Genomic DNA, 56530 nt, shown 5'->3' on the forward strand with positions numbered 1-56530 from the left:
CCGCGCCGCGGGCCGTGGTTTCCTGCTTGACCCGCCTGCGGGGGCGGCGGGTACCCCGCCCCCCGCCGCTCTATGCGGTGGAGCACGATGGACGAACTAATCAAGTACCTCCCCAACCTCGCGCTGGGCTTCCTGGAGAACATCAAGCTCGCACTCGTGGCCGCGGTCGTCTCCCTCATCCTCGGGACGATCCTGGCCGGGATGCGGGTCTCCCCGACGCCCGTCCTGCGCGCGGCGGGCACGGTCTATGTGAACGTGGTGCGCAACACCCCGCTGACCCTGGTGCTGGCGTTCTCGGCGCTGGGCCTGAGCGACCAGCTGGGCCTGATCTTCTCCGACGTGCCGCGGACGAACTCGTTCTGGATCGTCGCGATGGGCCTTTCGGTCTACACGGCGGCGTTCGTGTGCGAGGCGGTGCGCTCCGGCATCAACACGGTGCCGATGGGGCAGGCGGAGGCGGCCAGGGCGATCGGGCTGACCTTCATGCAGTCGCTGCGGATGATCATCCTGCCGCAGGCGCTGCGGTCGGTCATCGCCCCGCTGGGCAGCGTGATGATCGCCATGATCAAGAACACCACGGTGGCGGTGGCCGGCGGGTTCGCCGGTGACGTGGCCGCCGAGATGAAGCTCACGTTCGACACCACGGGCGCGTCGATCCCGATCTTCCTGGGGGTGGTCGTGGCCTTCATGGTCCTCACCATGCCGATCGGCTTCCTCTCCGGCTGGCTGGCAAGGCGTCTGGCGGTGGCCCGATGAGCGCATCCGTCCTGTTCGACACGCCCGGCCCGCGCGGCCGGCTGCGCAACCACCTGCTGACGGCGGTCAGCCTCGTGGCGGTCCTGGCCGTCGTGTACTTCGTCTACCAGGGCTTCGACGCCAAGGGCCAGTGGGAAGGCAAGATCTGGCAGCCGTTCCTGACGGCCGAGGTGTGGCAGGAGTTCATCCTGCCGGGCCTGCTCGGCACGCTCAAGGCGGCGGCCACCGCGGCGGTGCTCGCGCTGGTCTTCGGCGCGGTCTTCGGCCTGGCCAGGCTCTCCGACCACGCCTGGATCAGGATCCCGGCGGCCACGGTGGTGGAGGTCTTCAGGGCCATCCCGCTGCTGCTGCTGATCTTCTTCATCTTCTACCTGGCGCCCGCCATCGCCGGCGGCGGCGACTACGCCTTCATCGCCGTGGTGCTGGGCCTGATGCTGTACAACGGCTCGGTGCTGGCGGAGATCGTGCGCGCGGGCGTGCACGCCATCCCCAAGGGCCAGGCCGAGGCCGCCTACGCGGTGGGCATGCGCAAGAACCAGGTGCTGCGCCTGGTGCTGCTGCCGCAGGCGGTCACGACGATGATGCCGGCGATCGTCAGCCAGCTCGTGGTGCTGCTGAAGGACACCGCGCTCGGCTACATCATCGCCTACGTCGACCTGCTCAACACCGGGTTCAAGGTGCTGCCGGCGGCGTACTTCGGCTCGCTGATCCCGGCGGCGATCGTCATCGGCGTCATCTACGTGGCGCTCAACATGACGCTGAGCTACCTGGCCACCTTGCTGGAGCGGCGCAGCAGGCGCAGCAGGAAGACCTCGGCGCGGCCGATCGCCACCCCCGGCGCGGCGGCCGTCGGCGTCGGCACCGGCCAGGGCACCGAGGGCGGCGGCATGGCGCCCGACATCCCCGTGGAGTGACCTGCCGGCCCGGCGACGGGCCCGGCGACGAGCACGGCGGCGGGATCCCCGTCCCGCCGCCGTCTCGTAAAGAAAGCCTCAGATCTTCGCCGGTGCGGCACGCAGACCGGCCCGGCCGGGCCGCCGAGCCCACAGACTCCTGTGCGTGCGGATACGTGGAGTCGTGGTGGCGCTGGCCGGCACGGCCGCGTTCGCCGTACCGGTGGCGTGCGGCGGCGGCGGCGCCTACTCCACCGTCGTGGGCAAGATCAGGGGCACCGGCCAGGTCATCGTGGGCACCAAATGGGACCAGCCGAGCCTGGGCCTGAAGGCCGGCCCCGGCGACCCCGTGGGCTTCGACGTGGACGTCGCCCGGTACGTCGTCGCCAAGCTGGCCCGCGGCCGGCCCGTGCGCATCACCTGGCGGGAGGCGCCGGCGGCGGGCCGCGAGGCGCTGCTCCAGAACGGCACCGTGGACATGGTGTTCGCCACCTACTCCATCACCGAGGCCCGCAGGCCCAAGGTGACCTTCGCCGGCCCGTACGTGCTCGTGCACCAGGACACGATGGTCCGGGCCGACGACGCGTCCATCCGCGCCGTCACCGACCTGCGGGGCAAGCGCGTGTGCCAGGTGCCGGGCTCCAACTCCTTCAAGCGCGTCGCCGACCCGCCGCCTGACGGCAAGCTCGACCTGCCCGTCGTGGCCGTGCCCGCGGCCAACTACTCCGACTGCGTGCGCAAGCTCAGCGACAACCAGCTGGACGCCGTCTCCACCGAGGACCTGACCCTGGCCGGCTTCGCCCAGCAGGCCCCCGGCCTGTTCCGGCTGCTCAACGACCCCTTCACCGACGAGCGGTACGCCATCGGCCTGAAGAAGGGCGACATCGTGACCTGCGAGGCCGCCGAGCAGGCCGTGGTCGAGATGTGGCGGGACGGGACGGCCACGCGGCTGCTGCGCAAGTGGTTCGGCGACACCGGGCTCAACCTGCCCACCTCGATGCCGCCGCAGGAGAGATGTTCTTGATCGCGCCCCACGGCCCCGGATCTTCGGGCAGGATGCGGGTATGCCTTTCTGGCCGTCCGCCATCTCCGCCCGCGACGTCGCCGCCGCCGGTCTGCGGCCCGGCTGGCCCGTCGCCCAGGGCGGCCGGGTGTGGTGGACCGAAGACCGTCCGGGCGAGGGCGGCCGCACCGCGATCGTCCGCCGTGAGGCCGACGGCACCTGCCGTGACCTGCTGCCCGCCCCCTGGAGCGCCCGCACGAGGGTCCACGAGTACGGCGGCCGTCCCTATGCGGTGACGCCCGGCGGCGACGTGGTCTTCGCCGGTCTGGCCGATCAGCGCCTGTACATTCTCGGGCAAAACGGCCAGCCGAAACCCCTCACCGCCGAAGGTTCCCGCTACGCCGACCTGACCGTCCGCGACGGCGAGGTCTGGGCGGTGCGCGAGCGCCACGGCGAGCACGGCAAGATCACCCGTTCCGTCGTGTCGATCCCGCTGAAGGGCGGCGAGCCCCGGGAGCGGGCGTCCGGCCACGACTTCTACGCCTCGCCCGTCCCGTCCCCCGACGGCGCCCACCTGGCCTACATCTGCTGGAACCACCCCCGCATGCCCTGGGACGGCACGGAGCTGCGCGTCGTCCGGCTGCGCGACGGGCAGGCCCGCACGGTGCTGGGCGGCGAGGCGGAGTCCGTCCTGTCGCCCGCCTGGAAGGACGACGCCACCCTCTACCTGGTCTCCGACCGCTCCGGCTGGTGGAACCTCTACGAGTGCGGCCTCGACGGCGCCGCGCCGCGGGCGTTGTGCCCGGCCGAGGAGGAGTTCACGCAGCCGCCGTGGCAGCTCGGCGGCGCGCCGTACACCGTGCTCGCCGACGGGCGGCTCGCGGTCCTGCACGGGCGCGGTGACCTGCGGCTGGGCGTGCTCGACCCGGCCACGGGAGCGCTCCACGACCTCCACCTGCCCTACACGGGATGGCAGGCCGCCCTCGCCGCCGACGGCATGTCCGTGACGGGCGTCGGCCACGCCGCCCGGCTGCCGCGCTCGGTCGTGCGGGTCGACGTCGCCTCCGGGCGGGCCGAGCCGCTGGCGGGGGCCGACGAGCGCCTGCCCGACCTGTCCGGGCTGCCCGATCCGCGGCCGGTGGTCGTGCCGGGCGAGCGGCCCGTCCACGCCTTCTTGCACCAGGTCGCCGAGGAGCCGACGCCGTTCGTGGTGTTCGTGCACGGCGGCCCGACCGCCCACGCCGACACGGCGCTCGACCTGGAGAAGGCGTTCCTGACCTCGCGCGGCATCGGCGTGCTCGACGTCAACTACGGCGGCTCCACCGGCTACGGTCGCGCCTACCGGGAGCGGCTGCGCGGCCAGTGGGGGCTGGTCGACGTCGCCGACACGATCGCCGCCGCCCAGTGGCTGGCCGACTCCGGGCTGGCCGACCCGGCCCGGATCGCGGTGCGCGGCGGCAGCGCGGGCGGCTGGACGGTGATGGCCGCCTGCTGCCGCTCCGGCGTGTTCGCGGGCGGGGTGTCCTACTACGGCGTCAGCGCGCTCGCGCCGCTCGCCGCGCACACCCACGACTTCGAGTCCCGTTACGTCGAGTGGCTGGTCGGCGACGACCCGGCCGTCTACGCCTCCAGAGAGCCGCTCGGCCTGGTCGACGGGGTGTCCTGCCCGATGCTGCTGCTGCAGGGGCTCGACGACCCGGTGGTGCCGCCCGAGCAGTCGACGGCCTTCGCCGACGCATTGTCCGAGCGCGGCGTCTCCTGCACTTATCTCGCTTTCGACGGCGAATCCCACGGATTTCGCCGATTGGAGACGCGGGTCGCGGCCCTGGCCGCGGAGCTGGCTTTCTACCAGCAGCTATTCAGTTAATGTCGCGATCTCCAGACAATTCCCGTACTGAATCAGCATTACCGACCAGTCGCTAGTCGCAAACAGTTACGTAACCGACCTCGACAGTCTTCCTCCGGCATGGGTTGCTCGTCTCAGTAAACGTGGGGCGCGCGTCGCGGCCACGACACGCGCCCCAGCTGTGCCAGCCAACAACACCCCCATCTCGGCACGAGGGAGGCCAGATGGCCAGCTTGCGCCATCTCAGCATCATCACGGTGGCGGCGGCAACTCTGCTCGCCACCTCCTGCGCGACGCAGAACGGAACCAGCAAATCCGCTCCGCCCCCCGCCGCGAGCCAGAGCTCGGGAAGCGCCGTCTCGGGCGGCACGCTCAGGCTCGTGGGCTCGGGCGACGTCGACCATCTCGACCCGACCAGCATCTACTACGTCGTCACCATCGCGATCATGCGCGGCTACTCGCGCCAGCTGTACGCCCTCCAGGGCGTCGCGGCGGGAGCCGACACCACCAAGGGCTACGAGGTGCTGCCCGACATAGCGACCGAGCTGCCCACCGAGGCGAACGGCGGCCTGAGCGCCGACAAGCTCACGTACACGATCAAGTTGCGCGACGGCGTGCAGTGGGACACCCAGCCGCCGCGGCCGGTGACGGCGGGCGACTTCGTCCGCGGGTTCAAGCGCATCTGCAACCCGGTGGCGGGCTCCGGCGCGCCCGGCTACTACACCAGCACGATCAAGGGCATGGCCGAGTACTGCGACGCCTACATCAAGGCGTTCGAGAAGGCCAAGCCCACCGCCAAGGCCCTGGCCGACTTCCAGAACGGCCACGACATCGCCGGCGTGCAGGCCAAGGACGACAAGACGATCGTCTTCACCCTGACCCAGCCGGCCGGTGACTTCCTCAACATCCTGGCCCTGAACTTCGCCTCGGCCGCGCCGCAGGAGTACGACCAGTACGTCCCCGACGACGCCACCTTCCGCCAGCACGTGATCTCCAACGGCCCGTACAAGATCGCCTCGTACGTGGCCACCAAGTCGATCCGGCTGGAGAAGAACCCGGCCTGGAAACAGGAGTCCGACCCGATCAGGCACCAGTACGTCAACGCCATCGACGTCAAGATGGGCGTCGGCGAGCCCGACGCGGTCCAGCAGCAGATCGAGGCCGGCAGCGCCGACCTGTCGTGGGACCTGCCGGTGCCGACCTCGCAGATCCCGCAGCTCAAGAGCAACGACCCCAACTTCACGATCTTCCCCGGCGCGGTGACGAACCCGTACGTGGTGTTCAACCTGCAGAGCAAGAACGCCGGCGGGGCGATGGGCAAGCTCAAGGTCCGCCAGGCCATCGAGTACGCGATCAACAAGACCGCCATCGCCAAGATCTACGGCGGCGCGGACGTCGCGACCGCACTGCACACGGTCATCCCACCGGGCAACATCGGCTACCAGGAGTACAACCCGTACCCGACGCCTGGTGACCAGGGCGACCCCGCCAAGTGCAAGCAACTGCTGAGCGAGGCCGGCTACCCCAACGGGCTGACCCTCATCGGCGCCTTCCGCAACGCGGGCAACCACCCGGCCAACTTCCAGTCGTACTCGGCCGACCTGAAGAAGTGCGGCATCACCGTCAAGGGCCTGCCGCTGCGCCAGGGCGACTACTACACCTACCTGCAGACGCCCTCGCACGCCAAGAACAGCGAATGGGACCTGTCGGCCCCCGGCTGGATCCCCGACTGGTACGGCACCAACGGCCGCGCGGTCATGCAGCCGCTGTTCCAGACCAACTGCAACCCCGGCACCAGCAACTACGGCTGCTACAGCAACCCCAAGGTGGACGACCTGATCAAGCGGGCGCTCGCCGAGACCGACCAGGCCAAGGCCGCGGCGCTGTGGCACGAGGCCGACCAGACGGTGCTGGGCGATGCGGTGATCGTGCCGCTGAACAACCAGAACACGCCGCTCTACAAGAACAAGCGGGTGCAGAACGCCCTGTATCTGCCGTCGTACCAGGTCTATGACGTCACCAACCTCTGGCTGAACCCCAACACGCCTTGACGACCGGCGTCCCGCGGGCGCGCCGGCAGGCGGGCCCGCGGGACAGCCGCGAGGGAGACATATGAGCCTGCTTGAGGTAACCGACCTCCAGGTGTCCTTCCCCACCTCCGACGGCGTGGTCCAGGCGGTGCGGGGGCTGTCGTTCACCGTCGACCGCGGTCAGACGCTGGCGATCGTCGGCGAGTCCGGCAGCGGCAAGACCGTGAGCACCCAGGCGATACTCGGGCTGACCCCCGACGCCGACATCTCCGGTACGGCCCTGTTCGAGGGCGTCGACCTGCTCGGACTCGACAACGAGCAGCTTCGCCGCATCCGCGGCGCGGAGATCAGCGTGGTCTTCCAGGACCCGCTGACCAGCCTTCACCCGCTCTACAAGGTCGGCTGGCAGATCGAGGAGCTGATCCGCGTCCACAATCCCGGCACCCGCCGCGCGGAGGCCAGGAAACGGGCCGTCGAACTGCTGGGCCTGGTGGGCATCCCGCGCCCCGACCGCCGGGTGGACGACTACCCCCACCAGTTCTCCGGCGGCATGCGGCAACGGGCGATGATCGCCATGTCGCTCGCGCTCAACCCCAAGCTCATCGTCGCCGACGAGCCGACCACGGCTCTGGACGCGACCGTCCAGGCGCAGATCCTCGAGCTGATCGGGCGGGTGCAGGCCGAGTTCGACATCGCGCTCGTCCTCATCACGCACGACCTCGGCGTCGTGGCCGGCATGGCCGACGAGGTGCTTGTCATGTACGCCGGGCTCGTCGTCGAGCGGGCCGACCGGCGCACGCTCTACTACCAACCGCACCACCCGTACACCAAGGGCCTGCTGGAGTCGATCCCGGGCAGCACCGGCGACCGCGGCGGACGGCTGCGGCCCATCCCCGGCTCGCCGCCGAGCCTGATCGCGATCCCGTCCGGGTGCGCCTTCCATCCGCGCTGCCCGTACGTGATGCCGGTCTGTTCCGCCGAACGGCCGCCGCTGGCCTCCATCACGGGCGCGCGCGGGCACGCCTCGGCGTGCTGGCTGCCGCACGAGGCGATCGGGCTCGGCGCGGAGGCCGAGGCGCTGCGCAAACGGGCGGTGCACGGCACGGCGGAGGAGGCCTGATGCTGCTCGAAGTCGAGAACCTGGTCAAACACTTCCCCATCACCAGCGGCATGCTGATCAAGCAGACGATCGGCCAGGTCAGAGCCGTCGACGGCGTCAGCCTGTCGCTGTCGCCCGGCGAGACGCTCGGCCTGGTCGGCGAGACCGGCTGCGGCAAGTCCACGCTGGCCCGGTGCATCGCCGGCCTGCATCCCATCACCTCCGGCAGCGTGCGCTTCGACGGCGCCGACATCACGAACCTGCCGCGGCGCCGGATGCGGCCCTACCGGCGCGACATCCAGGTGATCTTCCAGGACCCGTACGGCTCGCTCAACCCGCGCCGCCGGGTCGGCTCGATCATCGCCGACCCGCTCGTCATCCACCGGGTGCAGAGCGGCCAGGAGCTGCGGCGGACCGTCCAGGAGCTGATGGAACGGGTCGGGCTCAACCCCGAGCACTACAACCGTTTCCCCGCCGAGTTCTCCGGCGGGCAGCGGCAGCGCATCGGGGTCGCGCGGGCGCTCGCGCTGCGGCCCCGGCTGATCATCTGCGACGAGCCGGTGTCGGCGCTCGACGTGTCCATCCAGGCCCAGATCCTCAACCTGCTCAAGGACCTCCAGGACGACTTCGGGCTGACGTACCTGTTCATCGCCCACGACCTGTCGGTGGTGCGGCACGTCAGCGACCGGATCGCGGTCATGTACCTGGGCAAGGTGGCCGAACTGGCCACCGCGGAGGAGCTGCACGCGGTGCCCCGCCATCCGTACACGAACGCGCTGCTGTCGGCGACCGCCGTGGCCGACCCCGACGAGGCCGAACGGCGGCACCGCATCATCCTCACCGGCGACGTGCCCTCACCGATCGACCCGCCCGCCGGCTGCCGCTTCCATCCCCGGTGCCCGAAGGCACGCGAACGCTGCTCGGCCGAGGAACCGCTGCTGGCGCCCCAGGAGCACCTGGTGGCCTGCCACTACCCCGTCGAGGCGGGCGAGGACCTGACCGCCGGGAGGACCGCATGACTCTCACGGAGATCCGTCCCGACGTCGTCGCCGACCGCACGATCGCCGGACGCAGCCCCTGGCAGCTCGCCTGGGCGCGGATCAGGTCCGACCGGGTGGCCCTGATCTCGGGCATCGTCGTCGTGCTGCTGTGCCTGCTCGCCCTGACCGCGCCGCTCATCTCGGCCTGGAACGGCCACGACCCCGACGAGCAGTTCCGCGACACCGGCATCACCGACCAGGGCCTGCCCGTCGGGCCCAACGGCGAGTTCTGGTTCGGCACCGACCGCCTCGGCCGCGACCTGTTCATCAGGGTCCTGTACGGCGCGCGCGTCTCGCTGCTCGTCGGCGTGGTCGCGACCGGCGTGGCGGCGCTGATCGGGGTCGTCATCGGGCTGCTGGCCGGGTACTACGGCGGCGTCATCGACACCATCCTGTCCCGGCTCATGGACGTGGTCCTGTCGTTCCCGTACCTGATCTTCGCGATCGCGGTGGTGTCCATCGCCGGGCCCTCGCTGACCGCGACGATCGGGGTGATCTCGTTCTACTCCTGGGCGGCGATCGCCCGCGTGGTGCGCGGCCAGACGTTGTCGCTCAAGGAACGCGAGTACGTGGAGGCGGCCCGGTCCATGGGGGCCGGCGACGCGCGGATCATGTTCGTGGACATCCTGCCGAACCTGCTGGCCCCCGTCATAGTGCTCACCACGCTGCTGGTGCCGGCCGCGATCGTGTTCGAGTCCACCTTGTCCTATCTGGGGCTCGGGATCGTTCCCCCAACCCCGTCCTGGGGGAACCTGCTGAGCGAGGCCCAGGGCTTCTACCGGGTGGCGTACTGGTATCTGGGGTTCCCGGCGGCCTCGCTGCTGATCACGACGCTGGCGTTCAACCTGGTGGGCGACGGGATCAGGGACGCCATCGATCCCCGGATGGAACGGCTGTTCAGCCGCCGGCGACGGCGGAACCGGCGCGCGGCCTCTGCTCCGGCGTCCGCGCCCGCCGCTGGGGGATCCGATGCCGCTGCTGGGGGGTCCGATGCCGCTGCTTCATGACCGGGGTGGGATGTCGGGGTTGCTTCAGGAGGTGGAGGGCTGATGTTGCGACGGTTCCTGCTGCGGCGGACACTGCTCGGGGTGCTGGTGTTGTGGCTGGTCTCCCTGGGCACGTTCTTCCTGTTCTTCGTCGCCCCCGGCGACCCCGCCCGTACGCTGGCCGGCCGCCAGGCCACCCCTGAGCAGGTCGACCTGATCCGCCACAACCTCGGCCTCGACCGTCCCACCATCGTCCAGTACTTCGACTACCTGGGCCGGCTCCTGCACGGCGACCTGGGCCAGTCGTACTTCTCGGGCGAATCGGTGGGCAAGCTGCTGGCCCAGGACTTCCCGCCGACGTTCTCGCTGGTGCTCGGCGGGGCCGTCCTGTGGCTCTGCCTCGGCGTCGGCGCCGGCGTGCTCAGCGCCACCCGCGTACGGTCGTTCCTCGACCGCGCCCTGACCACGCTGGCCCTGGCCGGGGTCTCGATGCCGACCTTCGTGGTCGGCCTGCTGCTGCTGTATTTCTTCTTCTTCCAGCTCACCATGGCGGGCGCCCCGATCCTGCCGCCCGACTCCTACGTGCCCTTCTCCGAGAACCCCGGCGAATGGGCCCGGCACCTGATCCTGCCGTGGATCACGTTGGCGATGGTCCAGGCGGCCTCGTACGCCCGGCTCACCCGGGGCTCCATGCTGGACGTCCTGGGCGAGGACTACATCCGTACGGCCCGCGCCAAGGGTGTGCCCGAAGGCCGCGTCATCTACCGGCACGGCCTGCGCGCCGCGCTGACCCCCGTGGTGACCCAGCTCGGCGTGGACATCGGCACGCTGATCGGCGGTCTGGTGGTGACGGAGTCGGTCTTCGGGCTCGGCGGCATCGGGCAGGCGGTGGTGCAGGCGTTCATCAGCGGTGACCTACCGGTGATCATGGGCGTCGTCATCCTGGCCACCACCGCCGTAGTGGTGGCGAACCTGGTCGTGGACATCGCCTACGGACTCCTCGACCCCCGAATCCGCCTGGCCTGACGATGCGCCCCCTCTGAATCCGCCTGGCCTGACGACGCGACCCTCGGATCCGCCTGGCCTGACGATACGACCCTCCGGATCCGCCTGGCCTGGCCTGACGATGCGAGCGGCGCCTCCCCGGCGGGCGCACCTCCCCGCGCCCGCCGACGCGCCGCCCTCGCACCCACCTCGCCCATCGGAGACTCCCGCATCGGCCTGACCTGCGCCATCAGGCGCTCCTCCCCTGTCCCGCCCCTTTTCCCGCTGCTCGGAACAAGCGGGCCTCCTGAAATGGGCAAGCCCCCTGGGATGGCCGCGCTCCTCAAAACGGGCGAGCCACCGTCGGACCGGCGGGCGGCCTTCTTGGGGTCAGCGGGCGAACTCGGTGGCGCGGGACTCGCGCACCACCGTGATCCGGATCTGCCCCGGGTACGTCAGCTCCTCCTCCACCTGCTTGGCCACGTCCCGGGCGATCACCTGCGCCTGGATGTCGTCGATCGCGTCCGGCTTGACCATGACCCGGATCTCCCGCCCGGCCTGCATGGCGAACACCTTCTCCACGCCCTCGTACGACTGCGCGATCTCCTCCAGCCGCTCCAGCCGCTTGACGTACGCCTCCAGCGACTCCCTGCGCGCCCCCGGACGGCTGCCACTGATGGCGTCGGCCGCCTGCGTGAGCACCGCCTCGACCGTACGGACCTCGACCTCGTTGTGGTGCGCCTCGATGGCGTGCACCACGTCCTCCTGCTCGCCGTACCGGCGGGCGATCTCGGCGCCGATCAGCGCGTGACTGCCCTCGACCTCGTGCGTGAGAGCCTTGCCGATGTCGTGCAGCAGCGCGCACCGCTTCATGAGCTGCTGGTTCATCTTCAGCTCGGCCGCCATGATCCCGGCGATGTGCGCGGACTCGATGAGGTGCTTGAGCACGTTCTGACCGTAGGAGGTGCGGTAACGGAGCTGCCCGAGCAGCAGCGTCAGCTCGGGATGCATGTCCGTGATGCCCAGCTCGACCAGGGCGTCCTCGCCGGCGCGCGCGCAGAGGTCCTGGACCTCCTGGCGGCTGCGGTCGTGCGCCTCCTCGATGCGCTGCGGATGGATACGCCCGTCCAGCACCAGTTTCTCCAGCGTGAGCCGCGCCGTCTCCCTGCGCACCGGGTCGAAACACGACAACAACACCGCCTCCGGCGTGTCGTCGATGATCAGGTTCACACCGGTGGTCGACTCGAACGCCCGGATGTTGCGCCCCTCGCGCCCGATGATCCGGCCCTTCATCTCGTCACCGGGCAGATGCAGCACGCTGACGACCGACTCGGCCGTCTGCTCGGCCGCCACCCGCTGGACCGCCAGCGTCACGATCTTGGTGGCGCGCTTCTCGCCCTCCTTGCGGGCCTCGCCCTCGATCTCCCTGATGATCAGCGCCGCCTCGCGCTTGGCCTGGTTCTCGATCTCCTTGACCAGCTCGGACTTGGCCTGCTCCCCGGTCAGCCCGGCGACCCGTTCCAGGATCACCCGCCGCTCGTCCTCGACCTGGAGCAGCTCCTCGCGCCGGTCGGCCAGCTCGACCTCGGTCTCGGCCAGCTTCCTGTCCCGCTCGGACTGCCGCCTGGCCTCCTCGTCGAGCCGCTGCTCGCGCTCGGCCAGCCGGGCCTCCCTGCGTTCGAGATCGGTCCGGAGCTCCTTGAGCTCGGACTTCAAGGTCCGGCTCTCCTCCTCGACCTCCCGCCGCATCTGCGCGGCGCTCTCGGCGGCACTCTCCGACCTGCGCAGGATCTCCTCGGCGTCGCTCTCCGCCTTGGCGCGGATCTCTCCGGCCCGCTCCCGCGCCTCCTCAAGCTCCGCGTGTACGGCTTCCACCTGCTCAGGGCTCGGCTCGGCCTTCCGGGGCAAACCGCCAGAGGTACGGCGTATGACGACGAGCAGCGCCACGATCATCCCGAACGCGAGCACGAGCACCGCCACCATCAGCACCACGACAAGCGGCTGCATGCGCGCCCCGCCCTCCTCGCGTCGTCAACACCTCATAACGCGGACCCAAAACGGGAGGGGTCACGTGCGCGCCACGGAAAGCCCGGTCGGCGTCGTCTCCAGGGCCGATGTCAGGCCAAGGCGGACCGGGCATCGGCCCCCATAGCCGACACCTCGCCTGCCTCGATCAACCGAGCTCGTTCGTCCGTCGTTCACCGGTATGGCAATCCGCGCTGCGCGGAGTAACTCCTCACTGCCGTCGAGGTTATGCGTCGAACAGGTCACGAGCAAGCAAACGCGTCCTCAAGCGTGTCTTACGGGCCCGCAGCTCCCCAATCAACCACATAACCCACGATCACCCCCATTTGTCCCCCACCCTCACCTCTCCAATCCCCATGGCGCAGACAAAGCCCACAACCCGCCCCCGGCGACCACCGGCCATGAAACCGTCGGGCTCCGACGTCCCCCCAGCCCCCGTCACCCGCGAGAGAAACTCTTCGAACGCCCGACGCCCGGCTCACCCACCCCGACAGGAGCACACGGTGAACAACCTCATCGACAAGATCGCCTGGATCCGCCTGGACAACAACAAGATCCGCAGCACCCGCTCACAAGGCAAGAACGGCTACTACCTGCCCGGCGGCAAACCCACCACCCCTCCGCCTCCCTGAGCCACGGGCATGGGAAGCGCCGACCCCCGCAGCAGCCCCACAACCGCCTTGGCCTCACCGAGCTCCGAACCCGGCGGCAGACCTTCAGGCCCTCCCCCAAGCCCCGAGCAGGAGACGGGCCGGCCCCGGCGACAGACCCACGCCCCCTCCATCTCTCTGAGCCCCGAGCGTGAGGGACCACTGACCTGGTGGCGGGTCAGGCGGAGGAAGCTCGGGATCAGGAGAAGTCGTCCTCCAGGTCGATGCCCTCCTGTTCGAGGGCCTCCCGGATCACCCGGTACGCCAGCCCCGACGAGTACCCCTTGCGCGCGAGCATGCCGGCCAGACGCCGCGTACGGGTCTGCGAGTCGAGGGATCGGGTGGAGGCGAGCTTGCGGTCCACCAGCCGTCGGGCCGTCTCGGCCTCCTGGTCGGAGTCCAGACGCTCCACGGCTTCCTTCACGGTCTCGGTGTCCACACCCCGATGGCGCAACTCGGCCGCGAGCGCACGCTTCGCGAGGCCCCGGCCGTGGTGCCGGGAGTCGACCCATGCCTCCGCGAACGCCTCGTCATTGATCAGCCCGAGCTCGACGAACCGATCCAGCACCTTTCCAGCAGCCTCATCCGGTACGTCCCGCTTGCGAAGAGCCTCGGCGAGCTGCGCCCGCGTTTTGGGAGCCATGGTGAGCAACCGAAGACAGATGGCCCGCGCAACGGACTCCGGGTCCGCCGCAGGTGCCGCCGCAGCGGAACTGCCGACGTCCGGCCCATCAGGCAGCGGCCCGCCATGCGATGGCCCGTCATGCGACGGCTCGTCAGATGGCGGCCCATCGGACAACGGGCCGCTACGGCCGGTCGTGCCTCTCCCGAAGCGTCCGCTCGCCCTGCCGCTCCCCCGTCCAGTGCCCCGGCCGCCTGTCCGGCGCCCCTTGCCTGAACGCTTCTTCCCACCCGTGTCCTGCTCATCGCCGAACCAGCTGCTTCCGGCCAGCACCTCAGAATGCCACTCATCGGCGCCGCGCTTCTCCTCGGAGGAAGCCTCACTCTCCGACCTTCCGCCAACGCCGCCGGACTCGTGCGCATTTTCCCGCTCCTTCAGGCGCTCCTCAGCGACACCACCGCCGTCCTGACCACTCAGCCCAGCCGGCGGCGCCCCCGCGTCCCCTTCACCCTCGTGATCTCCCTGCCCGCTCGTACGCCGCTGAGCAACGTCAGCAGCATCCTCGCCATCATGGCCACTCAGCTCATTCAGAGGGCTTTCAGAGAAACCCTCACCGTTCCGAGCCCTCCGCCTGCTCGTACGCCGCTCAGCAGGCCCGGCAGCACCCTCACCGTCATGATTGCTCAGCTCATCCAGGGAGCTTCCGGCGAAACCCTCGTCGACCTGGGCCTTCTTCTTCCGTCTTCCGGAAGCGCCCTTACGGGATGGTTCGGTGCGGGCGTCTTCGGCAAGCTCGCTCGCAGCGGTGTCCCGGTCGGCAGGGGCCTTACGGTCGCCTGGCCAGACGAAGATCGGCGCGTCGGCCCCCTCGTCCGAGCGCCCCCGGGACGCCCGTCCACCGACTCGGCCGCCGCCCCGTCCACTGGCTCGGCCACGATTACCCGAGCGGCCATCGGGGGCGGCTTCGTCGTCCGGAGCGCTGGGGTCGGCCGAGTGGAGCCGGCCGGGAGTGGGCCGGTCAGCCAGATCGCCACTCTCAGCGCCCGGCCACGCCATGAACACCTCACTACGCAGCCTGAGCCCGACACCCGCTTCATCGCTCAGCGCAACATCGTCCCCACTGCCCGGCGTAACGCCCGCTTCTTGGCTCGGCCCAACACCGGCGTCACCTTCCGGCGCAACGTCCGCCCTTTTGCGCAGCCCAACGTCAGCCTCATCGCTCGGCGCGACGCCCGCCCCAGCACCCAACCCGACCTCAGCCTCATCGTTCAGGCTCCCGTCGGCTTTGCGGGTTGAGCGCTTACCTCCCTCGTCGGCTTGGGGGCGGGGGTCGCCCGGCCAGTGGAAGGCCGGCGCGGCCATCTGTCGGCCAGGGCCCCACGCCGGGGGCGCGACATTGGCCCGCCCGCCCGTACGCCACCCCGACGTGCCCTCGTCATCCACCCGAGCATGGACGACCACATCCTCCACCACGCTGTCCGTATCGTCGCGAACCGCCACGTCGTCCACTTCATGGGGAACGGCCGCATCGCGCACTTCATGGAGAACGGCCGGGTCTTCCGCCTGATCGTGGACGGCCGCGCCCTCCACGCCATCGGCTCCAGCGTGATCGGCCGCGTCGTCCAGCCCGTCGTGGGCAGCCGGGTCATCCGCCCTGGTGTGGACGGTCGAGGGGCGGTCGTCTTCGGAGGTGGAGGGTTCGGAGGTGGAGGGTTCGGAGGTGGAGGGTTCGGAGGTGGAGGCTCGGAGGCGGGCGCGTTGTTCGTGCCATTCGTCTACCGACGGCCAGCCGTCAGCGGCCGACCGGGCCAGGTCGGCGCCACGTGAGCCCCTGCCCGAGGACGGGCGGCCGGCAGCCCGGGTCACCGGCTCGGGAGCGGTCGCCCCGGTCACCGAATCGGACGGGGTGGCCTGGGCCCCCGAAGCGGACGGGGTGGCCCAGGTCGGCGGCTCGGAGCTGGTGGCTGTGGTCGTCGGGTCGGAGGGGGTGGCCCGGGGGCCGCGGGGTCCGCGCTTTCTGCGCTCCCCCGAGGCGGGGAGGTCGGGCCATGCGCCCCAGTCATGGGAACGGGGCGCCTGCGACGGATCCCTGTCACTCATGCGCCGACCGATCAGACGTCACCCGGCTTGGGGGTGGACTTCGAGCCACGGCCCGAGGGCGCGGCGGCGGGAGCCGGGACGGCGGCGGCGGGCTCGGCGGGCGTGTCGAGCTTCGGACCGACCCCGAGCTTGTCCTTGATCTTCTTCTCGATCTCGTTGGCCATGTCGGGGTGGTTCTTCAGGAAGTTGCGGGCGTTCTCCTTGCCCTGGCCCAGCTGGTCGCCCTCGTACGTGTACCAGGCGCCCGACTTGCGGACGAAGCCATGCTCGACGCCCATGTCGATGAGACCGCCCTCGCGGGAGATGCCCACGCCGTAGAGGATGTCGAAGTCGGCGACGCGGAAGGGCGGGGCCATCTTGTTCTTGACGACCTTGACCCGGGTGCGGTTGCCGACCGCCTCCGTGCCGTCCTTCAGGGTCTCGATGCGGCGGATGTCCATGCGGACGGAGGCGTAGAACTTGAGCGCCTTACCACCGGTCGTGGTCTCGGGGCTGCCGAACATGACGCCGATCTTCTCGCGGAGCTGGTTGATGAAGATCGCGGTGGTGCCGGTGCTGTTGAGCGCGCCGGCGACCTTGCGCAGGGCCTGGGACATGAGGCGGGCCTGGAGGCCGACGTGGCTGTCGCCCATCTCGCCCTCGATCTCGGCCTTGGGCACCAGGGCGGCCACCGAGTCGATGACGATGATGTCGACCGCGCCGGACCTGATCAACATGTCGGCGATCTCGAGCGCCTGCTCACCGGTGTCGGGCTGGGAGACCAGCAGGGCGTCGGTGTCGACGCCCAGCTTCTTGGCGTATTCGGGGTCAAGGGCGTGTTCGGCGTCGATGAACGCCGCGATGCCGCCGGCCCGCTGGGCGTTGGCCACCGCGTGCAGGGCGATCGTGGTCTTGCCCGAGGACTCGGGGCCGTAGATCTCGACGATTCGCCCACGCGGGAGGCCGCCGATGCCGAGGGCCACGTCAAGGGAGATCGACCCGGTGGGGATCACCTCGATGGGGGCTCGGGCGTCGTCGCCCAGTCGCATGACGGAGCCCTTGCCGAACTGCCGCTCGATCTGAGCGAGCGCGGTCTCGAGGGCCTTCTCGCGGTCGTTGATAGCCATGGGAGCTCCCTCTGGAGGGTCGTGGTCCGATCAGTCGAGTGAAAGCTACGGCCTGCCACCGACATTTTCTGAGACGGTCGGGGAAGGCGTGGCCGGCTTCGGCAAGTTCATCGTAGCCGAACGGCTGTTCGATCACATCACGAACACGCTGCTGGGATGCATGCGGCGTGTCAGAGGAGGGCGAGGCCGGTGCTCGGACGCCGCTCGCGTTCATGGTGGTTGCCGGCCGATTGGCCGTGGGGTCTGCCCGGGGGGTCGTGGCCGTGGGACCGGGCGCGGCGGACGGATGTGATGGGGTGCGCCCGGATGGGCGGTTGCCTGGGTCCGGGTCCGACGAACGCCTGTCCCTCGCGGACGAGCGCCATCTGGCCCGTCCCGGAGAACGCGGATCCGGCCCGTCCCCGAGAACGCGGTTCCGGCCCCTCCCGCAGAACGCGGACCTGAGCCGCGCGGGGAGACGTCATTGACGCTCTCCCCAACGGCCCGGAGAGCGCGGGCACCGGGGCGCGGGTGGCAGGTGGGACACGGGAGGCGAGGACGCTCCCGATCTTCCGCGCGTGTTGCCGCCGACGTGTTGTCATACGCCGTGAGCTGGGGAGACTCCCATGCAGGGGATCGGCTGGGAGGCGGCGAAGTGGCGAGTGGCTACACCGGGGAACGGCGCACCCTTCTGGAGGCGCTCGCCGAGTTGCTGCCCCATCAGGGGCTGGTCAGCCGCATGGTCGGCGGCGACGATCCGGTGCTGTGGGTGTGGCATCCGCGCACGCGCCGCCAGACGATCATCTTCGCCACCCCCTCCAGCGGGGGCTGGACGTTGTTGTGGTCGCCGGGCGGCCAGGGCAACGCGGACGACCTGGAGGCCACGGCGGACGCCCTCCGCCGGACGCTGGACTCAGCGTAGCCCGGACGAGACGTCCTCCACCTGGCACACGGCCCGCCACACGGTCTTGGCGCTCTCGCCGTCGGCCAGCGCCTGGATCACGGTACGGCCGCCCAGCGGGGCGATCACGTAGTCGCGGGCCCACGACTCGGCATAGGTCTCGCCGAAATGGGCGTTCATTCGTCTCCAGAACTCGGTCAGGCGCATGGACCAAGTATGGAATCGCGTCAGGTGTGGGTAAGACATCCGCATGCCAAAGACCCCCAAGTCTTCACCCCCGAAGACCGCCAGGACCAAGGCCAACAGGGCGCGGCGCCGCCGGCTGTTACTCGCGATGCGGCAGACCGTCCAGAAGGAGAAGGGACAGCGATCGGAGCGGCACGCGGGAATCAGGCAGGAGCCGCGTGCGGGCAGGCCGCGTACGCGCAGGGCGTCACGGCGCTGAGCCGGGACGAACAGTCATAGAACTCGCGCACCGTACATCTCACCGAGATGGTCGGCGAGCAGCTCCAGGCGGGCGCCGTCGGGGTCCTTGAAGTAAATGGAGGCGCCGCTCTCGATCTGGTGCGGCACGCCGGCCATCTCCAGCTTGCCGCGCAGCCGTTCCCAGGTCGCGGGGTCGACGGAGATCGCCACGTGGTGCAGCCCGCCGAGCACCTCCTGGTACGGGCCGAGGTCGAGCCCCGGGAAGTCGAAGAACGCGAGCAGGTTGCCGTTGCCGATGTCGAAGAAGAAGTGGCTCGAACCCTTGTAGTCGCGGTTCTCGATGATCTCCGTCAGCGGGAACTCCAGAAGTTCCTGGTAGAACTTGATGGTCCGCTCCACGTCGGACGACAACATGGCCACGTGATGCAGGCCACGGGCGCTGCTCGACGGCCGGTGCGGTAAGGCGTACTGATGTCGCAACTGTGCGCGTCGGGTCTCGACGGCGGCATAATCAATGGTCACGGTCGCTGTATGTCCGCCTTGACCCCCGCTCAATCACCCGGCGCCGCTCCAATGCGTTTTCTGTCGGTGGCGCGAGGCAGTATGTGCTGGTGAGCTCGCTAGACCACTTCACCCAGGTGACCAGGCAATGGTTCGCCGGCGCCTTCCAGGCGCCCACGGCGGCCCAGGAGGGCGCGTGGGAGTCGATCGCGCGCGGCGACAACACGCTGGTCGTCGCCCCCACGGGGTCGGGCAAGACGCTGGCGGCGTTCCTGTGGTCGCTCGACCGGCTCGCGGCGCGGGCGGCCGACCAGGCCCCGGGCGAGGGTGTGGCGAAGGGGCACAAGCCGGGCACCCGCGTGCTCTACGTGTCGCCGCTCAAGGCGCTGGCCGTCGACGTCGAGCGCAACCTGCGCGCGCCGCTGGCCGGGCTCAGGCAGACGGCGCGCCGGCTCGGGCTGCCCGTGCCGGAGATCTCGGTGGCGATCCGCTCCGGCGACACCCCGGCCGAGGAGCGCAGGCGGTTCGCCGCCAAGCCGTCCGACATCCTGATCACCACCCCCGAGTCGCTGTTCCTGCTGCTCACCAGCCAGGCGCGCGACGCGCTGCGCGACGTCGAGACGGTGATCGTCGACGAGGTGCACGCGGTCGCGGCCACCAAGCGCGGCGCCCATCTGGCGCTCAGCCTGGAGCGGCTCGACGCGCTGCTGGAGCGTCCGGCCCAGCGGGTGGGGCTGTCGGCGACCGTGCGGCCGGTGAGCGAGGTGGCGGCCTTCCTCGGCGGCACGCGTCCGGCGACGGTGGTGCAGCCGCCGTCCGACAAGCGCATCGAGATCGAGGTCATCGTCCCGGTCGAGGACATGACGGAGATGACGGAGATGGCGGGTGCGCCCGATCCGGAGCAGGTCGAGCCGTCGTCCGGGCGGTCGATCTGGCCCCATGTGGAGGACCGCCTGTTCGACCTGATCGAGTCCCACAGCTCGACGATCGTGTTCGCCAACTCCAGGCGCCTGGCCGAGCGGCTGTGCACCAGGCTCAACGAGCTGGCCTACACGCGGCGGCAGGGGCCGGAGGCGATCGACCTGTCGATCTGGGAGACACCGCCACAGGACCAGGAGACGCCGCCGTACGACCGGGAGCCCCCGCCGCCGCCCAGGCGCATGCCCGCCGAGACGATGGCGCAGGCGGGGGCGAGCAAGGGCGTGGTGACGGAGATCGTCCGGGCCCACCACGGCTCGGTGTCGAAGGAGGAGCGGGCCCAGATCGAGGAGGCGCTCAAGTCGGGGCGGCTGCCCGCCGTGGTCGCCACCTCCAGCCTGGAACTGGGCATCGACATGGGCGCGGTCGACCTGGTGGCGTGCGTGGAGGCCCCGCCGAGCGTGGCCAGCGGGCTGCAGCGCATCGGCCGGGCCGGCCACCAGGTGGGCGCGGTCTCCCGAGGCGTGATCTTCCCCAAGTACCGGGGCGACCTCGTCCAGACGGCCGTGGTGGCCGAGCGCATGCGCGGCGGGCAGATCGAGGAGTTGCGCTACCCGCGTAACCCGCTCGACGTGCTGGCCCAGCAGATCGTGGCCATGACCGCGCTCGACGAGTGGACCGTCGACGAGCTGGAGACCGTGGTCAAGCGGGCCGCCCCCTACGCCACCCTGCCGCGCAGCGCGCTGGAGGCGACGCTCGACATGCTGGCCGGCCGCTACCCGAGCGAGGAGTTCGCCGAGCTGCGGCCGCGCATCGTCTGGGACCGCGTCACCGGCACCCTCCAGGGGCGGCCCGGCGCGCAGCGGCTGGCCGTGACCAACGGCGGCACGATCCCCGACCGCGGCCTGTTCGGCGTGTTCCTCGTGGGCGAGAAGGCGTCCCGGGTGGGCGAGCTCGACGAGGAGATGGTCTACGAGTCGCGGGTGGGCGACGTGTTCGTGCTGGGCGCGACGTCGTGGCGGATCGAGGACATCACGGCCGACCGGGTGCTGGTCTCGCCCGCTCCCGGCCAGCCGGGGAAGCTGCCGTTCTGGCACGGCGACACGGCCGGGCGTCCCGCCGAGCTGGGTCGGGCGATCGGGCAGTTCCTGCGGGAGCAGGCCAAGCAGGGTTCCACCGACCGCATCAGGGAGGCGGGGCTCGACGAGTTCGCCGCCGGCAACCTGCTGGCCTACCTCGACGAGCAGCGCGAGGCCACCGGCTACGTGCCCGACGACCGTACTCTGCTGGTCGAGCGCTTCCACGACGAGCTGGGCGACTGGCGGGTGGTGATCCACTCCCCCTACGGCGCGCGGGTGCACGCGCCCTGGGCGCTGGCGATCAACCGGCGGCTGCGCGAGCGTTACGGCATCGACGTGCAGGCCGTGCACTCCGACGACGGCATCGTGCTGCGCATCCCCGACACGCTGGCCGAGCCGCCCACCGACGTGGCGGCGTTCGACGCCGAGGAGATCGAGCAGATCGTCACCGAGGAGCTGGGCGGGTCGGCGATGTTCGCCTCCCGGTTCAGGGAGTGCGCGGGGCGGGCGCTGCTGCTGCCGCGCCGCGTGCCGGGCCGGCGCAGCCCGCTGTGGCAGCAGCGCCAGCGGGCCGCCCATCTGCTGGGCGTGGCCTCCCAGTACGCCTCGTTCCCGATCGTGCTGGAGACGATGCGCGAGTGCCTCCAGGACGTGTTCGACGTGCCGGGGCTGGTCCAGCTCATGCGCGACATCGCGGCGCGCCGGATCCGGGTGGTGGAGGTCGAGACGTCGCAGGCCTCGCCGTTCGCCGCGTCGCTGCTGTTCCACTACGTCGGCGCGTTCATGTACGAGGGCGACGCGCCGCTGGCCGAACGCCGCGCGCAGGCCCTGGCGCTGGACACCACGCTGCTGGCCGAGCTGCTCGGCCAGGCCGACCTGCGCGAGCTGCTCGACCCCGACGTGATCGTGAGCAGTGAACGCGAGCTGGCCCGGCTCGACCGGCCGCTGCGCGACGCCGAAGACCTGGCCGACCTGCTGCGTTCGCACGGGCCGCTGCTGACGCCCGACGTCAGCGTGCGCGGCGGCGACCCGTCCTGGCTGGAGGAGCTCGAACGCGCGCGCCGGGCCATCCGCGTGCGCATCGCGGGCGAGGAGCAATGGGCGGCCGTCGAGGACGCCGCCCGGCTGCGCGACGCGCTCGGCGTGCCGCTGCCCGTGGGGGTGCCGCACGTGTTCCTGGAACCGGTGCCCGACCCGCTGGCCGACCTGGTGGCCCGGCACGCCCGCACCCGCGGCCCCTTCCACGCCGGCACCGCCGCCGCCAGGTTCGGGCTGGGCGCGGCCGTGGTCACCGACGCGCTGCGCCGGCTGGCCGCCTCGGGGCGCGTCGTGAACGGGGAGTTCCGGCCGGGCGGCCGGGGCGAGGAGTGGTGCGACGCCGGGGTGCTGCGGATGTTGCGCCGCAGGTCGCTGGCCCGGCTGCGCAAGGAGGTCGAGCCGGTCGCGCCCGAGACGCTGGCCCGCTTCCTGCCCGCCTGGCACGGCATCACCGGTTCGGGCACGTCGTCGTCCGACGGCTCGCGTGCCGGGGCGGCCCGGGCCATGGACGCGCTGGTGCGGTCCGTCGAGCAGTTGCAGGGGGCCGCGGTGCCGGCGTCGGCCCTGGAGACGCTGGTGCTGCCCTCGCGGGTGCCCGGCTATCATCCGGCGCTGCTCGACGAGCTGACCTCGTCGGGCGAGGTGATGTGGGTGGGGCAGGGGTCGTTGCCCGGGGGTGACGGATGGGTGTCGCTCTACTTCGCCGACACCGCGCCGCTGCTGCTGCCCGAGCCGGCCGACATCACGATGACGCCGCTGCACGAGCGCGTGCTCGACCTGCTGCGCGGCGGGGGCGCGCTGTTCTTCCGGGGCATCTCCGACCAGCTCGGGGCCCAGGGCGGAGCACTCGACGACGCGACACTGGTCTCCGCGTTGTGGGATCTGGTGTGGTCGGGCCGGGTCTCCGGCGACACGCTCGCGCCGCTGCGGGCCACGCTGGGCACCGGGCGTCCCGCGCACCGGCCCGCCACGACGCGGCGGCGCCGGGCCGTGCTGCCGTCGAGAAGCGGGCCGCCGACCGTGGCCGGGCGGTGGTGGCTGCTGCCCGGTCCCGCCGACGACGCGACGCAGCGGGCGCACGCGCAGGCCGAGGTGCTGCTCGAACGGCACGGCGTGGTGACGCGCGGGGCGGTGACCTCCGAACGGCTGCCCGGCGGGTTCACGCCCGTCTACCAGGTGCTTCGTGCCTATGAGGAGAGCGGGCGGTGCCGCCGGGGGTACTTCGTCGAAGGGCTGGGGGGTGCGCAGTTCGCGCTGGCGGGCGCGGTCGACCGTATGCGTGCCATGGCTCCGAGCGTCGCACCGACCGGGGGTGCGCCGGACGAGGGCTTCGGCTCTCCGCCGGAGGTCCCCGCCTGGGAGACCGGCCGGCCCGGTGGCGGGTCCGGCAGCGGAGGGTTCGGCAGCGGCGGAGAGGGCGGCCGGAGCTCGCGGCCCGGTGGCGGCGGATTCGACCAGGGCGGAGAGGCCGGGATGCTCGGTCAGCGCGGCCGGGGAGCGTCCGGGCGGCGGGCCGTGGTGCTGGCCGCGGCCGACCCGGCCAGCCCGTACGGTGCCGCGCTGCCCTGGCCGCAACGTCCCGGCGACGTCGGGCACAAGCCGGGCAGGAAGGCGGGCGCGCTGGTCGTGCTCGTGGACGGCCACCTCGTCCTCTACGTGGAGCGGGGCGGCAAGACGTTGTTGTCGTTCGCCGACGACGAGCGGCTGCAACCGGCGGTCGACGCGCTGGCGCTGGCCGTGCGCGACGGGGCGCTCGGGAAGCTGACGGTGGAGCGGGCCGACGGCGCGTCCATCGTGGAATCGCCGCTGGCGGCTGCCCTGGAGGCGGCCGGGTTCCATCCGACCCCGCGGGGCCTGCGCCTACGCGCCTGACCAGTCGGCGGTGATTGATCGGCTGTCCACGGATCTGTATACGATGGGCGGCCATATGGCTGATGTGATGCGGGGCGCCGCCCGTACGACGCTGCTGGGCGAGGTCACCGAGGAGTTGCGTCGTCGCATACTGTCCGGCGAGCTGGCCCAGGGGGAACGGCTGGTCGAGGATCGGCTGGCTGCGCTGCTCGGCGTGTCGCGCAACCCCGTGCGCGAGTCCATCCGGGTGCTGGCGGCCGAGGGGTTCGTCGAGGTGGTCCCGCGGGTCGGCGCGAGGGTCGCGCGGCTGACGGCCGAGGAGGGCGAGGAGCTCTTCGACGTGCGCATGGCGGTCGAGGGCCTGGCCGCCCGGCTGGCGGCGCGCAAACGCGGGCCCGAGGCCGTCGCGCGGCTGCGCCGGGTGCTCGACGCGGCCAGGGAGGCCGTGGACGCCGGACGACCGGCGGAGGTGGCCGAGCTCAACACCGCCTTCCACCTGGCTGTGGGCGAGGCGGCGGGCAACTCCTACCTCAGTCTGATGATGAGGCCCATGGTGCTGCGGGCGCAGTGGGTCTTCAGCCAGACCGCCGCCGCCCGAGGGCCGCACTCCTGGACGGAGCACCTGAGCCTGTGCGAGGCCATCGCGGCGGGCGACGAGGACGAGGCCCAGGCCAGGGCGGTCGCGCACGTCGCCGCCGCCCGCCGGTCGTTCCTCGCGGCCGTGACCCGTACGGCGAACCACCCGGACGACGCGGACCACCCGAACGGCGCAGACAACCGGAACGACACCGACCACCCGAACGACGCGGACAACCCGGACGCACAGGCGGCAACCGGCACCCCGCGGCGGGGGTGAGATGCGGGGATTGTATACAGTCTCCTGAACCGTCCCCCGGAGGAGAGACCGTTGTTCACCACCAGGCCCGAGCTGACGGGCGACTTCGGCATGGTCGCCAGCACCCACTGGCTGGCTTCGGCGGCCGGGATGGGCGTGCTGGAGCGCGGCGGCAACGCCTTCGACGCGGCGGTGACCGCCGGGTTCGTGCTCCAGGTCGCCGAACCGCACCTGAACGGCCCCGGCGGCGAGGTGCCGATCCTGCTGTGGAGCGAGGAGGAGCAGAAGGTGTCGGCGGTGTGCGGCCAGGGCGTGGCCCCCGCCGCCGCGACCGTCGAGCGCTTCGCCGCGATGGGGCTGGACGTCGTCCCCGGCACGGGTCTACTGGCGGCGACGGTGCCGGGCGCGTTCGGCGGCTGGATGCTGCTGCTGGAGCGCTGGGGCACCTGGTCGCTGGCCGAGGTGCTGGCCCCGGCGATCCACTACGCCGAGCATGGCGTGCCGGTGCTCGACCGGATCGCCGCCACGATCGGGACGGTCGAGGAGCTGTTCAGACGCGACTGGCCCACGTCGGCGGCCACCTGGCTGCCGGACGGCCAGGTCCCGGCGCCCGGTTCGAAACTGGCCAACCCGGTGCTCGCGGCGACCTACCGCAGGCTGGTCGCCGAGGCCGAGGCCGCGTCGGCCACCCGCGAAGGTCAGCTCGCCGCCGCCAGACATGCCTGGTACGAGGGTTTCGTCGCCGAGGCCGTCGCCGGTTTCAGCACCGGCACCGCCTGGCGGGACAGCTCGGGCGAGGTCCACGGCGGCCTGCTCACCGGGGACGACCTCGCCCGCTGGTCCGCCACGGTCGAGGAGCCGGTGAGCTTCGACTACCGCGGGCACACCGTGTACAAGACGGGACCTTGGGGGCAGGGACCGGTCTTCCTGCAGCAGCTCGCCCTGCTGTCCGGGTTCGACCTCGACGCCGTCGACTTCCTGGGCGCCGACTACGTGCACCTGGTGACCGAGGCGGCCAAGCTCGCCTTCGCCGACCGCGAAGCCTGGTACGGCGACACGGACGTGCCCATGACCGACCTGCTGAGCACGGCGTACAACGAAGAGCGGTGGCGGCTGATCGGGGCCGAGGCCAGCCTGGAACTGCGGCCGGGCGCGCCCGGCGGCCGGGAGCCGCGGCTGCCGGTCCTCCCGCCCGGCACGGCGGCCGTCTCCCCCGCGACCTCCGCGCCCGTTCGTCCGGGGATCGGCGAGCCGACGGTCGCCCGCCACGACGCACCGCCGACCGGCCGCCCGCGCACTATGACCGGCGCCGGCGAGCAGACGGTGACGCCGGACGGCGCGGTGCGGGGCGACACCTGTCACGTGGACGTCGTGGACCGGTTCGGGAACATGGTCTCGGCCACGCCCAGCGGCGGCTGGTTGCAGAGCTCCCCCACGATCCCCGAGCTGGGTTTCTGCCTGGGCACCAGGGCGCAGATGTTCTGGCTGCAGGAGGGGCTGCCCGCCTCGCTGCGGCCCGGCGCGCGCCCGCGCACCACGCTCTCGCCGTCGTTCGCCACCCAGGACGGGAGGCCGTGGCTGGCGTTCGGCACCCCGGGCGGCGACCAGCAGGACCAGTGGAGCGTCAACTTCTTCCTGGCCGTCGTGCACGGGCGGCTGAACCTCCAGGAGGCGATCGAGGCGCCCATGTTCCACTCCGCGCACTTTCCCAGCTCGTTCTTCCCGCGTGGCTCGCGTCCCGGGGTGTTGCACGTCGAGGAGCGGCTCGACCCGGGGGTGATGGCCGAGCTGCGGCGGCGGGGGCACGAGGTCGAGGTCGAGGGTCCGTGGTCGCTCGGCAGGCTGAGCGCGGTGGCCCGCGACGGCGCCTTCCTGCGGGCCGCCGCCAACCCCCGCGGCGCCCAGGGCTACGCAGCAGGCCGATGACCAACCACGCCCTCGCCTCCCACTCTCCACCGACACCCACCGACCGCGCGTCCCGGCTGACGGCGAGGACGACCACCGACCGCACGCCCCGACCAGAGGCAGGGACACCCCCACCACCGCCCCACACCCGCCGACCGGAGGCGAGAACCACCACCGATCGCGCGTCCCGATTGGGGGTGGGGTGGTGACGGTTGGTGAGCTTGTGTTTCTGGGCGGGGCCGGGGTGCTGGCGGGGGTGGTCAACGCTCTGGCCGGGGGCGGCACGCTGATCTCCTTCCCGGCGCTGGTGGCGTTCGGCTACCCGGGCGTCACGGCGTCGGTGACCAATGCGGTGGCTCTGTGGCCCGGCTACCTGGGCGGTGTCGTCGGCTACCGTGCCGAGCTGCGCGGGCAGCGGCGCAGGGTGACGGCGCTGTCGGCCGCCACCGTGGCGGGCGCCGTGGCGGGCTGTTCGCTGCTGCTGCTCACGCCGGGCCGGCTGTTCGACTCGCTGGTGCCGTGGCTGGTGACCTTCGCCAGCCTCGCGCTGCTGGCCCAGCCGTGGCTCAAGGACCGCTTCGGCGGCGCGGCCGGGCAGCCTCCGAGCAGGCTGGTGTACGCCGGGGTGTTCCTGGGCGGCTGCTACGGCGCCTACTTCAACGGCGGGATGGGCGTGCTGCTGCTGGCCGTGCTCGGCATGTTCCTGCACGACGACCTGCACCGGGTCAACGCCGTACGGGCCGCGTTGTCGCTGGTCGTCAGCACGGTGTCGGTGGTGGCGTTCGCGCTGTTCGGCCCGGTGGAGTGGCAGGCCGTGGCGGTGGTGGCGCCGGCCAGCCTGGCGGGTGGCTTCCTCGGCACCCGCGTGGCCCGGCTCATGCCGCCGAACGTGCTGCGCGGCGTCGTCGTGACCTTCGGCCTCGGCGTTGCGGCGGTGCTCGCGCTGCGTTGAAACTGCGCTGTAGCTGCGTTGAACGGGCGGGTCAGGCGACGGTGGCCTCGATCAGATCGTCCACCACGTCGGTCAGGTCGTTGCCCCGGGCGTGCACGCGCCGCTGGCGCACCGCCCCGGAGCCCTTGCTCAGCAGCCGTTCCAGACCCTCTTCGATGAAGGTCAGGTCGCCGGCCTCGGCCAGCGCGGCGCTCACGTGGCCGAACAGGCGGCGGGCCATCACCGTGGCGGGCACGAGCGTTCCGTGCCGCACGTCGAGGCTGTCGCCGACCAGGCCGTCCCGGGCCGCCCGCCAGTAGGCGGCCCGCAGCACCTCCGACGGGATCGGCAGCCCGCGGTCGCCGCGCGCCACCTCCCGCAACGCGGTCACGACCAGGGCCCGGATCAGGCCGATGATCGTCAGGCTGTCGCTCACGTCGAGCGGCACGTCGGCCACCCTGATCTCGACCGTCGGCAGCCTCGGCGACGGACGGGTGTCCCAGAAGACCGTCTTGGGGTCCATCAGCGCGCCCGACTCCGACAGCGCCCGCAGCGCCAGCTCGTAGTCGCCGAACGTCGGGAAGAACGGCGGCGCCCCGGACACCGGCCACCGCCCCCAGCTGATCACCCGCCAGGACGCGTAGCCGGTGTCGCGGCCCACGAAGAACGGCGAGTTGGCGGCCAGCGCGATCAGCGTCGGCAGCCAGGGTCTGAGATGGTTGCCGACGTAGACGGCGATCTCCTCGTCCGGTACGTCGACGTGCACGTGCAGCGCGCAGATGCTGATCTCGTCCTGCAACGCCCGGTAGAGCTCCTTGCCCTGCTGATAGCGGTGGTCGTCGGTGAGCGGCGGCGGCATGACGTTGCCGAGCACCGGGATGCCGCTGGCCACGACCGCCAGGCCGCACGACCGGGCCGCCTCGGCCACCTCCTTCCGTGCTGCCCGTAGCTGGGAGCCCAGCTCACTGAGGTCGGCGGAGGGCGGCGTACGGGCCTCCACCTGGAAACGGGTGATCTCGTGGGCCACGTCGAGCATGTCCGTCGCGGCGGCCAGGACTTCGGCCGCCCGGGGGGACACGTGGCGGGTGCGGGGATCGACGACGAGGTATTCCTCTTCGATCCCGATCAACGGAACCATGCACACCTCGCTGGGGAGTCCGAAGAGCCTCCGCCACAGGTTGTGCCCGTACCGCTGCCGGGGGAAAACCTGGCTAGAAGGGGGCAGGACCGTACAGGGCGGCGGCGGCGCCGGTGGACATGGCCCAGTAGCGGTCGCCGTACGACCAGTGCCACCACTCGGTCGGGTAGTTGACCAGGCCCACGGGCTCCAGGGCGGCGGCCAGGATCTTGCGGTGGGCGCGGGCCTCGGCGGGGATGCCGGCGGCGGCCGTGTAGCAGGCGCCGCCGCTCTCCTCGGGGTTGTCGTTGACCTGGGTGCCCATGTCGTACTCGGTCCCGTCGGGGGCGCACAGGGTCAGGTCGACGGCGGCGCCGGCGGTGTGGGGGGCGACCTCGACGGGCGACACGTAACGACTTGCCGCGATATAGGACTCGTCGGGCGTCATATCGGGGTAAGTGGTCAGGAGTTCGGCGCGGTAACCCTCGAAGATGCGCCGCTGGGTGGCGATGGGCCGGTATCCCTCGACGATCAGCAGGTGGAAGCCGTCGGGCAACGAGCTCTCGGCCTGCTCCAGCCGGTCGAGCAGCCCCGCGCGCAGGTGCGCGTACGCGCCGTCGTCGTCGGCCATCCGCGTGTCGACCCGCAACCGCCCGCGTACGTCGGCCAGCGGCTCACCGCACTCCCGGACGGGGATCGCCGAGACGCGCGGATCGGAGATGAGGACTACGTCGGTGTCGAGCTGCCACATGGGCAGAAATTCTCACACAGTGTCGGAGAAAACCTGCTCCCGGGCCTGCTCCAGGGCCGCGACCATGGCCCCGCGCAGCACCGCGTTGCCGGTCACCTTGGTGGTCACCACGGTCGGCTGGCTCGGGCACACGCGGGCCACGGCCTCCTCCACCTTGGCGGCCAGCCGCTCGCCGCCGGCCCGGCCGACGTCGCCGCTGAGCACGATCAGCCCGGGGTCCAGCACGACGGCCACGGCCGCCGCGCCCACGGCCAGGCGGCCCGCCACCTCGTCCAGGTAGTCCTCGTCGCCGTTGCGGACCAGGTCGGGCACGGTGTAGCCGATCACGCCGTGCTCGCCGGCCAGGCCGCGCAGGGCGTCGTGGCCCACCAGGCGCTGGAACGAGCCCGACTGCGGCTGCGAGACGTCGGCCGGCAGCGGCTCGCCCGGCACCGGCAACCAGCCGATCTCGCCCGCGCCGCCGGTGATGCCGCGGTGCAGCCGGCCGCCGAGCATGACGCCGAGGCCCTGGCCGACGCCGGCCCAGATGACCACGAAGTCGTCGTAGCCGACGGCGGCGCCGTAGCGGCTCTCGGCCAGGGCGACCAGGTTGACGTCGTTCTCTATCGTCACCGAGACCCCGAGGGTCTGGCGCAGGCTGGCCAGCACGCCGACGTGCCAGTCGGGCAGGTCGTAGGACCAGCGCACGTCGCCGCTGCGGGGATCGACGACGCCCCGGGTGCCGATGACGAAGGAGCGGAGCTGGGAGAGCTCGACGCTGGCCGTGGCGCAGGCCCGCTGCACGGCCGAGTGGACCGCCTTGACCGGGTCGCGGGCGTCGGACGGGTTGACCGTCACCTCGACCACGATTTTACCTGTGATGTCCGCCACACCGACAGTGAGGCTGTCGGGCAGCACCTCCAGCCCGGCGACGTACGCGCTCGACGGAACCACGGCGTACAGGGCGGCGTGCGGCCCCCGGCCGCCGGCACGCTCGCCCGCGACCTCCACCAGCCCCCGCTCTTCGAGGCGAGCAAGCAGCTGACCTGCGGTTACCTTGGATAGCCCCGTTCGCTCCCCCAGTTCGGCGCGGGTCAGCGGACCGTCCGCGAGGAGGAGTTCAAGTGCCGAGCGGTCGTTCAACCTGCGCAGCAGCCGGGGGATCCCCGGGCTTCGACTCATTACCGCACCCCTCTCGTCACGAATGGCTAACGAGCGTTTCTTTTAAGAAAGTTTCTTGTTAGTTTAACAGCGTCGTTCGGCATTTGACGATCAGCCTGGTGCGGACCGTAGGCCAGCACCCGGGAAGGGAGAACCCTGTGAGGATCGCGAAGATCACAGCCACTACGGTCACCACGGCCGCCCTGGCCCTGGGCCTGGCCGCCTGTGGGTCAAGCGAGGAGCCGAAGCCGTCGTCCAGCGCGGCCGCCCCCGCTTCCAGTGGCCCGAAGTTCGCGGGCAAGACGCTCAGCGTGTGGCGTCTGGGCGACAGCAACCCTGCCGCCGCCAAGTACATGGAAGAGCTCAACGCCGAGTTCAAGACGCAGACCGGCGCCGAGGTCAAGCTTGAGTGGATCCCGTGGCCGCAGGTGGCGGACAAGTTCGCCGCCGCCGCGACCGGCACCGGCCCGGACGTGACCGAGATCGGCAACGACCAGGTCCCGATGTGGCAGAGCCAGGACGCGCTCACCGCCATCACCGACATCGCGCGTGAGGGCGACCGGGCCCAGATCCCCGAGAACCTCTACGGCTACGAGACGGTCGACGGCGAGATCTACGGCATCCCGTGGGGCGCCGGCGCCCGCGCGGTGCTCTACCGCAAGGACTGGTTCGCCGACCTGAAGATCGAGGTTCCCAAGACCTGGGACGAGCTCGTCGCCGCGGCCAAGAAGATCCAGAAGGAGAAGGGCGCCGGCGTCGACGGCTTCGCCTTCAACGGCGGCTCCGACGCCAACCACCTGCTGGCCGCGTTCGCCTGGTCCGAGGGCGGCGAGTTCGCCGTCAAGGAGGGCGACAAGTGGGTCGGCAAGCTGACCGACCCCGGCTTCCAGAAGGGCTTCGAGACCTACACCGGTCTGGTCACCGGCGGCCTGTCCGGCAAGGCGAACCTGACGCTGAACACCGTCGACATCCGCAAGCGCTTCGCCAACAACAAGGTGGCGATGTACCTCACCGCCGGCTGGGACCTGCCCGGCATCGAGGAGGACTCGAAGGGCAAGCTGAAGGGCGACAAGCTCGGCTTCTTCCCGCTGCCCGCCAAGACCGGCGGCCTGGCTCCGTCCTTCTTCGGCGGCAACGACATCGCGCTGTGGGGCGGCACCAAGGAGGCCGACCTCGGCAAGGAGTACATCAAGCTCGCCACCAGCAAGACCTGGGCCGACCGCTACGCCAAGGAAGGCGGCCTGCTGCCGGTCTACCCCGACACCCTGGCGGCGCTGAACGAGGACCCGGCCCAGGGCCCGTTCGCTCAGGCCTTCGCCAAGGCCAAGGCGTTCCCGGCCGACCCGAACTGGGCCGAGGCCGACGCCACCAAGGCCGTGCTGCAGAACGCGGCGCGCGCCGTCATCGAGGGCAAGAAGGACACCACCACGGCTCTCGCTGACGCCAACAAGGAACTCGAAGAGATCCTGAACCAGTAACGATGGCGAACACGACTACGGTCACCCGGGGCAGGGGCTCGTCCCCCGCCCCGGGGCGCCGCCGTAAGAAGGGCGGCGGGCCCGTCAAGGCCACCGGGATGCCCACATGGAGCATCCCGTACGTGCTGCTCATCCCCGGTCTGCTGGTCATCGCGGGTCTGCTGCTCTACCCGATGTTCCAGCTCGGCGTGATGGCCTTTCAGAAGGTCGGGCTCGCGCAGATCAGGGGGAGCAAGCCGGCCGAATGGGTGGGCCTGGACAACTTCAACAAGGTCCTCTCCAACGACATCTTCTGGTCGGCTCTGCGCAACACCGTGGTGTTCGCCTTCGTCGCCGTCAGCCTCACCCTGATCGTGGGCACCGCGGTCGGCGTGCTGCTGAACAAGCTCGGCAAGAAGATGTCCCTGTTCGTGGTCATCGGGTGCATGTTCGCCTGGGCCGTGCCGCCGGTCGCGCAGGGCGTCATCTGGCGCTCGCTCTTCGACGCCGAGTCCGGCATCGTGAACTGGCTGCTCAACCTGCTGCCCGACTGGCTGGCCGCGCCGCCCGCCGGCCAGCAGGACTGGACGGGCACCCCCTGGCTCAACGACACCTTCCCGCTCTACGTCGCGCTGATCGTGTGCGTGGTGTGGGCCGGGTTCCCGTTCATCGCGGTCTCGGTGCTGGCGGGTCTCAAGGGCATCCCGTCCGAGCTGTACGAGGCGGCCAAGGTCGACGGCTCGGGGGCGTGGCGGACGTTCAGGAAGATCACCCTGCCGCTGCTCAAGCCGGTCTTCGCCGTCCTGACGATCCTGTCGATCATCTGGGACTTCAAGGTCTTCAGCCAGCTCTACGTGCTGATGAACGGCCCGACCAACCGCGACGGTTTCAACCTGTCGATGTACGCGGTCGCGGAGGCGTTCAAGCCCCCGCAGAAGCTGGGCACGGGCGCGGCGATCTCCATCGTGCTGACGATCATCCTGCTCATCATCACCGTCGCGTACGTCCGGCAGATCGTGAAGCAGGAGGAGATGTGAACGCGCTGGCCCGCAAGAAGCTCGGGAAGATCCTCCTGAACACGGCCGGTGTGCTGGTCTTCCTCTACGCGGTCTTCCCCGTCTACTGGATGGTCTCCACCGGCTTCAAGGAGAACGACCAGATCTTCACGACGGAGTTCATCCCGTTCCCGACGCACTTCACCTTCGACCACTTCGCGCGGGTGCTGACCGAGGGCGTGGCGAACAACTCCATCTGGCTCTACATGCGCAACAGCGCGATCGTGGCGCTCGGCACCGTGCTCATCGGCTCGGTCTTCGCGCTGCTGTCGGCCACGGCCATCGCCCGCTTCCGCTTCAAGGGGCGTGGCACGTTCCTGGTCATCCTGCTGATCGTGCAGATGTTGCCGGCCGAGGGCCTGCTCATCCCGCTGTACATGATGGTCAAGCGGGTCGGCCTCGGTGACCAGCTCCTCGGGCTGATCATCACCCAGGTCGCGCTGACGCTGCCGTTCGGCATCTGGATGTTGCGCACGTTCGTGGCCGCGGTGCCGCGGACGCTGGAGGAGGCGGCCTGGATCGACGGCGCGAGCCGCCTGACCACGTTCTGGAAGGTGCTGTTCCCGCTGGTCGCGCCGGGGTTGGTGGCCACGAGCATCTTCTCGTTCATCACCGCCTGGAACGATCTGGTGTTCGCCCTCTACCTGATGTCGGGTTCCGAGGGTTACACGATGCCGGTCGCCCTGCAGTACTTCTTCGGCCAGAAGGGCGTCGACTGGGGCGCGATCATGGCCGGTTCCACCCTGATGACCCTTCCGGTGGTCGTCTTCTTCCTGCTGGTACAACGCCGCATGGTCGCCGGTCTCACCGCCGGGGCCGTGAAGGGGTAACAGGCACTGATCCTCGTACGGCTCGGACTGGTCCGGGCCGTACCCGATCGTGCCGTCATTCAAGTGATGAGGAGCCATGAGTCAGAGTGATCGGGGGCTGCGTCGCCTCGCGGCCGGCACGCTGCTCGTCGCCTTCCAGGGCACCACGGCGCCCGACTGGGTGCTGCGTGAGCTGGACAACGGCCTGGGCGGCGTGACGCTCTTCGGGTTCAACGTCGCCGGACCCGACCAGGTCAGGTCGCTCACCACGACGTTGCGCGCCTCGGCCGAGCCCGTCATCTCGCTCGACGAGGAGGGCGGGGACGTCACCAGGCTGGCCTACCACGTCGGCAGCCCGTACCCGGGGAACGCGGCGCTGGGGGCGGTCGACGACGTGGACCTGACCTGCCGGGTCTACGCGGCGATCGGGTCGGAGCTGGCCGCGTGCGGCATCAACCTGGACCTCGCGCCGAGCGCGGACGTCAACACCGAGGTCGACAACCCGGTGATCGGGACCAGGTCCTTCGGCGCCGACCCGGCGCTGGTGGCCAGGCACACGGTCGCGGCGGTCAACGGGCTGCAGTCGGTGAACGTGGCCGCCTGCGTCAAGCACTTCCCCGGCCACGGCGCCACCCGGGTGGACTCCCACCTGGCCGTGCCCGTCGTGGACGTCGGCCTGGACGTGCTGCGCGCCCGCGAGCTCGCGCCGTTCCGGGCGGCCATCGAGGCCGGCGCCAAGACCGTGATGACCGCCCACGTGGCGGTTCCGGTGGTGACCGGGGACACTCCGGCCACCCTGTCACCCGCCGCTCTGACCGGGCTCCTCAGGGGCGAGCTCGGCTACGACGGCGTGGTGATCACGGACGCGCTGGACATGCACGCGATCACCAAGAGCGTCGGCCTGGCCAACGGCGCCGTGCTCACGCTCGCGGCCGGGGCGGACCTGATCTGCCTCGGCCCGATCCCCGGCGAGGACGACGTCCAGCGGGTCATCGGGGAGATCGTGGCCGCGGTGACCGAGGGCCGCCTGCCGGCCGCCAGGCTGGAGGAGGCGGCCGACCGCGTGGGCGCGCTGCGGGCCTGGTTCGGCACGCCCGAAGTGATCGCGGCCGAGCAGAACGGGGTCGGCCTGCACGCCGCCCGCCGCGCCGTGCAGCTGACCGGCGAGACGGAACCCCTGGTGGAACCCCTGGTGATCGAGGTGGACACCCCGCCCACGATCGCCGTGGGGAACGTGCCATGGGGTGTGGGCCCGTGGCTGCCGGACGCCGAGATCGTCCGCGTCGAGCCCGCGGCCGCCGACGTCCCCGCCCTGCTGGCCAAGGCCGCGAACCGGTCGCTGGTCATCGTGGTGAAGGACGCCCACCGCTACCAGGCGAGCCAGGAACTGGTCTCCGCTCTGGTGGCGGCCCGCCAGGACACGACGGTGATCGAGATGGGCCTGCCCGTCTGGCGGCCCGACAGCGCCGCCTACATCGCCACGTACGGGGCGGCCAGGGCCAACGCCCAGGCCGCCGTGGAACTGATCACCGCCTGAGACGGGCGGCCACGGCCCGCCGGATCAGGGCGCGAGGAGCTCCTCGCGCGCCTGGTCCAGGGCGGCCAGCACCGCGCCGCGCAACACCGGGTTGGCGTGGGCGACCGCCGTGGTGACCACCTGCGGCCGCACCGGGCAGATCCGCGCCACGGCCTCCTCCACCCTGGAGGTCAGCGCGGATCCCCCGGCGTGGCCCACCTCCCCGGCCAGCACGACCAGCCCCGGGTCGAGGATCACGCAGACCGCCGCCACGCCCAGCGCCAGCCGGTGGGCGATCTCGTCGAGCATCGGCTCACCGCGGGACCCGGCCGCCACCGCGACCTCGACGCACTCGCCGGCGCTCTCGGCCGCGAAACCGTAGCCACGGGCCAGCTCGGCCACCGCCTCGGCGCTCACCAGCGACTGCAGGCCGCCCGCCAGCGACGGCAGCCGGCCCGGCTTGGTGCGGATGTCCTCCGGCAGCGGCACGCCGGGCACCGGCAGGTAGCCGATCTCCCCCGCGCTGCCCGAACGCCCCCGGTGGAGCTTGCCGCCCAGCATGACCGCCATGCCGAGGCCCCGGCTCGCCCACACCAGCACGAAGTCGTCGACGCCCTTGGCTGCGCCGTCGGCGTACTCGGCGATGGCGGCCAGGTTCACGTCGTTCTCGATCGTCACCTCGCGCCGCAGGTCGCCGGCGAGCGCCTCGTGGATGCCCTCGTGCCAGCCCGGCAGGTCGAAGGAGAAGCGCACGTCGCCGCTGCGCGGATCGACCACGCCCGGGGTGCCGATCACCACGCCGCGCAGCTTGGCCAGGCTGACCTTGGCGCTGCGGCACGCCTTGACGATCGCGCCGTGCACGGCGGCCACCGGGTCGTCGTGGCCGCCGGGATCGACGGTGACCTCGGCGATCGTGCGGCCGTGGATGTCGGCGACGGCGGTGGAGATGAGCTCGGGCCCGACCTCCAGACCGGCCACGTACGCGCTGGAGGGGATGACCGAGTAGAGCGCCGCGTTCGGCCCTCTGCCGCCCGCCTGCGCGCCCACCACCTCGACCAGGCCGCGCTCCTCCAGCCGCGCGAGCGTCTGGGAGGCGGTGACCTTGGACAGACCGGTCAGGTCGCCGATCTGCCCCCTCGTCATGGGGCCGGTGGCCAGCAACAGCTCCAGTGCGGCCCGATCGTTGATCTCCCGGAGAAGTCTGGGCACACCAGGACGACGCTCCACGCTGATTCCCACCGTCAATTCGAAAAGGTTGTTGGAAGTTTAGCGCCCCAGCTCTTGCATATCATCGGAGCCGAACACGAGGATGCCTCATGACCATCCCCCGCGGCCCGGCGATCATGCTCGCGCTCGGCCTCGTGCTGCTGCTGGACGTGTTGAGAGTCTTCCTCCCGTCGTTGATCACCCTGTTCGGCCGGGCGGGCGAGACGCCGCCGGAGCTGATGGGTCTCTACGCCGCCGCCTGGTTCATCCTGCCTTTCCTGGCGCTGTTAGCCAAGCCGCGCCACGCTCTGCTCGGCGGCGCCGCGGCGCTGGTCCTCGCCAGGATCCTGCTGCAGGCGGGCGTGAGCCAGCTCTATGTCGCCTCGGCCGGCGTCACCGCGGGCCTGGTCTTCCTGTACGGCTGCACCCACGCCGTCCCGCGCCGGGCGGTGCCCGTCGGCGTCATGGGCGGCCTGAGCCTGTCGCTGATCGTCCATCTGCTGCTGGACGGGGTGGATCTGGTCTGGCGTGACGGCCTGGTCCCGTGGCTGGCGGTGCTCTCGGTCTGCGCCGCCTTCCTGAGCCTCCTCCGCCCGCCGGCCGCCGAGGTGGACCGCGCGCCCACGCTGACGTGGTTCCTGCTCGGCCCGGCGATGTTGCTGACCGGCGTGGCCGCCACGGGCTGGGCCAAACCCGAGCAGAGCCCTACCGACCTGTGGGTGGTGCTGGCGGGCACCGGCCTGCTCGCCGTCGTCCTGGTCATGGTCGTGGTGCAGGCCGCCCACCCGCCGCTGTCGCCGGTCTTCGACGTCATCCTCGGGGTTCTGCTGGTGGTCTCCGCGGCGGCGCTCGCCGTGTCGGCGTCCTACGTCACCGTGCTGCTGATCGGCTGGCTCGGCTCCCTGCTCGCCGGGACCGCGAGGCCGGACCGCCCCGCCGGGCGACGTCCGGGAGTGGCCGTGCTCGGCGGCGGGCTGGTCTTCTTCGTCGGGCTGTTCGTCTACTACGCGGCCTATGACATGAACCTCGGGTTCCCCAACGGCCTGGTCCTCGTGGCGGTGGCGGTGCTGGTGGCCGTCCTCAGCGTGGTCACGGCCCTGGTCCGGCACTCGCCGCGGCCGGTCGCGCTGGTCCGCAGCGGCTGGTTGCCGGTGCCCGTCGCCGTCCTGCTGGTGGGGCTCGTGACGCTCGGGGCGCCGTCCGCGCCGCCCGTACGGGCCAAGCAGGGCGACACCTTCACCCTGATCGCCTACAACATCCGCATGGGCTACGGACTGGACGGCCGCCTGTCGCTCGACAAGATCGCGGCGTGGGCCGCCGCCCAGAAGCCCGACGTCGTGCTGCTCAGCGAGGTGGACCGCGGCTGGCTGCTCAACGGCGGCCACGACGGCCTGGCCAGGATCGCCCGCGGCCTCGGCATGCGCTACCACTTCGCGCCCGCCGCCGACCAGGTGTGGGGCGACGCGCTGCTCACCAACCTCCCGGTCAAGCAGGTGCACTCCCACCCTCTGGGCGCCCACGACTACCCCACGGGCGCGCAGGCCCAGACGGTCGTCCTGGAGGTGGGAGGCAAGGAGGTGGGCATCGTCAACACCCATCTGCAGGCCCCCGAGGGCCAGGCGCCCGAGGTCGCCGCGATCGCCCGCGCCCTGGCCGCCGGCCGGGACGCCGACGAGGCCGGGCACCGCGCCGCCGGAGCCGGGGAGCAGGTGAGGCGGCCGGTGATCCTGGCGGGCGACCTCAACACCCGGCCCACCGATCCGGCCATGGAGGTGCTGAAGGCGGCCGGGCTGAGCGACCCGCTGACCGCGTTCGGGGACGCCCCCAAGGAGCGCATCGACCACGTGCTGCTCACCGCGGGGTTGACCGCGATTTCTGCGCAGGCGCCGCGGTTGCCGTATTCGGATCACCTGCCCGTTCTGACGACCTTGCGCCTAACCAGTGTTGACCAGGAGGGATAATCGAGAACATGCGCCTTTCCGCTCGTGTCGACTACGCCCTCCGTGCCGCCGCTGAACTCGCCGCAGCCGGCGCGGGTCCGACTACCGTGGGTGAGCTCGCCAAGGAACAGGACATGCCTCCCAAATACCTGGAGAACATCCTGCTCCAGATGCGCCGCGCCGGCCTCGTGCGCGGCCAGCGGGGTCCCGAGGGCGGCTACGTGCTGGCCCGGCCCGCCGCGAACATCTCGCTCGCCGACGTGATCAGGGCCGTGGACGGGCCGCTGGCCAACGTGCGCGGCGAACGTCCGGAACATGTCGGCTACCGAGGCCCGGCCGAGTCGTTGCAGCAGGTCTGGATCGCGTTGCGCGCCACCGAGCGCGCCATCCTGGAGGAGGTCACGCTCGAACAGGTCGCCACGGGCAGCCTTCCCGAGCGCGTCCGCCAGCTCGCCGCCGACCCCGCCGCCTGGGACTGACCCTCTGGCCGGGCATGGCGGCGGGCATGGCGGGCGCCCTCGGGCCCGTGGCCGCCGTCCCGGCCGGGATGCGGGTACCTAGACTGGAGGGATGCCCGAGGGAGACGCCGTCTACCGCACCGCGGCGCGCCTGCGTGGCGCGCTCGACGGCCGCGTGCTGACCAGGTCGGACTTCCGCGTCCCGCGGCACGCCACGGCGGACCTGAGCGGCCGTGCGGTGCTCACCACGGTCTCCAGGGGCAAACATCTGCTGACCCGGGTCGAGGGCGGCCTGACCGTGCACACCCACCTGCGCATGGACGGAAGCTGGCGGGTCATGCCCGCGGGGCGGCGCACGGCCGGCGGCGACCAGGTGCGGCTGATCCTGGCCAACGAGGAGTGGCAGGCGGTGGGGATCAAGCTCGGCATGGTCGACCTGGTCACGACCGCCGACGAGGAGCGGCTGGTGGGGCACCTGGGGCCTGACCTGCTGGGCGCCGACTGGGATCCGGGCGAGGCCGTGCGAAGGCTACGAGCGGCACCGGACAGGACGATCGGCGAAGCGCTGCTCGATCAGCGCAACCTGGCGGGGATCGGCACGATCTATCGCGCCGAGACCCTGTTCCTGCGCGGGGTCTGGCCGTGGAAGAAGGTCGGGGAGATCAGGGATCTCGAAGGGCTCGTCACGCTGGCCCACCGGCTGCTGGAGGCCAACAAGGGGCATGGCGGCACGGTGACGACAGGTGATCGCCGCCCGGCGAACCAGACCTGGGTCTACGGCAGGGCAGGGAGACCCTGTCGCCGATGCGGCACGCGCATCAGCCGCGGGGAGATGGGGGCACAGCCACAGGAAAGGCTGATCCTGTGGTGTGGTGGCTGCCAGCCGCGTTAGGCCGCCACCATGTCCTTGACCTCGGGGAACACGGTGTCGCCGATCGAACCGGGAACCGTCTCGGCAAGGGGCAGGCGCTCGTGCTCGGGCATATCGGCCAGAACAGGCGCGGCCTGGAGCTCCGCCAGCGCGAACTGGTCGGAAACCTCACGCAACACCTGCGAGAGCGGCACTCCGAGGGCACCGCAAATGGACGCGAGCAGCTCGGACGAGGCTTCCTTCTGGCCACGCTCGACCTCGGAAAGATAACCGAGCGAGACACGCGCCAGCGTGGACACCTCGCGTAGCGTGCGCCCCTGACGCACCCGCAACCGCCTCAGCACGTCACCGAGCAGCTGACGCAGCAGAATCATCTGTCGCTCCCTCCCCGGCGTGGATGTCTTCACCACGCCCCGCGCGATCGGATCGTGCCGCACATTGGTCTTCTTGGCTTCGTACATACTCCTCGCCGTCATCATGGGGCGTCGCCTCCCCGGGTCTGCCGCTCGTGCCTGGTCGCGCGACTCATCAGGCCCGCCTGCCGGGCGCTCGGTGCTTGCAGTTGGCTCACGGACCTCACTCACAGCTCCACCGTACCCGTATCCACCGACACCGCGTCAGACCGTGCTTCGCATGTTCGCTCGGGACGTAACACGGTAATCATCCGGAATGTTCCCCTTTGTTGGCCTTCAGCACACCTGCAAGGAGATCGACTGCCTCGTCCACCGTCCTTACCCGGATACGTTCGCGCGACCCCTCAAGGCTCAACTCACGCACCAGGTTCTCCCCGCCGGGGCCGTGGACCGCGGCGTACACCAGGCCCACGGGCTTTCCGTCCTGCGGCTCGGGGCCGGCCACACCCGTCACGGCCAGCCCGTAAGCCGCCCCGCACACCCGGGCGACCCCCTCGGCCATCGCCGCGGCCACCTCGGGATGCACGGCCCCCTCGCGCCGCAGCAGCTCGCCGGGCACGCCCAGCAGATCGCGCTTGAGATCGGTGGCGTAGGAGATCACCCCGCCCCGGTACGCCTTGGACGCCCCCGGGACCGACGTGAACGCGGCCCCGATGAGCCCGCCGGTCAGCGACTCGGCCACCGCCACGGTGGCGTCGTGCCGCACCAGCAGGGCCAGAACCTCGGCCACGTCCGCCATCGCTCAGATCACTCCCCACGCGCCCGTCTGGCGACCTGGCGCAGCTTGACCGCCCGTACGAGATAGTCGACGCCCGTCGCGACGGTCACGACCAGGGCCGCGCCCATCACCACCCAGCGCAGCGGGTCGGGCACCCCGGGCAGGATGTAGAGCACGATGGCGGCGATCTGCAGCACGGTCTTGACCTTGCCGCCGTAGCTGGCCGGGATGACCGCGTGCCGCAGCAGGACCAGCCGGAGCAGGGTGATGCCCAGCTCGCGGCCCAGGATCACGATCGTGACCCACCACGGCAGCTCGTCGAGGATCGACAGGCACACCAGCGCCGCCCCGGTGAGCGCCTTGTCGGCGATCGGGTCGGCGATCTTGCCGAAATCGGTGATCAGCCCGTAGCGGCGGGCCAGCTCGCCGTCGAGGTGGTCGGTGATCGAGGCGACCCCGAACACCCCCAGGGCGGCCAGCCGCCAGCCGGTGCCGGGCAGGAACAGGCATGCGACGAAGAAGGGGACGAGCGCCAACCGGAGGACCGTGAGGACGTTGGCGATGTTCCACGGGCTTACCACGCGGCGCTCGTCCCTGGTCATGGACTGGCCTTGATGCGCGCGATCAGGTCAACCCCCTCGGCGTCGACCACGACCGCGCGCACGATCTGTCCCTTGACCAGGCCGATGCCCTGGACCGTCACCGAGCCGTCGACCTCCGGGCCCTGGTGGGCGGCCCGGCCCTCGTAGCCGCCGTCTCCCAGGTCGTCGTCGATGAGAACGTCGACCTCCGTGCCGATGCGCTCCTCCGCGCGCTGGGCGGTCAGCTCCTCCGCCAGCTCGGTGAGCACGCGCACGCGCTCGTCGATGACCTCCTGGTCGAGCTTGCCCGGCAGGCCGGCCGCCTCCGTGCCGTCTTCGTCGGAGTAGCCGAACACGCCGATCACGTCGAGCCTGGCCTGCTCCAGGAAGCCGACCAGCTCGCCGAACTCCTCCTCGGTCTCGCCCGGGAAGCCCACGATGAAGTTGGAGCGCACGCCCGCCTCGGGAGCGCCCTTGCGCACGCTCTCCAGGAGGCCGAGGAAACGCTCGGGGTCGCCGAAACGGCGCATCCGGCGCAGGACGCCCCCGCTGGCGTGCTGGAAGGACAGGTCGAAATAGTCGGCCACGCCCTCGGTGGCGGTGATGACGTCGATCAGCCCCGGCCGCAGCTCGGCGGGCTGCAGGTAGCTGACCCGCACCCGGTCGATGCCCGGCACGGCGGCGAGCTGCGGCAGCAGCTTCTCCAGCGCCCGCAGGTCGCCCAGGTCCTTGCCGTAGGAGGTGGAGTTCTCCGAGACCAGGACGAGCTCGCGCACGCCGCGATGAGCCAGCCAGTCGGCCTCGGCGAGCAGCTCGTCGGGGTTGCGCGAGACGTAGGCCCCCCGGAAGGCCGGGATGGCGCAGAACGTGCAGCGCCGGTCGCAGCCCGAGGCCAGCTTGAGCGAGGCGACCGGGCTCTCGTCGAGGCGCTTGCGCAGCACGCGCGGGCCGCTGGCGGGCGCCAGCCCGTCGGGCAGCTCGCCGTGGCCCGGGATACCGGTCTTGGGCGCGCTGCCGCGCTCGACCGGCGAGATGGGCAGCAGCGTGCGGCGGTCGCGCGGCGTGTGCGGCTTGAGCGGACGCCCGGCCAGCACGTCGTCGAGCCGGCCGCCGATCTCGGTGTAGTCGTCGAAGGAGATGACGGCGCTCGCCTCGGGCAGTGCCTCAGCCAGCTCGTTGCCGTAGCGCTCGGCCATGCAACCCGCGGCCACCACCTTCGCCCCGGAGTCGGCGGCGGCGAGCAGCGTGTCGATGGAGTCTTTCTTGGCCGAGTCAATGAAGCCACACGTGTTGACGACGACGACGTCGGGGTCGTCGTCGCCCAGCTGCCAGCCGGCAGCCTCGAGTCGCGCGGCCAGCTCCTCGGAGTCGACCTCGTTGCGCGCGCAGCCCAGGGTGATCAGCGATGCGGTTCGGCGGGATGACATGGTGAACACTACGGTATCGGGAGTTGGCCACCACCTGATGCACGGCCTCCCCGCCGGACTACCGCGGAGGCGTCGCGTCGAGGCCGAACGAGCGGCTCACCATCTCCCCCCGGCCCCCGAGTTTGTCCACCTTCTTGCCGTTGACCTGCAAGGACACCGCTCCGGCGTCACCGAGGAGCAGGCTGACCTTCTCGGCGGCCTGCCAGGTCGAGCTGTCTCCGGCCTTCAACATCCCGGCGAAGAGCATCCGGCCCTGACCGTCGCGCACGTTGACGTACGACGTACGCCTGGCCTTGATCTTCAGGGTGACCATGTTCTTGCCCGGCTTGCCCTTGGCCGCCGCGGCGCGGGGCCCCTCGGTGATGGGCGTGTTCGGCGGCACGCTGGGCTTGGGCGTGATGGCGTGCACGTCGGCCGTGCGCACCTGGTCGCTTGCGCCGCCGAGCACCCGCACCGTGCCGAACACCACCACGACGGCCAGCGCCACGCCGAGCGCCATCGTCCAGTTGGGCCCCCGGCGCTCGCGCAGGGCGAGCGTGCGGTCGGCCTGGAACACGGCTGCGGCGCGGACGGGCTGCGGCGCCCCGCCGTGTTGCTGGTCGAACAGGTGGACCATCGCCTCGGGATCGAGCCCGACGACCTTGGCTATGGCCTTGACGTGACCGCGGGCGTAGAACGCCCCCCCGCACTGGTCGTAGTCTTCCTGCTCCATCCGATTGATGATCGTTTCTCGGATCCGGGTCGCCGCGCTGACCTGCGCGACCGTCATTCCCGCCGCCTGCCTGGCCGCTGCCAGCATGGCCCCGATGCTCTGTTCCTGCACAGCGAACGCCTCCCCACCACGACAGTGCGTAGTGGTTCATATTCAATCAGTTATCGCCGTGGACCTGTGCATTGGGGTCATTCGCCACGCAGGTCGGCCAGCAACCCGGGCAGATCGTCCGGTTTCACCAGCACTTCGCGGGCCTTGGAGCCTTCGCTGGGGCCCACCACGTTGCGGCTCTCCAGCAGGTCCATCAGGCGTCCGGCCTTGGCGAAGCCGACGCGCAGCTTGCGCTGCAACATCGAGGTCGAGCCGAACTGGGTGGTCACGATCAGCTCGGCGGCCTGGATCAGCAGGTCGAGGTCGTCGCCGATCTCCTCGTCGATCTCCCGCTTGACCGGCGCGGCGGCCACGTCGTCGCGGTACTCGACCTGCATCTGCTCCTTGCAGTGCGCGACGATCTCGGCGATCTCCTTCTCCGAGACGTACGCGTTCTGGATCCGGATGGGCTTGCTCGCGCCCATCGGCAGGAACAGCGCGTCACCCTGGCCGACCAGCTTGTCGGCGCCCGGCTGGTCGAGGATGACCCGCGAGTCGGTCAGCGACGACACCGCGAAGGCCAGCCTGGACGGCACGTTGGCCTTGATCAGGCCGGTCACGACGTCGACCGAGGGACGCTGGGTGGCGATCACCAGGTGGATGCCGGCCGCGCGGGCGAGCTGCGTGATGCGCACGATCGAGTCCTCGACGTCGCGCGGGGCCACCATCATGAGGTCGGCCAGCTCGTCCACGATCACCAGCAGGTACGGGTACGGCTGGTAGACCCGCTCGCTGCCCGGCGGCGGCACCAGCTTGCCCGCGCGCACGGCCTTGTTGAACTCGTCGACGTGCCGGAACCCGCTGGCGGCCAGGTCGTCGTAGCGGCGGTCCATCTCGCCCACGACCCATTCCAGGGCCTCCGCGGCCTTCTTCGGGTTGGTGATGATGGGCGTGATGAGGTGCGGGATGCCCTCGTAGACGCTGAGCTCGACGCGCTTGGGGTCGACCAGCACCATGCGCACCTCGTCGGGGGTGGAGCGCATGAGGATGCTGGTGATGAGGCCGTTGACGCAGACCGACTTGCCGGCGCCGGTCGCGCCCGCGATGAGCAGGTGGGGCATCTTGGCGAGGTTCGCGACGATGGTACGTCCCTCGACGTCCTTGCCCAGGCCCACGATCATCGGGTGGTGGTCGGCCTGGGCCACCTGCGAGCGCAGCACGTCGCCGAGCGCGACCAGGTCCTTGTCGGCGTTGGGGATCTCGACGCCGATCGCCGACTTGCCGGGGATCGGGGACAGGATCCGGACGTCGGCCGACTTGACGGCGTAGGCGATGTTCTTGGTGAGGGCGGTGACCTTCTCCACCTTGACCGCCGGGCCCAGCTCGATCTCGTAGCGGGTGACCGTCGGGCCGCGGGTGAAGCCGATCACCTGCGCGTCGATGGTGAACTGCTCCAGCACGCTGGTCAGCGCGTTGACCACGGTCGTGTTGGCCTTGGTCTGCGGCTTGGGCGCGGTGCCGGGCTTGAGGAACTGCAGGTCGGGCAGACTGTACGGCCCCGCCTGCGGCGACAGCACGAGCTGCTCGACCTTGCGCGGCGCGGGCGTGGGCTCCGGCGGCTCCGGCCTGCGCTCCGGCACGGACGCTTCCTCGTCCGCGGGCCCGTCGACGAGCCCCGGCACGATCTCCGGCGAGTGGTCGGCCAGCTTGTCCTTCTCGGCGAGGACCGGCGTGTCGTACGGCTTGACCGTCTCGGCGCCCTCGACGTCCGCCTTCTTGGTCCGCGGCCGGCGCTTGGCGGGCTCGCGCGGCGCGAGCGGCTCGGCGTGCCGCTCGAACAACATGTGCCGCAGCTCCGACAGCCGCTCGGGGATGCGGTGGACGGGCGTGGCGGTGATCACCAGCACGCCGAACCCGGACAGGAGCAGCAGCAGCGGGATCGTGATCCAGGACGGCAGGATGCTCATCGGCGGCGCCGACACGATGAACCCGATCATGCCCCCGGCGGCCGACACCTTGTCCATGCCCTGCCCCTGGCCCGCCGGGTAGGGGGTGTCGTTGGCCACGTGGATGACGCCGAGCACGCCGACCATGAGCGCGCTCCACCCGATGACCATGCGGCCGGTGTCGGCGTTCTGGTCGGGGTGGCGCAGGTAGCGCCAGGCCAGCAGGCCGAGCAGCAGCGGCAGCGCCCAGGCCAGCGAGCCGAACACGGCGTGCACGACGGTGTTCACGACGCCGGAGACCGTGCCTTCGGCATTGCGCCAGGTCATCGCGGCCAGCACGATCGCGCCGGCCAGCACCGACAGGCCCACGCCGTCGCGCCGGTGTGCGGGGTCGAGCTCGCGGGCGTTCTTGCCGAGCGCGCGGGCGGTGCTGCCGATGCCGTTGGCGAGCAGCATCCACAGCCCGACGATCAGCTTGCCGATCATCGTGAAGACCCAGCTGATCGGGTCGGGATGGGTCACGGAGGACTTGCGGCCGGAGCTCGCGGCCTTCGCCCTCGGTCGCCCCGCCGCCGTGGCCGGCCGCTTCGCGGGGGTCGATCGAGGCGAGGTCGACCGCTTCGCCGGCCCCTTCGATGCGCTTTTCGGCGTACGGGTGGCCATGATGCCAAAGGTACGTCGGAGACGGCGTCGCACGCGCGGAGACGCGCCGTGCGCCCGAAATGTCCTATTCTATTCATATAGATGACTGATCACGTTCAGTGGCGTCGCGCATCGTCCGCAGTCATGACGTACACGCTGATCCATCTCACCGACGTCCATGTCGTACCCGAGGGGCCGCTGCACGGCTCGGCGGACCCGGTGGGGGCCCTGCGGGCCGCGCTGGCCGCCGTCCTGGCCTCCGGGGTGGACGTCTCCGCCGTCGTCCTGTCGGGGGACCTGGCCTCGTACCGGCTGCTGGCGGAGGCGGTCGGGGAGGCCGCACGCGCGCTCGGCGCGGTCGTCGTGACCGCCATGGGCAACCACGACGAGCGCGCCGCCTTCCGCGCGGGCCTGGCCGGGCTGAACGCCGCCGCCCGCCCGCGCGCAGTGGAGGGCCCCTGGGACGCCGTCACGATGGCGGGCGGCCTGCGGCTGGTCGCACTGGACACCTCCGCGCCCGGCCGCCACCACGGCGAGCTCGACGACGACCAGCTCGCCTGGCTGGCGGACACGCTCGCCACGCCCGCGCCCGACGGCAGCGTGCTGGTGCTGCACCACCCGCCGATCCCCAGCGTGCTGCCCCTCATGGACGGCATCGGCCTGCGCGAACCCGAACGGCTGGCCCGCGTGCTGGCGGGGACGGACGTGCGGCTCGTGCTGGCCGGTCACACGCACAGCGCGAGCGCCGGCACGCTGGCCGGAATCCCGGTCTGGGTGGGCCCCGGCAGCGCCTACGCCGCCGACACCATGCCCCCGGCGGGTCGCACGCGGGCGCTGCCGCTGCAGGCGTTCACCCGCGTGGACCTCGGCCCGTCAGGGGCGCTCGCCACGCTCGTGCCGCTGTCGGCCGCGCCGCCGGTCTACGAGCTGGACACCGAGGTCCTGCTCAGTCATATCGGGTGACGAACGAGATCATGTCGCCGCGGCAGCGCCGCTCGACATGACACAGGGGCTGCCCGTCGTGCGTGAGCAGCCCCTCCCGCACCAGCACCGCCTCGCCCGCCTGCATCTCCAGCATGCTCTGGTCGTGCAGGTCGGCGGGCTCGGCCGAGATGGCGTGCCAGGCGTAGCGGTAGGCGTGGCCGGCCGCCTCCAGCGAGGCGAGCACGCCCGCCTTGGCGTCGAGGCGCAGCCCGGCCAGCTCGGGGGCCAGGCGGTAGCGGCTGAACACGCAGGGCCGCTCGGCGTTGCGGAGCAGGGTGGTGATCTCGTGCACGACGCCGCCGGGCAGCCGCAGGTGCCCGGCCGCCACGGCATGCGCCACCTCCGCGCGCTCCACGACCCGCTCGCCGCCGCCGAACACGCCCGCCATGCCCGCGATGTCCGAAGGACGATGCCGGCGCGTCTCGGGGTCGACGGAGACCTCGATGCGGCGCGGCGCCCGCCTGACGAAGCTCCCGAGCCCCTGCCGGGTCTCGACCAGGCCGGCCTTGCGCAGCTCCACCATCGCCTGGCGGGCGGTCAGCCGGTGGACGCCGTAGCGCTCGGCCAGCGCGTCCTCGGTCGGCAGGCGCTCGCCCGGCGCCAGCTCGCCCGACTCGATGGACCTGCCGAGGACTTGGGCGATCTCCCGGTAGCGGGCTTGTCGTGGCACGTGAACACCTTAAAGGTGCCGCAGGGTTCATCCTCCGGCCACATGCGGGCAGCCTTCCCGCGGACCGTCCACTCATATATGACCCATGCCCCTCCTGAACCTCCGGGACGTCGCCACCGCGACCTCCCTGCGTCCGGGCGTGCTCTACTGCTCGGCGCAACCGCACACGCTCACCCCCGAGGACGCCCGGCTGGTCGCCGGCCTGCGGCTCTGCCCGCCGACCTGGACCTCGGCGACCTGTACGCCGCCCTCCTCCGCCACCGGGCCGCCTGGTTCGCCGAGGTGGTCGCCGAGATCGCCGACGGGCTGCCCGCGCTCGTGCACTGCGCGGCCGGCAAGGACCGGACCGGCATGGTCGTCGCCCTGATCCTCGACCTGCTCGGCGTGGACCACGAGGCCATCGTGCGCGACTACGCACTGACCGCACGGGCACTCCCCCAGGTCCTGGCCATGCTCGGCCTGTCCGAGGCTCCCGGGGTGTCCGGGGGCGTGCCGGCCGCGTTGCTCGACGCGCCCGAGAGCGCGATGCGCACGTTCCTGACCACCCTGGACGAACTCGGCGGCACCGAGAAGTTCCTGCTCGCCCACGGGCTGGCCGAGCTCTGCTACGCCGCCGCCGGCGCGCTGCCGCTCGTCCTCGGGCTGGGGCTGAAGATCCAGGAGATCGCCCCGGCGGGCAAGGAGACCACGCTCGGCCTGGTCACCGCCCTCGGCGGGGTGGCCACCGTGATCGCCAACCCGGTCTCTGGCCACCTGTCGGACCGGACCGCCGGCCGGTACGGCATGCGCCGTCCCTGGATCCTCGGCGGCTCGCTCACCGACCTGGCCGGCCTGCTCCTGCTCGCGACGGCCGGTTCCGTCCCCCTGGTCGCGCTGGGCTGGATCGTCGCCGTCTGCGGCTACCAGGCCATGGTGGCCGGCCTGACCGCCACGGTCGTGGACCAGTTCCCGGCCGAGCGCCGGACGCGGGTGGCCGGGGTGTTCTCGATGTGCAACATCGTGGGCGTCGTGCCCGCGATGGCGGTCGCCCAGGTGTTCAAGGGCTCGCTGGTCACGGCGTTCGCGGTGTGCGGGGCGCCGGCCGTGGCCGCCGCGCTCGAGCTGTGGGTGGCGCTGCCGGACCGCCGGCTCGATCCGGCCCGGCGGCGGCCGGTGAGCGCGCGCAGCCTGGCCTCGGCGCTGCTGGTGCTGCCCGCGCCTGACGACGATCGTCAGCACGCTGCTGTCCGGCCTGCTGGCCTACCTCGGCGGGCGCTGGGCGGCCAGGATCGGCAGGGGGCGGCCGTTCGTCCTGTGGGCGACCGTGATCCTGGCCGCCATGCTGCTGCTCAAGGCGGCGACCGCGAGCGTGGCCGTCGTGGTGCTGGTCGCCGTGGTCTCGGGGGCGGCGACCGGCGTCTACTACGCGGTGGACCTCGGCATGGTGACCCAGGTGCTGCCCGACGAGCGCGAGGCCGGGCGCTTCCTGGGCGCGTTCGCGATGGCCAGGCACCTGCCGTCGGCGGTCGCGCCCGCCCTCGCGCCGGTGCTGCTCGGCGTCGGCAGCGACCCCTTCGCCCCCGGCCCCAACTACTTCCTGCTCTTCCTGGCCTGCGCGGTCGTGACGGCCGCCGCGGCGCCGTTGGTCGGCCTTCTCCGGGACGTGCGCCAGCCGGGAGCACCTTCTTCACAACCGGAGGTATCAACGGCACCCATCTGACACTCTGACTGTGACCGAACTGCCACAACGAGTGATGTTCTAGGACGCACAGTGGACACGACCAGAGTGTCGAGCACAGCCTTCGACGGCACTCCGCACGCCCCGGCGCACGCGCGCCGCTTCATCCGCCAGGTGCTCGGCGAGTGGCGCCTCAGCCACCTGACGGAGGACGCGGTGCTGCTGACCAGCGAGCTCGTCACCAACGCCGTGGTGCACGCGGGCACCGGCATCGAGCTGACCTGCCGCCTCGACGTCGCGGCGAGCCCGGCCAGGCTGGAGATCGAGGTCGACGACCACCGGCCAGGCAGGACGGTCCCGACCCCCGAGGCCATGTCCACCGACCCCGCGCGCACGTCCGGGCGCGGGCTGGCGCTGGCCGCCATGCTGGCCGACGCCTGGGGCGTCACCTACACCAGGACCGCCAAACGGGTGTGGGTCCGCATGGAGCTGACCGACGGGCCCGACCACCAGGAGGTCATGGTCGGCACGCCGGGCCTGGCGCCCGCCAGCGTGGCCGCGCCCATCGAGGGCCTGCACGTCGGGGTGCTGCTCGCCGACGGCGACGGCACCGTGCTGTCGTGGAACTCCGAGGCCGAGCACCTGCTGGGCTGGACGTGCGAGCAGACCGTCGGCAGGCCGCTGGCCGACCTGGTGGCCTGGCGCGGCCACGGCCCGTACGCGATGTCCCTGGCCGGCACCCTGTCCCTGGGCCGCTGGCGGGGCGAGGCGCGCATGCGCCACCTCGACGGCCGGCTGATCCCCGTCTACGTCTCCCACGTGCGCAGCCGCGGCGGCCAGGACGACCGGCGGTCGGTCTGGATGATGGTGGCCGGCGACCACCGCTACGTGCTGACGCCGCCGGCCGCGCCGCTGCGCAGGGAGGCCGGGCGGCGGATCAAGGACCTGCTGGACCGGGACATGCCGTTCGCGGAGCTGCTGGACACCATCGCGCGGATCGTCCAGACCAGCAGCGGCGGCGACGCGGCGTACGTGCTGCTGGCCGCCGAGGGCGGCGACCGGTTCGGCGTGGCGGCGGGCGCGGGCGCGACGGCGGGGCTGGTCGGGGTGCTGGCCGCGGGCGTGTTCGGCCCCGACGGCAGGACACCGTCGATGATCGACGACCTGCTGGCCGGCGACGTCGAGCTGGCCCAGCAGCTGCGGGCCAGGTCGCTGGCGTGCGCACCGATGAGCGTGGGCGGCGAGGTGACCGGCTACATCGTGGTGACCGCGGCTCAGCCGGGCCGCTTCGACCAGGAGCTCACGGTCAGCCTGCAGCACATCGCCGACCAGGTGGCCGTGCCTGTGCAGCGCGAGCGGCTGGCCGAGCGCGAGCGCGCCCACCGGGGCCGGCTGTCCTTCCTGGCCGAGGCGGGCGAGCTGCTGGCCGGGGTGCACGACGAGGAGCTGATCGCCGCGCTGACCGCGCAGCTCGTCGTGCCCAAGATCGCGACGTGGGCGGCGGTCTACCTGACCGATCTGGCGGGCATGACCAGGCTCGCCCACGTCTGGCACAGCGAGGAGCGTTACAACGCCAACCTGCGCAGGTCGCTGCCGGCGATCCCGCGTACCGCGCTCAACGAGGTGAGCTGGCCGGTCGGCCCCGAGACCGTGCTGTCGTTCCCGCTGCTCACGCAGGGCAGGTCGCACGGCGCGCTGGTGATCGGCCGCGCCGAGCCGACCCTGCCGCTGGAGCTGGCCGACCTGCTGGCCGACCTGTGCCGGCTGGTCGCGCTCAACCTGCACACCGCCATGCTGTACGCCCGCCAGGCGACCACCTCCCGGGTGTTGCAGCGCAGCCTGCTGCCCATGCGCGTGGCCCCGATGCCGGGCCTGGAGTCGGCGGTCGTCTACGAGCCGGCCGAGGAGGGCGCCGACGTGGGCGGCGACTTCTACGACCTGTTCACCGTCTCCGACCACTGGTGCTTCGCCCTCGGCGACGTGTGCGGCAGCGGCCCCGAGGCGGCCGCGGTGACCGGCCTGGCCCGGCACGCCGTCCGGCTGCTGGCCAAGGAGCACTACACGGTGGCCGACATCCTCGACCGGCTCAACCAGGCCCTGCTGGAGGAGGGCGACGACGGCCGTTTCCTGAGCCTGCTGTGCGGCGAGCTGATCCCGCTGCCCCAGGGCGGCGCACTGTGCACGATCGCGTCCGCCGGGCACCCGCCGCCGCTGCTGCTGCGCGCCGACGGCGTGGTCGACACGGTGGCCGCGCCGCAGCTGCTGCTCGGCGTCGAGGCCGGCGCCAGGTTCTACGTCGAGACGTTCGAGCTGGCGCCGGAGGAGGTGCTGCTGTGCGTCACCGACGGCGTGACCGAGCGGCGCGACGGCGACCGGCTGCTCGACGACGACGACGGCCTGTCGGCGCTGCTGTCCACCTGCCGCGGACTGAGCGCCCACGCGGTGGCCGAACGCGTGCGGCACGCGGTCGAGACGTTCGCCCAGGAGCCGTCGCAGGACGACGTGGCGCTGCTGGTCATCAAGGCCGCGACGGAGCTGCGCGGGGTCAGGGCGTGAAGCGGTAGGTGGTCGAGGAGGTGTGGCGCTCGCCGGGCCGCAGCACGGTGGAGGGGAAGTGCGGCTGGTTCGGCGAGTCGGGGAAGTGCTGGGTCTCCAGGCACAACCCGGCGAAGGGCCCGTACGGCGTGGCCACCCCGTCGAGCATGCCGCCCGTGTAGAACTGCACGGCCGGTTCCGTGGTGGTCACCCGCATGGTCAGGCCGCCCGCGCTGACCTCGATGTCGCCGTCGAGCACGTAGCAGTGGTCGTAGGCGCCGCCCATCCGCTCGCCCGCCGCGTGCGGCTCGGTGAAGTCGAAGGGGGTGCCCTTGACCGGGGCGAGCTCCCCGGTTGGGATCTTGCCGTCGTCCACGGGGAGGTAGTGGGCGGCGTCCAGCCTGACCACGTGGCCCAGCACGTCGCCGCCGCCGGTCAGGTTGAAGTAGGAGTGGTTGGTGAGGTTGAGCACGGTCGGCGCGTCGGTCTCGGCGGCGTAGTCGAGGCGGAGGGCGTCGTCCTCCAGGGTGTAGGTGACCGCGGCGGTGAGCGTGCCGGGGTAGCCCTGGTCGCCGTCGGGGCTGGTCAGTTCGAGGGTGACGGAGGCGGGGGTGCGGGCGGTGATCGTCCACACCTTGCTGTCGAAGCCTTCGGTGCCGCCGTGCAGGCTGTTGGGGCCGTTGTTGACCGGCAGGCGGTGCTCGCGGCCGTCGAGGGTGAAGCGGCCGCCGGCGATGCGGTTGCCGTAGCGGCCGACCACGGCGCCGAAGTAGCGGCTGCGGGTGCGGTAGTCCGCCAGCGTGTCCAGGCCGAGCACGACGTCGCGGCCGGAGACCTCCAGCGAGCGCAGGACGGCGCCGTAGGTCAGCACCTCGGCGCGCAGCCGTCCTGACGACAGCTCCACGCGCTCGACGGTCTCACCCGACGGCAGCGTTCCGAAGATCATGAGTGGGCCCTTCCCGTGGACTCGCGGACGATGAGGTCGGTGTCCAGGTTGATCACCGCGCCCTCGCCCTCTGACTGCAGCAGCAGGTCGACCGCCATCCGCCCGGCCACCGCGGCGGGCATCGTCACCGTGGTGAGCTTGGGCCGGCCGAGCCGTCCCGGCAGGATGTCGTCGAACCCGATCACGCTGATCCGGCCCGGCACCTCGATGTCCATCGCGGTGAGCCCTTCGATGAGGCCGAGCGCGACGAGGTCGTTGTAGGCCAGCACGCCGGTCGCCCCGCAGGCGGCCACCTCCGGCGCCACCGCCAGGCCGCCGGACCCGGTGGGCTGGTTGGGGCCGAAGAAGAGCAGGTCGAGGCCCGGCATCTCGGCCGCGGCGGCCTGCATCTCGTTGCTGGTCCACGAGCCGGGCGGGCCGGACAGCAGGGCGATCCTGCGGTGGCCGAGCCCGGCCAGGTGCTCCAGCGCGAGCCTGGCGCCCTTGCCGACGTCCATCAGCACCGCGGGCATGCCCTTGATCCGCCGGTTGACCAGCACGAACGGCACGTCCTCCGCCAGGCGTTCGATCATCCGGTTGGACAGCCGGGGGCTGCACAGCAGCACGCCGTCCACCTGCTTGGCGAACGTGCGGATCAGCTCCTCCTCGACCCGCGGATCCTCGTCGGTGTCGGCCACGAAGACGTGGTAGTCGCGCCCTCGCGCCTGCGCCTGCGCGGCCTTGATCAGCGGCGGGAAGAAGGGGTTGGCGATGTCGGCGACGATGAGGCCGAGGTTGAACGTGCGCCCGGTCGTCAGCGCCCTGGCCGCCCTGTTGGGCCGGTAGCCGAGGTCGTCGGCGGCGGCCAGCACCCGGTTGCGCGTGGCAGGATTGACCAGGTGCGGCGCCGAGAACGTGCGCGAGACGGTCGACACGTGCACGCCGCAGGCGCGGGCGACGTCTTTGATCGTCACCGTCATGGCCGTCCTCCTTGCAAACGGTTGCCAGAGCCAAGCCTTGACCTTCGATGGTCCTGACGTCAAGGTTTCTGCAACCGTTTGCCTACCACGAACCGCCGAGTTCGTTGAGCGTGAACACCCCGCCGGCGCGGTCGTGCACCGGGTCCGACAGGTCGGGCTCGCCCTGTTCGGCGACGAGGACGGCGGCCTGCGGCTCGGAGTCGTCGCGGGGCTCGTAGCCGAGGCGGCGGGCCTCCCGCAGCGACCACCACCGGCGGGCGTTGTCCGAGACGCCCCAGACGACGTGGTAGCCGGGCGCGACCAGCGCGGCCTCGACCAGGCGGGCGAGGTCGCCGGGCGAGATCCAGGTGGCCAGGCCGCGGGTGTCGGCCGAGCCCTCGTTGCAGGTGCCGAGCCTGATCACGGTCACGTTCATGCCGAACCGGTCGTGGTACAGGCTGCCCAGGGCCTCCATGACGACCTTGCTGACGCCGTAGAAGGTGTCGGGGCGCGGGAAGGCGTAGTCGGGCAGGTCCGAGCCGTCCCGCGGCCTGGTGTGGAAGCCGGCCGCGTGGTGGCTGCCCATGAGCACCAGGTGCCGGACGCCCTCGTTCCTGGCGGCCTCCATGAGGACCTGGGTGCCGTGGACGTTGGCGTGCACGATGTCCTCCCACGGGTGCTCGCGGCTCTGGCCGCCCAGGTGGAGGACGGCGTCCACGCCCTTCATGGCCTCGGCCATGGCCGCGCGGTCGGCCAGGTCGGCGCCCGCCCATTCCTCGTCCGGGCCCGGCTCGACCGGCTGGAGGTCGGAGAGCCGCAGCGTACGGCCTGGACGGGCGAGCCGGGGACGGAGCAGCGTGCCGACTTTTCCCGCGGCGCCGGTCATCAGAATGCGCATGCCAACCGTTGTACACAATTCTGATTCAAATTCACATACTTGAATATTGACCGCCTTGTGCCGCGATAGTTACCGTCACAGGAACGAGTTCATGCACACGACACGTGTCCACGTATGTGAACGGGAGGCGGTCTAATGTCACGCCGCTTGCTGGGGGCCGCGCTCGCCGCGGCCCTGGCCGCAACGCTGACGGGCTGCGGTTCCGGGGGATCGGGCAAGAACGACACGCTGGAGATCTGGATCAGGCAACCGCCCGACTCCGATTCCGCGAAGACGGCGGTGAAACTGGCCGACGCATTCACCAAGGCCGCCGGCGTCAGGACCAAAGTCGTCGCGCTCTTCGACGACTTCGAGACGAAACTCAACCAGCAGGCCGCCCAGAAGGCGCTTCCCGACATCGTCATCAACGACACCGCCCAACTCGGCAACATGCATTCGCAGGGCTGGCTGCAGGAGGTCGACAAGGGCCGGCTGGCCGGCGGCGACCAGCTCTCGGACCTGGCCTGGAAGGCGGCCACCGGCTCCGACGGCAAGTTCTACGGCGCGCCCTTCTCCGCACAGGCCTTCGCCCTCATAGTGCGCAGGGACTGGCGCGAGAAGGTCGGCATGCGACCACCGGCCACCTGGGCGGACCTGGCCGCGCTGGCCCGCGCCTTCACCGAGAAGGACCCGGACGGCAACGGGCAGAAGGACACCACGGGCTTCGTGATCCCGGCCGGCACCAAACGCGGCTACGCCTCCTGGTACGCCTCGTCCCTCGTCTACGCCAACGGCGGCGACTTCGTGAAGCCCACCGGACCCGGCAAGTTCGCCGCGATGACGGACGACCCCAGGACGGTCGAGGCCGTCAAGTACCTCCAGGACCAGTTCTGCACGGCCAAGACGGTCAACCCGGGCGCGGTGAGCAACGACACCACCGTCACCCACGAGGTGTTCGAGAAGGGGCAGGGCGGCATCTACCTGGTCGGACCGTACGTGCTGGCCCGGTTCGTCAAGAGCGTCGGGACCGACAGGATCGAGGTGCTGCCGGTGCCCAAGGGCCCGTCCGGCGGCCCCGGCACCCTCGGCGAGGGCGAGAACGTCTACCTCATGGTCGGCTCGGACCTGGCCGACGCCCAGAAGAAGTTCGCCGAGTTCGCGATCTCTCCCGAAGGCCAGCGGATCGGCATGAACAAGGACGCCAACGGCGCCATCGTCCGCCTGCCCGTGAACAAGGGCGTCGACCTGGCCGCCGAGCGGCAGGACCCGCGCTGGAAGGTGTTCCAGGAGTCCTACGAGCACGCCGTCTACGCGCCGCCGGTGCCCAACTGGGCGCCCATCCGGCAGGACTCGGCCGACGTCATCAACACCGTGTGGGCCGACTGCGCCGCCGACGTCCAAGCCAAGATGGCCGAGCTGACCGCCAGGCTCAACCAGGAACTGCGGAGTCAGAAAGCGTCATGACCGCGACCGCCACGGGGACGCCGGCCACGACGGCCGCCCCGCGCCGCCGCGCCGGGCGGGCGCGGCGGCGCGGAACGCTGGTCGCCTGGCTGTTCCTCGCGCCCGC

48 protein-coding genes and 1 pseudogene (1 of these 49 cut by a window edge) are annotated in these 56530 nt (G+C 71.4%); 30 read left to right on the plus strand and 19 right to left on the minus strand.

What is annotated here, in order from left to right; genetic code table 11:
* Positions 1–87: 87 nt before the first annotated feature.
* From ABZ459_RS46270 to ABZ459_RS46310, 9 genes are all read left to right on the plus strand, one after another.
* Positions 88–756, plus strand: a complete 669-nt coding sequence (locus tag ABZ459_RS46270; protein WP_357985603.1) for an amino acid ABC transporter permease — start codon at positions 88–90, stop codon at positions 754–756.
* On the plus strand, positions 753–1670 hold the full coding sequence (locus ABZ459_RS46275) for an amino acid ABC transporter permease (RefSeq protein ID WP_357985606.1): 918 nt from the start codon (positions 753–755) through the stop codon (positions 1668–1670). The genes ABZ459_RS46270 and ABZ459_RS46275 overlap by 4 nt, the downstream gene beginning before the upstream one ends.
* A 145-nt stretch (positions 1671–1815) precedes the next feature.
* A complete protein-coding gene (locus tag ABZ459_RS46280; RefSeq protein ID WP_357985609.1) occupies positions 1816–2673 on the plus strand; it encodes a glutamate ABC transporter substrate-binding protein in 858 nt (285 codons plus the stop codon).
* 40 nt (positions 2674–2713) lie between these two features.
* Positions 2714–4519 (plus strand): prolyl oligopeptidase family serine peptidase, encoded by a 1806-nt coding sequence (locus ABZ459_RS46285; RefSeq protein WP_357985612.1) that lies wholly within the window; start codon positions 2714–2716, stop codon positions 4517–4519.
* Between the two features lie 203 nt (positions 4520–4722).
* Positions 4723–6549, plus strand: a complete 1827-nt coding sequence (locus tag ABZ459_RS46290; protein WP_357985615.1) for an ABC transporter substrate-binding protein — start codon at positions 4723–4725, stop codon at positions 6547–6549.
* Positions 6550–6610: 61 nt separating this feature from the next.
* The gene (locus ABZ459_RS46295; RefSeq protein WP_357985618.1) at positions 6611–7648 is read left to right on the plus strand and encodes an ABC transporter ATP-binding protein; all 1038 of its coding nucleotides are present in this window, start codon (positions 6611–6613) and stop codon (positions 7646–7648) included.
* Positions 7648–8646 carry a dipeptide ABC transporter ATP-binding protein gene (locus ABZ459_RS46300; RefSeq protein ID WP_357985621.1) on the plus strand — a complete coding sequence of 333 codons (999 nt, stop codon included), beginning with the start codon at positions 7648–7650 and terminating at the stop codon, positions 8644–8646. Before ABZ459_RS46295 ends, ABZ459_RS46300 begins: the two co-directional genes overlap by 1 nt.
* Positions 8643–9674, plus strand: a complete 1032-nt coding sequence (locus tag ABZ459_RS46305; protein WP_357985624.1) for an ABC transporter permease — start codon at positions 8643–8645, stop codon at positions 9672–9674. Before ABZ459_RS46300 ends, ABZ459_RS46305 begins: the two co-directional genes overlap by 4 nt.
* A 42-nt stretch (positions 9675–9716) precedes the next feature.
* Positions 9717–10679: an ABC transporter permease gene (locus tag ABZ459_RS46310; protein ID WP_357985627.1), complete on the plus strand. Its 963-nt coding sequence runs from the start codon at positions 9717–9719 to the stop codon at positions 10677–10679.
* Between the two features lie 348 nt (positions 10680–11027).
* On the opposite strand, the gene rny is transcribed toward ABZ459_RS46310, so the two are convergent.
* Complete coding sequence (rny, locus tag ABZ459_RS46315; protein WP_357985629.1) at positions 11028–12644, minus strand: ribonuclease Y; 1617 nt, start codon at positions 12642–12644, stop codon at positions 11028–11030.
* Positions 12645–13165: 521 nt separating this feature from the next.
* Here rny and ABZ459_RS46320 point away from each other — a divergent pair.
* Complete coding sequence (locus ABZ459_RS46320) at positions 13166–13294, plus strand: hypothetical protein (RefSeq protein ID WP_357985631.1); 129 nt, start codon at positions 13166–13168, stop codon at positions 13292–13294.
* A 217-nt stretch (positions 13295–13511) separates the two neighbouring features.
* Here the strand turns inward: ABZ459_RS46320 and recX are convergent, their stop codons facing one another.
* Positions 13512–14267, minus strand: coding sequence for a recombination regulator RecX (gene recX, locus ABZ459_RS46325; RefSeq protein ID WP_357985634.1), 756 nt, complete (start codon positions 14265–14267; stop codon positions 13512–13514).
* Positions 14268–14273: 6 nt separating this feature from the next.
* Here recX and ABZ459_RS46330 point away from each other — a divergent pair, with 6 nt between their 5' ends.
* Both ABZ459_RS46330 and ABZ459_RS46335 read left to right on the plus strand, forming a co-directional pair.
* A complete protein-coding gene (locus ABZ459_RS46330; RefSeq protein WP_357985638.1) occupies positions 14274–15230 on the plus strand; it encodes a hypothetical protein in 957 nt (318 codons plus the stop codon).
* A 153-nt stretch (positions 15231–15383) separates the two neighbouring features.
* Positions 15384–15761: a hypothetical protein gene (locus ABZ459_RS46335; RefSeq protein WP_357985641.1), complete on the plus strand. Its 378-nt coding sequence runs from the start codon at positions 15384–15386 to the stop codon at positions 15759–15761.
* A gap of 284 nt (positions 15762–16045) precedes the next feature.
* Here the strand turns inward: ABZ459_RS46335 and recA are convergent, their stop codons facing one another.
* Positions 16046–17140 (minus strand): recombinase RecA, encoded by a 1095-nt coding sequence (recA, locus tag ABZ459_RS46340; protein ID WP_357985644.1) that lies wholly within the window; start codon positions 17138–17140, stop codon positions 16046–16048.
* 634 nt (positions 17141–17774) lie between these two features.
* Between recA and ABZ459_RS46345 the strand changes: the two genes are divergently transcribed.
* Positions 17775–18041, plus strand: coding sequence for a hypothetical protein (locus tag ABZ459_RS46345; RefSeq protein WP_357985647.1), 267 nt, complete (start codon positions 17775–17777; stop codon positions 18039–18041).
* On the opposite strand, the gene ABZ459_RS46350 is transcribed toward ABZ459_RS46345, so the two are convergent.
* On the minus strand, positions 18033–18227 hold the full coding sequence (locus ABZ459_RS46350; RefSeq protein ID WP_357985650.1) for a DUF3046 domain-containing protein: 195 nt from the start codon (positions 18225–18227) through the stop codon (positions 18033–18035). The two genes, ABZ459_RS46345 and ABZ459_RS46350, sit on opposite strands and share 9 nt — an antisense overlap.
* A 252-nt stretch (positions 18228–18479) precedes the next feature.
* Positions 18480–18968, minus strand: coding sequence for a VOC family protein (locus tag ABZ459_RS46355; protein WP_357985653.1), 489 nt, complete (start codon positions 18966–18968; stop codon positions 18480–18482).
* A gap of 89 nt (positions 18969–19057) precedes the next feature.
* Here ABZ459_RS46355 and ABZ459_RS46360 point away from each other — a divergent pair, with 89 nt between their 5' ends.
* The 4 genes from ABZ459_RS46360 to ABZ459_RS46375 all read left to right on the plus strand — a co-directional run bounded on the left by ABZ459_RS46360 (position 19058) and on the right by ABZ459_RS46375 (position 27525).
* On the plus strand, positions 19058–23854 hold the full coding sequence (locus tag ABZ459_RS46360; RefSeq protein ID WP_357985656.1) for an ATP-dependent helicase: 4797 nt from the start codon (positions 19058–19060) through the stop codon (positions 23852–23854).
* A gap of 55 nt (positions 23855–23909) precedes the next feature.
* Positions 23910–24689: a GntR family transcriptional regulator gene (locus ABZ459_RS46365; protein ID WP_357985659.1), complete on the plus strand. Its 780-nt coding sequence runs from the start codon at positions 23910–23912 to the stop codon at positions 24687–24689.
* A gap of 90 nt (positions 24690–24779) precedes the next feature.
* Complete coding sequence (locus ABZ459_RS46370; protein WP_357985780.1) at positions 24780–26594, plus strand: gamma-glutamyltransferase family protein; 1815 nt, start codon at positions 24780–24782, stop codon at positions 26592–26594.
* A 202-nt stretch (positions 26595–26796) separates the two neighbouring features.
* Positions 26797–27525, plus strand: coding sequence for a sulfite exporter TauE/SafE family protein (locus ABZ459_RS46375; protein ID WP_357985662.1), 729 nt, complete (start codon positions 26797–26799; stop codon positions 27523–27525).
* A gap of 31 nt (positions 27526–27556) precedes the next feature.
* On the opposite strand, the gene ABZ459_RS46380 is transcribed toward ABZ459_RS46375, so the two are convergent.
* The 3 genes from ABZ459_RS46380 to ABZ459_RS46390 form a co-directional block, all read right to left on the minus strand.
* The gene (locus ABZ459_RS46380; protein ID WP_357985665.1) at positions 27557–28642 is read right to left on the minus strand and encodes a glutamate--cysteine ligase; all 1086 of its coding nucleotides are present in this window, start codon (positions 28640–28642) and stop codon (positions 27557–27559) included.
* Positions 28643–28715: 73 nt separating this feature from the next.
* On the minus strand, positions 28716–29372 hold the full coding sequence (locus tag ABZ459_RS46385) for a M15 family metallopeptidase (protein ID WP_357985668.1): 657 nt from the start codon (positions 29370–29372) through the stop codon (positions 28716–28718).
* 12 nt (positions 29373–29384) lie between these two features.
* Positions 29385–30533 (minus strand): ROK family transcriptional regulator, encoded by a 1149-nt coding sequence (locus ABZ459_RS46390; protein WP_357985671.1) that lies wholly within the window; start codon positions 30531–30533, stop codon positions 29385–29387.
* Positions 30534–30670: 137 nt separating this feature from the next.
* Between ABZ459_RS46390 and ABZ459_RS46395 the strand changes: the two genes are divergently transcribed.
* The 4 genes from ABZ459_RS46395 (at position 30671) to ABZ459_RS46410 (ending at position 35370) form a co-directional block, all read left to right on the plus strand.
* Positions 30671–31990 carry an extracellular solute-binding protein gene (locus ABZ459_RS46395; RefSeq protein ID WP_357985674.1) on the plus strand — a complete coding sequence of 440 codons (1320 nt, stop codon included), beginning with the start codon at positions 30671–30673 and terminating at the stop codon, positions 31988–31990.
* 2 nt (positions 31991–31992) lie between these two features.
* Positions 31993–33006, plus strand: coding sequence for a sugar ABC transporter permease (locus ABZ459_RS46400; protein WP_357985677.1), 1014 nt, complete (start codon positions 31993–31995; stop codon positions 33004–33006).
* Entirely contained in the window at positions 33003–33854 is an 852-nt protein-coding gene (locus ABZ459_RS46405) for a carbohydrate ABC transporter permease (RefSeq protein ID WP_352323156.1), read from the plus strand. The genes ABZ459_RS46400 and ABZ459_RS46405 overlap by 4 nt, the downstream gene beginning before the upstream one ends.
* 76 nt (positions 33855–33930) lie before the next feature.
* Positions 33931–35370: a glycoside hydrolase family 3 protein gene (locus ABZ459_RS46410; protein ID WP_357985680.1), complete on the plus strand. Its 1440-nt coding sequence runs from the start codon at positions 33931–33933 to the stop codon at positions 35368–35370.
* Between the two features lie 24 nt (positions 35371–35394).
* Here ABZ459_RS46410 and ABZ459_RS46415 read toward each other — a convergent pair whose 3' ends face one another.
* Positions 35395–36576, minus strand: a complete 1182-nt coding sequence (locus ABZ459_RS46415) for an ROK family transcriptional regulator (protein WP_357985683.1) — start codon at positions 36574–36576, stop codon at positions 35395–35397.
* Between the two features lie 89 nt (positions 36577–36665).
* Here ABZ459_RS46415 and ABZ459_RS46420 point away from each other — a divergent pair, with 89 nt between their 5' ends.
* From ABZ459_RS46420 to ABZ459_RS46430, 3 genes are all read left to right on the plus strand, one after another.
* Positions 36666–38516 (plus strand): endonuclease/exonuclease/phosphatase family protein, encoded by a 1851-nt coding sequence (locus ABZ459_RS46420; RefSeq protein ID WP_357985686.1) that lies wholly within the window; start codon positions 36666–36668, stop codon positions 38514–38516.
* Between the two features lie 8 nt (positions 38517–38524).
* Positions 38525–38974: an Rrf2 family transcriptional regulator gene (locus ABZ459_RS46425; protein ID WP_352323159.1), complete on the plus strand. Its 450-nt coding sequence runs from the start codon at positions 38525–38527 to the stop codon at positions 38972–38974.
* Positions 38975–39065: 91 nt separating this feature from the next.
* Complete coding sequence (locus ABZ459_RS46430) at positions 39066–39845, plus strand: DNA-formamidopyrimidine glycosylase family protein (RefSeq protein WP_357985690.1); 780 nt, start codon at positions 39066–39068, stop codon at positions 39843–39845.
* On the opposite strand, the gene ABZ459_RS46435 is transcribed toward ABZ459_RS46430, so the two are convergent.
* The 6 genes from ABZ459_RS46435 to ABZ459_RS46460 all read right to left on the minus strand — a co-directional run bounded on the left by ABZ459_RS46435 (position 39842) and on the right by ABZ459_RS46460 (position 46374).
* Positions 39842–40198, minus strand: a complete 357-nt coding sequence (locus ABZ459_RS46435) for a helix-turn-helix transcriptional regulator (RefSeq protein ID WP_352323171.1) — start codon at positions 40196–40198, stop codon at positions 39842–39844. The genes ABZ459_RS46430 and ABZ459_RS46435 overlap by 4 nt on opposite strands.
* Before the next feature lie 286 nt (positions 40199–40484).
* Positions 40485–40976, minus strand: coding sequence for a nicotinamide-nucleotide amidohydrolase family protein (locus ABZ459_RS46440; protein ID WP_357985693.1), 492 nt, complete (start codon positions 40974–40976; stop codon positions 40485–40487).
* Positions 40977–40984: 8 nt separating this feature from the next.
* A complete protein-coding gene (gene pgsA, locus ABZ459_RS46445; RefSeq protein WP_357985696.1) occupies positions 40985–41557 on the minus strand; it encodes a CDP-diacylglycerol--glycerol-3-phosphate 3-phosphatidyltransferase in 573 nt (190 codons plus the stop codon).
* Positions 41554–42963, minus strand: coding sequence for a 30S ribosomal protein S12 methylthiotransferase RimO (gene rimO / locus ABZ459_RS46450; protein WP_357985699.1), 1410 nt, complete (start codon positions 42961–42963; stop codon positions 41554–41556). Before rimO ends, pgsA begins: the two co-directional genes overlap by 4 nt.
* Before the next feature lie 58 nt (positions 42964–43021).
* On the minus strand, positions 43022–43786 hold the full coding sequence (locus ABZ459_RS46455) for a helix-turn-helix domain-containing protein (RefSeq protein ID WP_357985702.1): 765 nt from the start codon (positions 43784–43786) through the stop codon (positions 43022–43024).
* Positions 43787–43863: 77 nt separating this feature from the next.
* Positions 43864–46374 carry a DNA translocase FtsK gene (locus tag ABZ459_RS46460; protein WP_357985705.1) on the minus strand — a complete coding sequence of 837 codons (2511 nt, stop codon included), beginning with the start codon at positions 46372–46374 and terminating at the stop codon, positions 43864–43866.
* A gap of 123 nt (positions 46375–46497) precedes the next feature.
* On the opposite strand from ABZ459_RS46460, the gene ABZ459_RS46465 reads away from it, so the two are divergent.
* Positions 46498–47316 (plus strand): metallophosphoesterase, encoded by an 819-nt coding sequence (locus tag ABZ459_RS46465; RefSeq protein WP_357985708.1) that lies wholly within the window; start codon positions 46498–46500, stop codon positions 47314–47316.
* Here the strand turns inward: ABZ459_RS46465 and ABZ459_RS46470 are convergent.
* Positions 47300–48007 (minus strand): GntR family transcriptional regulator, encoded by a 708-nt coding sequence (locus ABZ459_RS46470; protein ID WP_357985711.1) that lies wholly within the window; start codon positions 48005–48007, stop codon positions 47300–47302. The two genes, ABZ459_RS46465 and ABZ459_RS46470, sit on opposite strands and share 17 nt — an antisense overlap.
* A gap of 78 nt (positions 48008–48085) precedes the next feature.
* Here ABZ459_RS46470 and ABZ459_RS46475 point away from each other — a divergent pair.
* The 3 genes and pseudogenes from ABZ459_RS46475 to ABZ459_RS46485 form a co-directional block, all read left to right on the plus strand.
* Positions 48086–49156: pseudogene (locus ABZ459_RS46475) on the plus strand (MFS transporter); the annotation flags it as partial.
* 118 nt (positions 49157–49274) lie between these two features.
* Positions 49275–49706 (plus strand): MFS transporter, encoded by a 432-nt coding sequence (locus ABZ459_RS46480; protein WP_357985783.1) that lies wholly within the window; start codon positions 49275–49277, stop codon positions 49704–49706.
* 51 nt (positions 49707–49757) lie between these two features.
* Positions 49758–52220 (plus strand): SpoIIE family protein phosphatase, encoded by a 2463-nt coding sequence (locus ABZ459_RS46485; protein WP_357985714.1) that lies wholly within the window; start codon positions 49758–49760, stop codon positions 52218–52220.
* Here the strand turns inward: ABZ459_RS46485 and ABZ459_RS46490 are convergent.
* The 3 genes from ABZ459_RS46490 to ABZ459_RS46500 form a co-directional block, all read right to left on the minus strand.
* Positions 52210–53145, minus strand: a complete 936-nt coding sequence (locus ABZ459_RS46490) for an aldose epimerase family protein (protein WP_357985717.1) — start codon at positions 53143–53145, stop codon at positions 52210–52212. The genes ABZ459_RS46485 and ABZ459_RS46490 overlap by 11 nt on opposite strands.
* Positions 53142–54104 (minus strand): LacI family DNA-binding transcriptional regulator, encoded by a 963-nt coding sequence (locus ABZ459_RS46495; protein WP_357985719.1) that lies wholly within the window; start codon positions 54102–54104, stop codon positions 53142–53144. The genes ABZ459_RS46490 and ABZ459_RS46495 overlap by 4 nt, the downstream gene beginning before the upstream one ends.
* A gap of 82 nt (positions 54105–54186) precedes the next feature.
* Positions 54187–54981 carry an NAD(P)-dependent oxidoreductase gene (locus ABZ459_RS46500; protein WP_357985722.1) on the minus strand — a complete coding sequence of 265 codons (795 nt, stop codon included), beginning with the start codon at positions 54979–54981 and terminating at the stop codon, positions 54187–54189.
* Positions 54982–55116: 135 nt separating this feature from the next.
* Here ABZ459_RS46500 and ABZ459_RS46505 point away from each other — a divergent pair, with 135 nt between their 5' ends.
* Both ABZ459_RS46505 and ABZ459_RS46510 read left to right on the plus strand, forming a co-directional pair.
* Positions 55117–56424: a sugar ABC transporter substrate-binding protein gene (locus ABZ459_RS46505; protein ID WP_357985725.1), complete on the plus strand. Its 1308-nt coding sequence runs from the start codon at positions 55117–55119 to the stop codon at positions 56422–56424.
* A protein-coding gene (locus tag ABZ459_RS46510; protein ID WP_357985728.1) for a sugar ABC transporter permease crosses the window boundary here: on the plus strand, positions 56421–56530 show its 5' portion. The gene runs 817 nt beyond the window's last position; 110 of the gene's 927 nt are visible here — the first part of the coding sequence; it begins with the start codon at positions 56421–56423; its stop codon lies off the right edge, out of view. Before ABZ459_RS46505 ends, ABZ459_RS46510 begins: the two co-directional genes overlap by 4 nt.

Source organism: Nonomuraea sp. NPDC005692, assembly GCF_040631115.1.
In the GTDB taxonomy this organism is placed as follows: Bacteria; Actinomycetota; Actinomycetes; order Streptosporangiales; family Streptosporangiaceae; genus Nonomuraea.

What these genes read in the sequence shown, in the direction of transcription:
- ABZ459_RS46335 (WP_357985641.1), top strand. Translation starts at nt 15,384, where the DNA reads ATGGACGACCACATCCTCCACCACGCTGTCCGTATCGTCGCGAACCGC.
- ABZ459_RS46380 (WP_357985665.1), bottom strand. Translation starts at nt 28,642, where the DNA reads ATGGTTCCGTTGATCGGGATCGAAGAGGAATACCTCGTCGTCGATCCC.
- ABZ459_RS46430 (WP_357985690.1), top strand. Translation starts at nt 39,066, where the DNA reads ATGCCCGAGGGAGACGCCGTCTACCGCACCGCGGCGCGCCTGCGTGGC.
- ABZ459_RS46305 (WP_357985624.1), top strand. Translation starts at nt 8,643, where the DNA reads ATGACTCTCACGGAGATCCGTCCCGACGTCGTCGCCGACCGCACGATC.
- ABZ459_RS46400 (WP_357985677.1), top strand. Translation starts at nt 31,993, where the DNA reads ATGGCGAACACGACTACGGTCACCCGGGGCAGGGGCTCGTCCCCCGCC.
- ABZ459_RS46295 (WP_357985618.1), top strand. Translation starts at nt 6,611, where the DNA reads ATGAGCCTGCTTGAGGTAACCGACCTCCAGGTGTCCTTCCCCACCTCC.
- ABZ459_RS46385 (WP_357985668.1), bottom strand. Translation starts at nt 29,372, where the DNA reads ATGTGGCAGCTCGACACCGACGTAGTCCTCATCTCCGATCCGCGCGTC.
- ABZ459_RS46425 (WP_352323159.1), top strand. Translation starts at nt 38,525, where the DNA reads ATGCGCCTTTCCGCTCGTGTCGACTACGCCCTCCGTGCCGCCGCTGAA.
- recA (WP_357985644.1), bottom strand. Translation starts at nt 17,140, where the DNA reads ATGGCTATCAACGACCGCGAGAAGGCCCTCGAGACCGCGCTCGCTCAG.
- ABZ459_RS46285 (WP_357985612.1), top strand. Translation starts at nt 2,714, where the DNA reads ATGCCTTTCTGGCCGTCCGCCATCTCCGCCCGCGACGTCGCCGCCGCC.
- ABZ459_RS46300 (WP_357985621.1), top strand. Translation starts at nt 7,648, where the DNA reads ATGCTGCTCGAAGTCGAGAACCTGGTCAAACACTTCCCCATCACCAGC.
- ABZ459_RS46465 (WP_357985708.1), top strand. Translation starts at nt 46,498, where the DNA reads ATGACGTACACGCTGATCCATCTCACCGACGTCCATGTCGTACCCGAG.
- ABZ459_RS46500 (WP_357985722.1), bottom strand. Translation starts at nt 54,981, where the DNA reads ATGCGCATTCTGATGACCGGCGCCGCGGGAAAAGTCGGCACGCTGCTC.
- ABZ459_RS46490 (WP_357985717.1), bottom strand. Translation starts at nt 53,145, where the DNA reads ATGATCTTCGGAACGCTGCCGTCGGGTGAGACCGTCGAGCGCGTGGAG.
- ABZ459_RS46420 (WP_357985686.1), top strand. Translation starts at nt 36,666, where the DNA reads ATGACCATCCCCCGCGGCCCGGCGATCATGCTCGCGCTCGGCCTCGTG.
- ABZ459_RS46270 (WP_357985603.1), top strand. Translation starts at nt 88, where the DNA reads ATGGACGAACTAATCAAGTACCTCCCCAACCTCGCGCTGGGCTTCCTG.
- rimO (WP_357985699.1), bottom strand. Translation starts at nt 42,963, where the DNA reads ATGTCATCCCGCCGAACCGCATCGCTGATCACCCTGGGCTGCGCGCGC.
- ABZ459_RS46435 (WP_352323171.1), bottom strand. Translation starts at nt 40,198, where the DNA reads ATGATTCTGCTGCGTCAGCTGCTCGGTGACGTGCTGAGGCGGTTGCGG.
- ABZ459_RS46505 (WP_357985725.1), top strand. Translation starts at nt 55,117, where the DNA reads ATGTCACGCCGCTTGCTGGGGGCCGCGCTCGCCGCGGCCCTGGCCGCA.
- ABZ459_RS46365 (WP_357985659.1), top strand. Translation starts at nt 23,910, where the DNA reads ATGGCTGATGTGATGCGGGGCGCCGCCCGTACGACGCTGCTGGGCGAG.
- ABZ459_RS46370 (WP_357985780.1), top strand. Translation starts at nt 24,780, where the DNA reads ATGGTCGCCAGCACCCACTGGCTGGCTTCGGCGGCCGGGATGGGCGTG.
- ABZ459_RS46440 (WP_357985693.1), bottom strand. Translation starts at nt 40,976, where the DNA reads ATGGCGGACGTGGCCGAGGTTCTGGCCCTGCTGGTGCGGCACGACGCC.
- ABZ459_RS46495 (WP_357985719.1), bottom strand. Translation starts at nt 54,104, where the DNA reads ATGACGGTGACGATCAAAGACGTCGCCCGCGCCTGCGGCGTGCACGTG.
- ABZ459_RS46275 (WP_357985606.1), top strand. Translation starts at nt 753, where the DNA reads ATGAGCGCATCCGTCCTGTTCGACACGCCCGGCCCGCGCGGCCGGCTG.
- ABZ459_RS46330 (WP_357985638.1), top strand. Translation starts at nt 14,274, where the DNA reads ATGCCACTCATCGGCGCCGCGCTTCTCCTCGGAGGAAGCCTCACTCTC.
- rny (WP_357985629.1), bottom strand. Translation starts at nt 12,644, where the DNA reads ATGCAGCCGCTTGTCGTGGTGCTGATGGTGGCGGTGCTCGTGCTCGCG.
- pgsA (WP_357985696.1), bottom strand. Translation starts at nt 41,557, where the DNA reads ATGACCAGGGACGAGCGCCGCGTGGTAAGCCCGTGGAACATCGCCAAC.
- ABZ459_RS46460 (WP_357985705.1), bottom strand. Translation starts at nt 46,374, where the DNA reads ATGGCCACCCGTACGCCGAAAAGCGCATCGAAGGGGCCGGCGAAGCGG.
- ABZ459_RS46310 (WP_357985627.1), top strand. Translation starts at nt 9,717, where the DNA reads ATGTTGCGACGGTTCCTGCTGCGGCGGACACTGCTCGGGGTGCTGGTG.
- ABZ459_RS46290 (WP_357985615.1), top strand. Translation starts at nt 4,723, where the DNA reads ATGGCCAGCTTGCGCCATCTCAGCATCATCACGGTGGCGGCGGCAACT.
- ABZ459_RS46350 (WP_357985650.1), bottom strand. Translation starts at nt 18,227, where the DNA reads ATGCGCCTGACCGAGTTCTGGAGACGAATGAACGCCCATTTCGGCGAG.
- ABZ459_RS46390 (WP_357985671.1), bottom strand. Translation starts at nt 30,533, where the DNA reads ATGAGTCGAAGCCCGGGGATCCCCCGGCTGCTGCGCAGGTTGAACGAC.
- ABZ459_RS46410 (WP_357985680.1), top strand. Translation starts at nt 33,931, where the DNA reads ATGAGTCAGAGTGATCGGGGGCTGCGTCGCCTCGCGGCCGGCACGCTG.